Raw genomic sequence first — 57,671 nt, 5'->3', positions numbered from 1 at the left:
TCGCATTGGGCGAAAGATGGACGAATGACGTTGCACGTAAAGTTGAGTTGCCAGTTGAAGGCCAGTTTGTTGGAGAGGTTCCTTTTGACGGAACTAATTATAAATTCTTTCAGCATCAAAAGTCTGGATTAGAAATATTCAGTTCCAATCTTTGGTGGGATAAAGCCGAGCGAAGTGTTGATGATTATATTGTGTCGCAAATTACGCTAACGGCTGCGGATGGCAAAACCGCTCGCGGGATCCATATTGGTTCAACAATTCATGAACTTGATAAAGCTTATGGTGGTGGCAAGGTCGAAAATGATTCCGGGGAGCAGTGGGTTTCCTACGAATTGGGTAAGAAATTGCTCTCATTTGAGATGAAGGGCGGCAAGGTTATAAAAATAACAATGAATTACGATAATGGTACTTCAGAGTAATTTATGGCCAAAAAATATTTGGCAGTCGTATTGTTCTCCGCTTTATTGACAGGCGTCGTTGAAACGTCATCGGCGCTTGAGTTATCGCAATACAATAAGCTTGATACGGTGAGTCGCATCGTTAACGACAGTGAAGTGACAGACAATCTCAGGACGCTCCTGGGAAATCATTACCAGACCTTTATTGATAATTTTGATGTCTTCGGTGAACCCCATACCACCACAGGCGGAGGATTGTTTGTTGAAGGCTGGCTAAAAGATCTTTATCAGGAGAGTGCATCCGCGTTGGTTATCAATCCTGGCGGCAAAATCTTTGCAGCCTGGGTGGTTCCGGGAAAGGACGTTATTCAATATCGGTCATCTGATAATAGCCCGGTTATTCATGCCGATATTCAGCAATGGGCTGCCAGATTCAATACGCTGCATTTTGCAACCAACAGCCGATAAAACCTCGCCTTTGACGGGGAGTGGGCTGGCGAATTTGAGAGCGACTCGACGTTAACCCTGCGGCTAGCTGAGTCAGGCAACCGTATCACCGGCTCTTATTGCTATATATCCCGGAGAGGAAACCGCATTGATTGCCGGAAGATGATGAGCGCAATCTTAGCGGTACAATTGCAGTTAATCGTGCCACTGTTGAGTTCAATTCATCGTTTGGCGGTGTAAGTGGGCGGGCTGCTCTGGAAATAAAGGGGAGTGAAATGGAATGGCGTTTAGTTACGCCTCCTCAAAATGGCGATGATTATGCTCCGCTGCGTTATACATTACATAAAGCTGATTCGAGTCAACACCCTGAATCCAGAAAACTGAATACCGAAAAGTTCGCTATTTCTCTGATAAACAAGTGCGGCCATTTTGAGAGCGAATGTGACCAGATGGTTTATCTCGGCGTACGCAAAAGTGATAATAGTACGTTCTCCTTAAAGGGAAAAACGTTACACGACTCCGCTGGTAAGATAATCGGCTCAACGTACAAGAATGGCGAGATCGTTTACACCGTAACGTATTTACCTGTGAAATTGTTTGTCAGCAAAGGCAACCCTGTTTTGGTCGAACAGTCAGGTCAATGGCTTAAATAATAAAACAGCCAGCCAAAAGGCCAGCATGGATTGGCCTTTATGTTTCTCACAATATTAATCATCCCGAGTTCACTTATGAAATACACCCTCCAGGAAGGTTCGTTTTCCCTTTTTCCTGCTGCCTGGCAGGACAACAGTATGAATATTATTCGCGATGACGAAAGCGGATTATCCGTGGTGGTCAGCCGCGGCATCATCCCGGATGGCAGCGACTACGAACAAGAGTTTCACCGCCAGTGGGATGTGCTGCGTCCTCAAATGGGCGAAATTGCCCAAAGCGAATTCCGGAATGTTAAAGCCGGGCCTGACGGAAAAATTAACGGGCTGGAAGTTGAGACCACCTTTGACCGTAACGGCCAGCGCCTGTGGCAAAAACAGCTGGCCGTGCAGACGCCAGGCAAACCGGTACTGATGATTTTTACCCTCTCGGCCTTAAAAGCCTTTACGGAAGAGGACGAGGCGCGCTGGAGCGCACTGAAGCAGAGTCTGACGCTAAACGACAGCCGGAATGTGTAAGGCATGAGCGATAACAACGCGGCCCGTAAGGGCGACGAGATTATTCACTCCAGCATTTTTGCTGATATTACCAGCATTGTGGCGGAAGGCGCTGCCTATGCGGTGATTGGCGCGGCGGTGGGCGCGGCAGCGACCGTCGCGGCCCCACTGCTGGGAGCCGGGGCCGCAGCAGCAGGCGTGGCGGCAATTGGATCCAGCTGTCTGTTGAGCGGCATTATCGGCGGGGTTCTGGCGAACGTCGCCGGGATCACCGACGATATCAGCAACGCCGCTGAAGGGCTGGGCAACGCGCTTTTCCCGCCGTCGCCTGCGGGTAAGATCACCACCGGTTCGAGCAATGTTCTGACAAATAAACTTCCCGCTGCACGCGCAGCCGGGACGTTAACGCCTGCCGACACCCCGTCCCCTGAGCCGCAGTCGCCGGGCAGCTTTGCCGACTACGCGGGCATGCTGCTCTCCGCTGCCGGACAGTTCGGCAGCGAGATGTGGCAGCCCAGCGTCGCCTCTGCCGCGGCGGGGACCTCGCCGCTGGAAGAAGACAAGGTGGCGTGTGAAAAGCACTCCGGGCCGCAGTATCTGGCGGAAGGTTCTAAAAGCGTCTTTATCAACGGACAGCCTGCGGTTCGCGCAAAAGATCGCACCACCTGCGAAGGCACCGTTTCCGACGGCGTCTCCCCGAACGTCGTCATCGGCGGGGACACGCTCACGGTCCGCGATATCAAAAGCGGCAAAACGCCGGGGCTGGCGCTGGGGATGATTGCGCTCTCCCTGCTGCGCGGACGTCCGGGTAAGATTCTGAAAAACATGCCCTGCGCGCTGGCGGCGGCCGGCGGCGGGATGCTGGCCGATATGGCCGTGAATGCCGTGTTTGGTTCCTCGCATCCGGTTCATGCCGCCACCGGTGTGAAGGTGCTGAATGACGACGATGAACTTGATTTCTCGCTGCCAGGGCGTTTCCCGCTTCGCTGGCAGCGCAGCTATAACAGCCTGACTACCCGCGAAGGGCTGTTCGGACTGGGCTGGGCAACCACCTTTGACAGCTATCTGACGCTGGAAGAAAACAACGCCACCTGGTTCGACGAAACCGGGCGTGAGCTGAGCTTCGCGCTGCCGCCTGTCGACCGCGCGTTTTACAGCATCAGCGAAGGCATCATTATCCGCCGTAATGAAAATGGTGACGTGGCGATAGCCGACGATGACGGCGCGGTGTGGCGTCTGTATAAACCAACCCGGGCAAACCCTGCTGTTCTGCGTCTGGCATCTCTCAGCGACGAATACGGCAACGCGCTGCTGACGGCGTGGGACGAGCACGGCAGGCTGGTCGGTCTTCACGACGAGCCACGGGCAATAGATGTCACTTTGCGTTATGAAGATGAACGTTTCCCGCAGCGCGTGACGTCAGCGAGCCATTTCGACGGCAACCGTTCCTGGCCGCTGATGCAGTGGCGCTACGATGCGGGTGGCCAACTGGCGAGCGCGACGGATGCCTCCGGCGTGGTAACGCGTGAATACCGCTATAACGCCCACGGCCTGATGGTCTGGCACCGGATGCCGGGCGGGCTGGAGAGCGAATATCGCTGGCAAAAATTTGACCACTGGCGCGTGGTGGAAAACCGCACCAGCACCGGCGACGGCTGTCGCTTTAACTATGATTTAGCCGCCGGGCTGACGGCCGTCGAGCACTACGATGGTCAGACGCGTAAGCACTACTGGAACGCGCAAAATCTGATTGTCCGTTACGTTGACGAGCGCGGTGAAAACTGGCGCTACGAGTGGGATGAAAACGAACTTCTGACCCGCCGCGTCGATCCCCTCGGGAACGCCGTTACCTTCGTCTACGACGACATGGGCAACCGGGTGCAGGAGACCGACCCGGAAGGTCATACCCGCACTACCACCTGGCTTGAGCACCGCGCGCTTCCGGCGGCCATTATCGAAGCCGACGGCAGCGCGACCCGTTTCTGGTACGACGAACATCACGGCCTGAAGCGTGTGGTCGACCCGATGGGGCAGACCACGCTGCTGCACCGGGATGAGTTTGGTCAGGTGGTTGAGGAGGTCGATGCCGCCGGAAACAGCCGCTACCAGGAGTATAACGACGCCGGGCAGATGGTTCGTGCGACGGACTGTTCGGGACGTGTGACACAATATCGTTATCACCCATTGGGCTGGCTGGCGGCCGAGATCGGCGCCGACGGTGAAGAGACGCGTTACCGCTACGACGCCGCAGGACGCCCGGTGCAGCTCGACCGCCCGGAAGGCTGGACGGAGTCGCTCCAATGGAACGAACGTGGCCTGCCGGTGAAACATGCGGGCGCCGACGGGAAAGAGAGCGAGTTCAGATACGATGAGGCAGGGCGCTTAACCGCAACGCGTAATACCCAGGGCGAAGAGGTCCGTCGCCGCTGGGACAGCCGCGGGCGTCTGGTTGCCCTGGAAAACGAAAACGGCGAAGCGTACCGGTTCCGCTGGGGCGCGGACTCGCTGCTTCTGGAAGAGACAGGGCTTGATGGCGTGGCCTCGCAGTATCGCTATGACGCCTGCGGGCGCACGATAGCGCGCACGTTTGCCGCCGGTCATCCGGAGGCGATCGCTCACGCCTTCGCCTGGAGCGCGAGCGGCCAGCTGGTCGCCCGCACCACGCCTGAAGGACAGACCCGCTACCACTACACTCCGGCAGGCCTTTTGAGCCGAATTGGGCTGCATCCTGCGCTTTCAGCCGACGCGTGGACCACTGAGGCCGAGCAGGAGCTTGCCTTTGACTATGACGCGCTCGGGCGCGTCACGCGCGAAACGGGCGAACACGGCGAGCTGGCGTGGGCGTATGACGCCCTCGGCAACCGCACCGCCGTCACGCTGCCCGATGGCCGCGAGCTGAAACAGTTCTACTACGGCAGCGGGCATCTGCTCAGCATTGCCCTTGATAAGCTGTCGGTCTCCGATTTTACCCGTGACGAACTCCACCGTGAAACCAGCCGTACGCAGGGGCTGCTGACCACCCGCAGCGAATACGATCGTCTTGGACGACTGCATCGCCGGGACGTTTTTACCGGCAATGCCCAGCGCCCGTCGCCGCGCCGCTGGTCCCGCCGCTGGGATTACGACTATCGCAATAACCTGGTGCGGGAAGAGCGGGACGATAACCCGTTCAGCTGGTACCGCTGGCAGTATGACAGCGCCGGACGTCTGCTGGTTCAGGACGGGACGCTGCCCGGCCAGGAGCAGTGGCGCTGGGATGCAGCCGGTAACCCGCTCAACGGATCTGCTGAGAAGGTTACACACAACCGCCTGACGCAGCTGAACGGCATTCGCTGGCGCTATGACGTCCATGGCCGCACCATAGAGAAAGATAACGGCCAGATCCGCTGGTACTACCGCTACGACGGCGAGCACCGCCTGACGGAGGTCATCAGCCAGCCGCGGGACCGCAACAGGCCGCAGACGCAGGTCAGCTTCCGCTACGATCCGCTCGGGCGACGCATCAGCAAAACGCGACGCCAGATGCTGGGCGGACAGCCAGCGGGCAAGCCGATCACCACCCGGTTTGTCTGGGAAGGGTTCCGGCTGTTGCAGGAAGTGCACGGGGATGTGCCGCTGACCTACGTCTACAGCGATCAGGACAGCTACGATCCGCTGGCGCGTATTGATGGCGTTGAAGCACCGGATATCTTCTGGTTCCACTGCCAGCCGAACGGCACGCCGGAGCGGATGACGGATATCGAAGGGCAGGTGCACTGGGAAGGGGTGAACAGCGCCTGGGGCAAGCTGCTGCGGGAAAGCGAGACGCAGGTATCAGGATATTCCCAGAACCTGCGTATGCAGGGGCAATACCTGGATCGTGAGACAGGGCTGCACTACAATCTGTTCCGGTATTACGACCCGGACTGCGGGCGGTTTACGCAGCAGGACCCGATAGGGCTGGCGGGGGGGATAAACCTTTACCAGTATGCGCCGAATGCGTTGGGGTGGGTGGATCCGTGGGGGTTGAGTAGGTGTCAAAACGAATGGAATGGATTTCAATCAAAATCTAGAGGTGTTTTCAAAACACGTGCAGATGCTTCTAAAGCATATAAATTATGGAAAAATCAAGACTGGCAAAGCTTAGAGTCCTTCATGGGGGCTGGAGCATGGCCTCCAAACCGAGGGTTCATCAAGGCAACGCCGATAACGCTGAAACCTGGTACTAAGATCGATAGATATGGCGGGCGTATCGACAATGGTACTTTCAGTGACCGAGGAACCTTTGTATCCCCTGCTGGAGCATCTTTCGAAAGTCGAGCTTTACCATTGGATACGTTAGATAAACCATATAAAACATATGAAGTGATTGCACCGGTACATGCGGACGCAGGACCTGCTATCCCTTGGTTTGATCAGCCAGGGGGAGGAACACAATATGAACTATCAAAATCTATAAGCCAACTTTTGGCCGAAAATAAAATTAGAGAGATATGAAATTTATGAACCTGAAATTTTATAACTTCAAACCTAGAAAAACTTTATATGATGGGAAAGAGAATGGTTTTTATGATTTTTCAGAAAAAATACATATTCCATATTTAAATGTTGAGATTGAATTCAGTAATATAAACGCAACACCTCTTTGGGATGTCGATAACTCATTAAAAAAAGAAATTGTAAGTAATATTTCTGGAGTTAGGGCTTTGACATTTCATGATGATCCAGAACCTTCTTATAAATATAATAATCTTGATGTGTATATTTATTCTTGTTTTTTGGAAAATAAAAATGTTCATATTGTATTGGCGCAAGGTGAAAGTCAACCTGCCAGATATAAAATTATATTGCTAGGTTCAATAATTGTTGGATAATATCTTTTGAGGGATACGGCGAGGGAAGTTACTCGCCTTTAGCGCGTCTCTACATAAACCTTATTTGATCTTTTAATATAGGGAGTTAAATGTAGGCGTGAATGGGGAGAGCTAGCAGTGCAATCAAATGAAAGGTTTTTTGATTGCGGTATATAGAATGGTAAGCTTAAATCAATTATAAATAGAGAGCTATAGATTAGCAAACTAGAGCCTAATAAAAGTTGCGGATGAATAATGCCAATATTTCCAATGAAGGAGCATTGTTCCATGAAAGACCTTGAAAACCCAAAAATTGAATCTGAAATTAACTCCTTTGTTGAAAAAGGAAACGAGTTTCACGATGAAAAAAATACGCCGAGCCTTAGAGCAATATCAAAAAGCCTGGCAAGCTCTTCCTGAGCCAAAGCTTGAATGGGAGTTCGCCAACTGGATCTCTGCATGCATGTACAGCGCATATTTTGATCTCGCGGATTACGTTGAGGCAAAGAAATGGGGAGAGACGACATTACGGACACGTGGCTCGGATATAGACATTGCACCATTAATCGACCTGGGTATGGTCTGTTACGAGCTAAATCAATTCGAGGAAACGTATAAATATTTTAACGATGCTTACAACTACGGCAAAGAGCGTGCGTTTCAGGATAGACCTAAAAATTCCTCGAGTTCTATCTGCGCAAAAGGGGATAAGTTCGTTACTCTATAAAAAAAATCCACGCCAAAGCGTGGATTTTTTTGACTCAAGACGAATCAAACGTTAAACAAGAAGTTCATTACGTCGCCATCTTTAACGATGTAATCTTTCCCTTCCGCACGCATCTTGCCTGCTTCTTTCGCGCCTTGCTCACCCTTGTAGGTGATGAAGTCTTCAAACGCGATAGTCTGCGCACGAATGAAGCCTTTCTCAAAGTCGGTGTGGATCTTACCAGCCGCCTGAGGCGCAGTCGCACCGACAGGGATGGTCCACGCACGCACTTCTTTTACACCAGCGGTGAAGTAGGTTTGCAGGTTCAGCAGCTCATAGCCCGCGCGGATCACGCGGTTCAGGCCCGGCTCTTCCAGACCCAGCTCGGCCATGAACTCTTCGCGGTCGGCGTCGTCCAGCTCTGCAATATCAGATTCAACGGCAGCGCAAACCGCTACCACTACAGAACCTTCAGCCGCAGCGATTTCACGCACTTTGTCCAGATACGGGTTGTTCTCGAAACCGTCTTCGTTAACGTTGGCGATGTACATGGTTGGCTTCAGGGTCAGGAAGCTCAGGTATTTGATCGCCGCTTTGTCTTCGTCAGTCAGGTTTTTCAGGGCGCGCAGCATGCCCGCATTTTCCAGCTGTGGCAGACATTTTTCCAGCGCAGCCAGTTCCGCTTTCGCGTCCTTGTCGCCGCCTTTGGCTTTCTTCTGCACGCGGTGAATTGCGCGCTCGCAGGTGTCGAGGTCAGAGAGAGCCAGCTCGGTGTTGATGACGTCGATGTCGTCAGCCGGATCCACTTTGTTGTTAACGTGGATAATGTTGTCGTTCTCGAAGCAGCGCACAACGTGGCCGATCGCTTCGGTTTCACGGATATTGGTCAGGAACTGGTTGCCCAGACCTTCACCCTTGGATGCGCCTTTTACCAGGCCCGCAATGTCCACGAACTCCATGGTGGTTGGCAGGATGCGCTGTGGCTTCACGATTTCCGCGAGCTGGTCCAGACGCGGATCGGGCATAGGAACAACACCGGTGTTCGGCTCGATGGTACAGAACGGGAAGTTCGCCGCTTCAATACCTGCTTTGGTGAGCGCGTTGAACAGGGTGGATTTGCCCACGTTTGGCAGACCGACGATACCGCATTTGAATCCCATTTCTAAATCACCTTAATATCTTGATAATCAATCCGTTAAAGATAACCGATTGAAGAAAAGTAAATAACTACGCCTATTATACACGTAACCCGCGCGACGCGCGGTAAAAAAGCCCCCGGGCGCCGATTATTGCGCTTTGAAAGCGTGCAGTCGATTGGTGGCTTTCGTCAGGCCGTCCTGAAGCCAAATCTCGGTGCAGCGGGCCGCTTCGTCCACCGCTTCGTCAATCAACTTCTGCTCAGAAACCGGTGGTTTACCCAGTACGAAACCAACAACTTTGTTTTTATCGCCCGGATGGCCGATTCCCACGCGCAAACGGTGGAAATTAGGGTTATTACCCAGTTTGCTAATGATGTCTTTCAGACCATTGTGGCCGCCATGACCGCCACCCAGTTTGAACTTCGCCACGCCTGGCGGCAGATCCAGTTCGTCGTGGGCCACCAGGATCTCATCCGGATTGATGCGATAAAACGTTGCCATGGCCGCCACGGCTTTGCCGCTAAGGTTCATAAAGGTGGTTGGCACCAGCAACCGCACGTCGGCACCCGCAAGATTGATGCGTGAGGTATATCCGTAAAACTTGGGTTCTTCACGCAGGGGAGCGCGCAAACGCTCCGCCAGCAGATCAACATACCAGGCACCGGCGTTATGGCGGGTAGCGGCATACTCTGCGCCCGGATTGGCGAGGCCGACAATCAGTTTAATCGTCACGATTTACTTCCTAAAGGGTTCCAGATCTGGGGCGTAGTTTACTGTCTGCCGCGCCGCTTGACAAAGTTCTGGCTGTTGTACAACGAAATGCGAATAATTTCTTATTTGAACCATTAGAATTTCAAGCTCTTCAATGTCTTATTTGTAAATTTTTGTACGGCAGTTATCAGTATTTGTGATCATTCACGCAACTCATATAAAAGGCGTTGTCTATACTTTACACACAAGGAGAAGGGGCTTTTCCCCTGACAACCCAAAGTTCCGGAGGTGACATATGAAACGCAAAAACGCTTCAATGCTCGGTAACGTGCTAATGGGGTTGGGACTGTTCGTGATGGTCGCCGGTGTCGGTTATTCAATCTTAAACCAATTACCGCAGCTTGACCTCCCACAATACTTTGCGCATGGCGCGGTGCTGAGTATCTTCCTTGGTGCAGTATTGTGGCTCGCCGGGGCGCGCGTAAGCGGGCATGAAGAAGTCTGCGATAAATACTGGTGGGTGCGCCATTACGATAAACGTTGCCGCCGCGACCAGCGCAAGCATAGCTAGTGCCCCAGAAAGAACATCGAAACGACTTCATCTGAAGTCGTTTTTTTTTTGCATGACGCATTGACCCTCACGTAACGTAAGGCTCCAGAGTAACGACACTGGCAGAACAAAAGGAGCCGTTATGTTGATACAGGTAGGTGAACTGGCGAAACGTGCGGGGATCACCGTGCGGACGTTGCATCACTATGAGCAAACAGGGCTGTTGTTACCTTCTGCCAGAAGCGCGGCAGGCTACCGGTTTTATAACCTTGCGGACGTGCAGCGTTTGCATATGATCCAGACGCTGGCAAAAGCCGGGCTGGAGCTTGCCGAAATCAGGGATTTTCTGGAACAGCGTTCGCTGTCATTGGCCGAATTACTCGACGGGCAAATCACTCTGCTGGACAAGCAACTGCGTAGCATCCATACGCTGCGCGACCGGCTGGTAGAATTGCGTACCGGGCTGACCGACGATGTGACGCCGGATCTGGAATCCTGGCTACAGTCTCTGGAGTTAATGAATATGTACGATCGCTGGTTTAGTAAAGAAGAGTTGCAGCTACTGCCGTTTGCAACAGAGAAAGAGGCGCTGGCGAATATCTGGTCAGGCCTGGTGACGGAGGTTAAACATTTGCTGGAACAGAACGTCAGCGTCACGGACGCGCGGGCGACCGATTTGGCTTCACGGTGGATGGAACGCCTAGAGCAGGATACCGCAGGCAAACCGGAATTTTTGACCCGTCTTAACGAGATGCACAGCGTGGAGCCGCAGATGCAGGAGCAAACCGGCATCACGCCAGAGATAACTGATTACATCACGCGGGCGTTTGCCGAATCAAAGCTCAGCATCTGGGAGAAGTATCTCTCTGCCGAGGAGATGGCTTTTACCCGGGCGCACTACTTTGACCGGATGATGGAGTGGCCGCCGCTGGTGGCGAAGCTGCATCAGGCGCAGCGGGATAATCTCAGTCCCGCGTCTGACGATGCACAAAAGCTGGCAGAAAACTGGCTGGTTTTATTCCAGTCCTATGCGGGAACGAACCCGCAGACTCAGCAAAAATTTCGCCTTGCCATGCAGCAGGAGCCGCATCTGATGAAAGGCACGTGGATGACGCCTGCCGTGCTTGAATGGCTCCAGCAGGCGATCGGGGTGATGATGCAAAGACGCTTCTCTGCATCAGATCACTCACAGATCCGCTAATGCAGCTTCACGGTTAGGGTAGAAGGACAATCGGCCAGGGATCGGCTGCACGCCAGCGCGCGCCATGGTGCGCAGGGGCTGAAACTCCAGGTTACTCACCCGAAGCTCGCAGCCTTCCGGCAGGCGGGCAACAAAGCGCTGGAAGGCATCAAGACCGCCGGCATCCAGCACCGGGACGGCATCCCACTTCAGTACCACAATCCGTTTTCCCGCCACACGAGACTCCAGATCGCTGAACAATCCCTCTGCGGCAGCAAAGAACAGCGGGCCAATCACGCGCAGCACCAGCACATCGTCAGGCACCTCAACGTTAACCGGGGAGAGACGCGTCATCTGCGCGATGCGGCGCATAAACAGCAGCGAGGCCAGCACTATGCCGACGCTGATAGCGATAACCATATCGAACAGCACGGTCAGCGACATGCAGATCAGCATCACGATAATGTCGTCTTTCGGCGCGCGGCGCAGCAGGTTAACCACCTTATGCGCCTCACTCATGTTCCATGCCACCATCAGCAGCAGCGCGGCCATGGCAGAGAGCGGAAGCCATGAAAGCAGCGGGGCGAGGATCAGCAGCGCCATGATCACCAGCAGGGAGTGAATGACCGCTGAAACCGGTGATGTCGCCCCTGCGCGAACGTTCGCGGCGGAACGGGCAATCGCAGCCGTAGCGGTAATACCGCCAAAGAACGGCGCAACGATGTTGCCTAAGCCCTGGCCGACCAGCTCGCTGTTAGCTTTGTGCTTAGTGCCGGTCATGCCGTCGAGCACGACGGCGCAGAGCAGGGATTCAATTGCCCCCAGCATCGCCATGGAGAACGCTGCGGGCAGCAGAGCGCGAAGAGAATCCCAGCTCAGGGTGAAGCTCGAACCTGGCATGTCCCAAGGCAAAACCAGCTGCGGCAGCAGCTGCGGAATACCGCTGCCCTGTGAGCCGTCCGCGAGAACATAGTGGAACTGGGAGCCAATGGTGGCGACCTGTCCACCGAGCAGGTTGACGACGCCCATCACCGCGCAGCCCAGCAGCAGAGCGGGCAGATGCCCCGGGAGGCGAATGCCCAGGCGAGGCCAGACGACAAGCGTGCCGAGGGTAACGATGCCAATGGCCGCATCGCCCAGGTTGGCCGTCGGCAGCGCCATAAACAGCGCGCCCACTTTCTGTAAATAGTGCTCCGGAACATGGGGCATTTGCAGACCGAGGAAATCCTTAATCTGCATGGTTCCGATGGTGATCCCAATCCCCGAGGTGAACCCCAGCGTCACGGAAAGAGGAATATATTCAATCAGGCGACCGAAACGGGCCAGACCGAACAAAATTAAAAAGACGCCGGACATCAGGGTGGCGACCAGCAGGCCTGCCAGACCAAACTGTTGGGAAACGGGATAGAGGATCACCACGAAGGCAGCGGTTGGGCCTGAAACGCTGAAGCGGGACCCGCCCGTCAGCGCAATTACAATCCCGGCGACCGCCGACGTGTAAAGACCGTACTGCGGCGCGACGCCGCTACCAATCGCCAGCGCCATCGCCAGCGGAATGGCAATAATCCCGACGGTGATCCCGGCTATCAGGTCACGCACAAAGCGCGACGACGTGTATTTCTCTTTCCAGCAGGCGTCGATGAGGGCGCGAAAGGGCAGAACATGTGAGGAGGTTACGTTTTTCACAATTATCTATCATCCGTGTGCGCATCATCTGTCATATGAATGGCAGGTGAAGGAGGCATTAGTCATACAAATAAATACTATAAACAAAAAAACCCGCCGTAGCGGGTTTTTTGGCCATGTTCGATCAGTGTTCGAACATTGCAGAGATGGATTCTTCGTTGCTGATACGACGAATCGCTTCGGCCAGCATCCCGGACAGGGTCAACGTACGCACGTTTGGCAGCGCTTTGATCTCGTCGCTCAGTGGAATGGTATCGCACACCACAACTTCGTCAATGACGGAGTTACGGAGGTTGTTAACCGCATTGCCGGAGAAGATCGGGTGAGTGGCGTAAGCGAATACGCGTTTCGCACCACGCTCTTTCAGCGCTTCAGCGGCTTTACACAGCGTACCGCCGGTATCGATCATGTCGTCTACCAACACGCAATCGCGGCCAGCCACGTCACCGATGATATGCATCACCTGCGAAACGTTAGCGCGCGGACGGCGTTTGTCGATGATCGCCATGTCGGTATCGTTCAGTAGCTTCGCGATAGCACGAGCACGTACCACGCCGCCGATGTCCGGAGAAACCACAATCGGGTTGTCCAGATTCAGTTGCAGCATGTCTTCCAGCAGGATTGGGCTGCCGAACACGTTATCAACCGGCACGTCGAAGAAGCCCTGGATTTGCTCTGCGTGCAGGTCGACCGTCAGTACGCGGTCAACGCCGACGCTGGACAGGAAGTCCGCAACAACTTTAGCGGTGATGGGCACACGCGCGGAACGGACGCGACGGTCCTGGCGGGCATAGCCAAAGTAAGGAATAACAGCAGTGATACGGCCAGCAGAAGCGCGACGCAGGGCGTCGACCATAACAACCAGTTCCATCAGGTTGTCATTCGTTGGAGCACAGGTGGACTGGATGATGAAAATATCACCACCGCGTACATTTTCGTTAATTTGTACGCTGACTTCGCCGTCGCTAAAGCGACCTACAGCGGCGTCGCCGAGGGAAGTGTACAGGCGGTTGGCAATACGTTGTGCTAGTTCCGGGGTGGCGTTACCAGCAAAAAGCTTCATATCAGGCACGAGAAGAACCTCAGGCATGCGTCCAGTGGTGGAAAGCGTTCGCCGCAAACTGCGGGGCCTAAGCAAACGCTATCCAGGCGGTGTATTAAAGAGCGCGATGCAACGTCTGGAACAGGGTGACGTTGTCACCGAAACTCAGTCTGCGCCAGAATGATCTGCTGTAGGGGGGAGGTGTTCATCCCGCGTGCTACAAAACCATGCAGCCAATCCGGCGCTTGCTCAAGCACCTGACGGGCGGCGGATTCGGTGTCAAATTCAGCAAAGACACAGGCCCCTGTACCGGTCAGGCGCGACGGCGCGTATTCTAACAGCCAGGAAAGCACCGCATCAACCTCGCGAAAACGTTTTCTTGCGATATCCTCGCAATCGTTGCTGAATTCACAATTTAATAACGTATCTATTGACCGTACCGGGGTATTTCTTTTCAGGTCAGGATCTTTAAAAATGACTGGGGTAGGAATGCTTACCCCTGGGTGAACAATCAGATACCACTTTTCTGGCGGGTCGACCGGCGTGAGGATTTCACCCACTCCTTCAGCAAACGCCGCGTGGCCGCGCACAAACACCGGTACATCGGCGCCCAGCGTCAACCCTAACGCTGCCAGTTCGTCCGCAGTCAGGCCGCAGCCCCAGAGGTGGTTAAGCGCCACCAGGACGGTCGCGGCGTTTGACGAACCGCCACCCAGACCGCCGCCCATCGGCAGGCGCTTGTCGATACGGATATCCGCACCGCTTCCCGCAGGCAGGCGACCCGACGACGACGCCGTTTTCATCAGCAGGCGAGCAGCGCGCACGATCAGATTATCGTCATGCGCCACGCCGTCGACCGGCGTCAGCAGACAAATTTGCCCGTCCTGACGCGGTTCGATTGAGATCGTGTCGCCGTAATCGACAAACTGAAACAGCGTTTGCAGGGTGTGGTAGCCGTCAGCGCGCTGCCCGGTAATGTAGAGAAACAGGTTCAGTTTTGCGGGAGAGGGCCAGTGGGTCATCATTTAACGATCCAGTTGTCCATTTTCAGCTTGATACGCTGGCTGTCCTGCGTCAGCTCCATGTTGGATGGCAGCGACGGTTGCGTTTTGTTGTCATACGCGCTGTACACCACTTTCCAGGTTTTACCGCCCTGGGTGTAGTTCACCTGGCTCAGACGGTATTGATCGTCAAGCGTATAGTCGGTTGCATCACCCGGCAGACCAAGGATCCACTGGCGCAGGCTATTGAGCGGAATCGGCATCCCGGTCAGCTTGCCAATCATCTCTTCGGCGTCGGTGGCCGTGTAGTGCTGGCCTTTGTTGTCGGTGATCTGCGCTTCCCCAGGCTTCGCGTTAAGCTCCAGTTCGGTACTGCCCAGCGGGTTCAACAGCAGCAGGCGATAGTTGTCCTGACCCGTTTGCTGCCAGAAGAAACGGGCGTAAACCTTCTGTTCGTCAGAGAGATAGGCAAACGCACCGCGGGTCTGGTACTGGCTTAACTTCAGCACGTCCTGCTGGTGCTGACGCCACTGCGGTGAGTCAGGGCTTTTGCCCGGGCCTTTCGGCTGATGAACGGAACAGGCGGTCAGAACCAGGGCCGCCAGAGGCAGCAGGCGAATCATTCGGGTCATAATGATGACAAATCCTTGAGATACGTTGCAGTTATAATTGTTAATGCTAGCGTTGAAGGGTGCCACCGTCTACGTTCAAATTATCTCAAAGCGTGGCGTAAGCTATTACTCCGAAAGGGTGCAGTCTCTTTTATTGATCTCGCGCATCCTGTATGATGCGTCCTGCTAACCTTATTAACGCTGGTACTACTCCCGCTCAACATGACCCTATTAGCACTCGGTATTAACCACAAAACAGCCCCGGTTTCACTGCGAGAACGCGTTACGTTTTCGCCGGATACGCTCGACCTGGCGCTGGACAGCCTGCTTGCACAACCGATGGTGCAGGGTGGCGTGGTGTTGTCGACGTGCAACCGTACCGAGCTGTATTTAAGCGTGGAGGAGCAGGACAACCTGCACGAGGCGCTGATCCGCTGGCTATGTGACTACCACAACCTCAACGAAGAAGAGCTGCGCAACAGCCTGTACTGGCATCAGGATAACGATGCGGTCAGCCATCTAATGCGCGTCGCCAGCGGTCTGGATTCGCTGGTACTGGGCGAGCCGCAGATCCTCGGCCAGGTGAAAAAAGCCTTCGCGGATTCCCAGAAAGGGCATCTGAAAGCCAGCGAACTGGAGCGAATGTTCCAGAAGTCATTCTCCGTGGCGAAGCGTGTGCGAACCGAAACTGACATTGGTGCCAGTGCGGTTTCGGTTGCTTTCGCGGCCTGTACCCTTGCCCGTCAAATCTTTGAATCCCTGTCGACCGTCACCGTACTGCTGGTGGGGGCGGGCGAAACCATCGAACTGGTGGCGCGCCATCTTCGCGAACACAAGGTGAAGAAGATGATCATCGCCAACCGCACCCGCGAACGTGCGCAGGTGCTGGCAGATGAAGTGGGCGCGGAGGTGATTGCGCTGAGCGACATCGATGAACGTCTGAAAGAGGCGGACATTATTATCAGCTCTACCGCCAGCCCGCTGCCGATTATCGGGAAAGGGATGGTCGAGCGGGCGCTGAAATCCCGCCGCAATCAGCCGATGCTGCTGGTGGATATCGCCGTTCCGCGCGATGTCGAACCGGAAGTGGGTAAACTGGCCAACGCCTACCTCTACAGCGTGGACGACCTGCAAACCATCATTTCGCACAACCTTGCCCAGCGTAAAGCGGCGGCAGTGCAGGCGGAAACTATCGTTGAGCAGGAAACCAGTGAATTTATGGCCTGGCTGCGCGCGCAAAGCGTCAGCGAGACTATCCGCGAGTACCGCGGTCAGGCGGAGCAGGTGCGTGATGACCTGACGGCCAAAGCGCTGGCGGCCCTTGAACAGGGCGGCGACGCGCAGGCGATTATGCAGGATCTGGCCTGGAAATTGACCAACCGCCTGATCCATGCGCCAACCAAATCTCTTCAGCAGGCTGCCCGTGACGGGGACGATGAACGCCTGACTATTCTGCGCAACAGCCTCGGGCTGGAATAGCGCCCTATACCCATTTTCTAAGACAAGGTGCATTTACGCCTATGAAGCCTTCTATCGTCGCTAAACTGGAAGCTCTGCACGAGCGCCATGAAGAAGTCCAGGCGCTGCTCGGCGATGCCGGGACCATTGCCGACCAGGAACGTTTTCGCGCGCTGTCGCGTGAATACGCGCAGTTAAGTGATGTTTCAAAATGCTTTACCGACTGGCGACAGGTCCAGGAAGATATCGAAACCGCGCAGATGATGCTTGACGATCCTGAGATGCGCGAGATGGCGCAGGAAGAGTTGCAGGACGCGAAAGCGCGTTCAGAAGAGATGGAGCAGCAGCTCCAGGTGCTTCTGTTGCCAAAAGATCCGGATGATGAGCGTAACGCCTTTGTGGAAGTCCGCGCCGGTACCGGCGGCGACGAAGCGGCGCTCTTCGCCGGGGATCTGTTCCGTATGTACAGCCGTTACGCCGAATCCCGCCGCTGGCGCGTGGAGATCATGAGCGCTAACGAAGGCGAGCATGGTGGTTATAAAGAAGTTATCGCCAAAATCAGCGGTGAGGGCGTATATGGTCGACTGAAATTTGAGTCAGGCGGTCACCGCGTGCAGCGCGTCCCGGCGACCGAATCACAGGGCCGTATTCATACCTCTGCCTGTACGGTGGCGGTCATGCCTGAGCTGCCGGAAGCGGAACTGCCGGATATCAACCCGGCGGATCTGCGTATCGATACCTTCCGCTCTTCAGGGGCGGGTGGTCAGCACGTTAACACCACCGACTCCGCTATCCGTATTACTCACCTGCCCACCGGGATTGTGGTTGAGTGTCAGGATGAACGTTCCCAGCATAAGAACAAAGCTAAAGCGTTATCCGTGCTGGGCGCCCGCATCCACGCGGCGGAAACGGCGAAACGCCAGCAGGCGGAAGCCTCTACCCGACGTAACCTGCTGGGCAGCGGCGACCGTAGCGATCGTAACCGCACCTATAACTTCCCGCAGGGGCGCGTAACTGACCACCGCATCAACCTGACGCTCTATCGTCTGGATGAGGTGATGGAAGGCAAGCTCGATATGCTCATTGAGCCTATCGTGCAGGAATACCAGGCCGACCAGCTGGCGGCGCTTTCCGAGCAGGAATAATGGATTTTCAGCGCTGGTTACGTGAGGCCGCCGGTGAGCTTTCCGCAAGCGAAAGCCCAAAACGCGACGCCGAAATTTTGCTGGAACATATAACGGGTAAAGCCCGTACGTATCTGCTGGCATTCGGTGAGACGCCACTGACCGCTGAGCAGCAAGCGCAGCTCGCTACGCTGCTTGCCCGCCGTAAAAACGGTGAGCCGGTGGCGCATCTTGTCGGTGAACGTGAGTTCTGGTCGCTCCCGCTTTATGTCTCAGCGGCAACGCTGATTCCACGCCCGGATACCGAATGTCTGGTGGAGCAGGCGCTGGCGCGTTTACCGGCGCAGCCGTGTCAGATCCTCGATCTCGGTACCGGCACCGGTGCGATTGCGCTGGCGCTTGCCAGCGAGCGGCCGGATTGCACCGCGACGGCGGTAGACGTGATGCCTGATGCGGTCGCCCTCGCGCGGCGCAACGTTGAACGGCTGGGGCTGAACAATGTTTCCGTTCTGCAATCCAGCTGGTTTGCCGCGCTTGAAAGCCGCATGTTCGACATGATTGTCAGTAATCCGCCCTATATCGACGAAGACGATCCGCATCTTGCGCAGGGCGACGTGCGTTTTGAACCGCTGACCGCGCTGGTTGCTGCGAATCAGGGCCTTGCAGATCTCGATCACATTGTGACAACGTCACGACAACATCTGCTTCCTGGTAGCTGGCTGCTGGTAGAACATGGCTGGACGCAGGGGGAGGCGGTGCGAGCGCTGTTTACGGGGGCCGGATACGCTGCCGTGGAAACCTGCCGGGATTACGGCGGCAATGAACGTCTGACGCTGGGGCAGTGGTCATGAGCCTGTTTACGCTGCTGATTTCCGTTCACCTGGTTTCCGTTGCCCTGACCATTGGCTTTTTCATAGCCCGCTACTGGTGGCGCTACAGCAACAATCCGCTGATTAACGCGCGCTGGGTACGCATCGCCCCGCACTGTATCGACACGGTGCTGTTCCTTTCCGGCGCCGGGTTAATGTGGAAAACCGGCTATCTGCCATTTACTGATAAAGGCGCATGGCTGACTGAAAAGCTGTTTGGCGTTATCATCTACATCGTTTTGGGTTTTATCGCGCTTGGGCGTTATCGTCCGCGCAGCCAGCAGACAGGGTTTATCGCCTTTCTGCTGGGGCTGGTGGTGCTGTACATCATCATTAAACTCGCCACCACAAGAATACCGTTACTGGGGTAAGTCATGAGGTCCTTAGCCGATTTCGAATTTAACAAAGTGCCGCTCTGCGATGGTATGGTCCTGATTTCAGAGATGATCCGCGACGATTTCACGTCACAGTACGTTTACGCTGAACTGGAGAATCTGGTCAGACTGGCGCGCGAAGAGATCAATCAGGCACGTCCGCAGGACTGGCAACTAGAGAAGCTGATTGAGCTTTTCTACGGCGAATGGGGTTTCTGCGACACGCGAGGCGTGTACCGCCTGTCTGACGCACTGTGGCTGGACCAGGTGTTGAAAAATCGTCAGGGCAGTGCCGTCGCGTTGGGTGCCATTTTACTGTGGGTTGCGCACCAGCTGGATATTCCTCTGGTGCCGGTCATTTTCCCGACGCAGATGATTTTGCGGGCCGAGTGGCTGGACGGTGAAATGTGGTTAATCAATCCGTTTAACGGCGACACGCTGGATGAGCATACGCTGGACGTCTGGCTGAAAGGCAACATTAGCCCGATAGCTGAGCTGTTCAATGAAGATCTCGATGAAGCCGATAACGCCGAAGTGATCCGCAAGCTGTTAGACACGCTGAAGTCTGCGCTGATGGAAGAGCGGCAGATGGAGTTGGCTCTGCGCGCAAGCGAAGTACTGTTGCAGTTCAATCCGGAAGATCCGTACGAAATCCGCGACCGCGGCCTGATTTATGCGCAGCTCGACTGCGAGCACGTGGCGCTGAATGATTTGAATTATTTCGTCGAGCAATGTCCGGAAGATCCGATCAGCGAAATGATCCGCGCGCAGATCAACGCGATCGCGCATAAACACATTACACTGCATTAATCTTAATTCCGATTCACACCTGAATAAGGCGATCCTATGAAACAAAAAGTGGTTAGCATTGGTGATATCAACGTGGCAAACGACCTGCCGTTCGTGCTGTTTGGCGGTATGAACGTGCTGGAATCCCGCGATCTCGCTATGCGTATCTGCGAACATTACGTGACCGTAACCCAAAAGCTGGGCATCCCGTACGTGTTTAAAGCCTCTTTTGACAAAGCCAACCGCTCCTCCATTCACTCCTACCGTGGCCCGGGCCTGGAAGAGGGGATGAAGATTTTCCAGGAGCTGAAACAGACGTTTGGCGTGAAAGTGATCACCGACGTGCACGAAGCGTCTCAGGCTCAGCCCGTGGCTGATGTGGTAGACGTCATTCAGCTTCCGGCGTTCCTCGCTCGCCAGACTGACCTGGTAGAAGCGATGGCGAAAACCGGTGCCGTGATTAACGTGAAAAAACCGCAGTTCGTGAGCCCTGGCCAGATGGGTAACATCGTCGACAAGTTTATCGAAGGCGGTAATGACCAGGTGATCCTCTGCGACCGTGGTTCAAACTTCGGTTATGACAACCTGGTTGTGGATATGCTGGGCTTCAGCGTGATGAAGAACGTCTCTAACCAGTCTCCGGTGATTTTCGACGTGACCCACTCCCTGCAATGCCGCGACCCGTTTGGCGCCGCGTCTGGCGGGCGTCGTGCGCAGGTGACCGAACTGGCGCGCGCCGGTATGGCAACCGGCCTGGCGGGTCTGTTCATTGAAGCGCACCCGGATCCGGCTAACGCGAAATGCGACGGTCCATCCGCGCTGCCGCTGGATAAGCTGGAGCCGTTCCTGAAACAGATCAAAGCGATTGACGATCTGGTGAAGAGCTTCGACGAGCTGGATACCAGCAACTAATAAAAAACCCGCTTCGGCGGGTTTTTTATGGGGCATATTGCCGGATGGCGCTGCGCTGACCCGGCCTACTAAACCCGTAGGCCCTGCAAGCGAAGCGCCGCCGGGCAAAAAGGCTACGCAAATATCGTCATCAGATACGCAATAAACAGCGCCATATGCGCCGCGCCGTTCAGCACATTGGTGCGGCCGGTGGAGAAGGAAATCTGGCACAGCAGCAGTGATGCCACCATCACAATCATCTCTGGCGCACCCAGCGCAAACTGCAATTCATTTCCCGTCATAAAGGCAATCAGCGTGACCACCGGAACGGTTAGTGAAATGGTCGCCAGTACGGAGCCGAAGAAGAGATTCATCGCACGTTGCACCTGATTATTAAGCACTGCTTTCAGCGCTCCCAGACCTTCTGGCGACAGGATCAACAGGGCCACCAGGAAGCCGGTAAAGGCGACCGGCGCGTTCAGTTCCGTTAACAGCGCCTCCAGCGGGTTCGCATTCATCTTGGTGACAGCAATAACGGCAATCAGATGCACGATCAGCCAAACCGTGTGCCAGGCGCTGCTGTGGGCCGACGGCTTACCGTGATGCGGGTCATCGTCGTCCCCGTCATCTTCATGCTCGTACACAAACAGGCTCTGGTGCGTTTTGGTCTGGATCAGCAGGAACACGCCGTACATCGCCGCGGAAATCAGCGCCACCAGCAGCGCCTGGCCGGTGGTGAAATTTGCACCCGGCAGCGCCATCGGGAATACCAGCACAATAATCGCCAGCGGGAACAGGGCGATCAGGTACTGTTTAATGCCGAAAAGGTTCATGTACTGGGTGGCAAATTTGCGACCACCTAATAAAAGTGAAAAACCGACCAGGCCGCCGGTAACAATCATAATGATGGAGTAGAGCGTATCGCGCATTAACGTTGGCGCGGCGTCGCCGGTGGCCATTAATGCGGAAATTAGACTGACCTCAAGGATCACAACCGAAAGGCTTAAAATTAATGAACCATACGGCTCTCCAAGACGGTGAGCTAAAACATCCGCATGGCGTACCACGCTAAATGCGCTGGTTAAAATACCCACCAGAGCCAGAATATTGATCCCCACAACCACTGGCAATGACTGACTGCTTCCCCAGAAGAGCAGCACAGCCAGTGCCAGAACCGGGAAAATGAGAGAGGTCTCCTTGTGGCGGGTTTTTACCGCCTCGTGTGTTGCTGTCATGTGCTTCTCCATCAATGCAGGTGCTTGTAATTATAGATAGATTTTGAGGACGTTAAATTAACAGAAATCTGTTAAATACCCTGTATTTTTTACTTAATTTTACCCTTTGTTATAATTTTTATGTCTGAGGATTATAATGAGTCATATCCATTAAATAATAGTTTAATAACAACAAGTTGTATTTTTAGATTATTCATTTCTTCCTGTCGGGTGGCACCCGCGCGTATCGTCGTCCACACTTATCTTTTATGCAAAAGAGAGGTTAACGATGCCATACAAATCGAAAAGCGAATTACCGGACAACGTGCAAAACGTATTGCCTGCCCACGCTCAGGATATCTACAAAGAAGCCTTTAACAGCGCCTGGGATCAGTACAAAGATAAAGAAGATCGCCGGGACGATGCCAGCCGTGAAGAGACGGCACATAAGGTGGCCTGGGCCGCCGTAAAAAATGACTACGAGAAAGGGGACGATGATAAATGGCACAAAAAGAAATAGCCGCTGAATAATATGCTGCCTCCACTTTGACATTTCAGGCGGTTGACCTGCCGTTGTATTGCATCTGGCCCGCAAATTGCTTATCGTTGCTCAACTGCTGTTAAAATGAACAGCACAGAATGCCGGGAAGGCGAATTACAGATGTCGCAAGGAAGCATGCAGTGGCGGAGGTGGAATGTGTTAACGCGTGATTTCTTGATGAAGGCAGATTGTAAGACGGCATTTGGTGCTATTGAGGAATCGCTTTTGTGGTCGGCTGAACAACGTGCGGCGTCGCTTGCGGCAACGCTGGCTTGTCGCCCGGATGATGGCCCGGTCTGGATCTTTGGTTACGGGTCGCTGATGTGGAACCCGGCGCTTGAGTATGTTGAATCGGCAACCGGAACGCTACCTGGCTGGCACCGCGCCTTCTGTTTGCGCCTTACCGCCGGACGCGGCAGCGCCTGTCAGCCTGGCCGCATGCTTGCACTAAAAGAGGGCGGACGCACCACGGGCGTGGCATACCGGTTGCCGGATGCCACGCTGGAAGACGAGCTTACGCTGCTGTGGAAGCGCGAGATGATCACCGGCTGCTATATGCCCAGCTGGTGCAAGCTGGAACTGGATGACGGGCGCACCGTCAACGCGCTGGTGTTTATTATGGATCCGCGCCATCCGCTGTATGAAGCCGACACCCGAACCCAGGTGATCGCCCCGCTGATTGCCGCCGCCAGCGGACCGCTGGGCACTAACGCCCAGTACCTTTTCTCGCTCGATCAGGAGCTGACGCGTCTCGGTATGCAGGACGACTGTCTGAGTGAGCTGGTGGTGAAGGTGAAAGCGCTGCTGGAAGGGAACCCGCTCAGCAATACGCTGCGGCCGGGTTTTGCCTGATAATACGCCCGGCTGGCCGGGCGTTTACTGTTATGCCGCCACGTAACTTACAGAATGTTCGAGCGACTGGCTGTGGCTGTCGATCAGCACATCCCAGGTGCCGGTGTAAGGCACCGTCAGCCAGGCCTTATCATCCTGGACGGTAAGGATATCTGCCTGCGATGGCTTCTGTCCTTTCGTACTCACCAGGTGGATGCGGCAACGCTCTGAGCAACGTACCACTACCGTATCCCCGCCAAACAGTTTCAGACTCGTTTTAACTCGTGCCATTTTATACCCCGTCGTTTTTGCCCATCCCGAGCGTGATGTTGTTCACAATTCACTCATTGCATAACACCAAAGGGGCAGGGGTGGGATGCTGATTTCGATCAAAAAATGGCGCAACGATTAAACAAAAATGACAAAACACCTGAAACCTTTCAGCGGACGCGCGTTTTCCCTGCTTAACGCGCGTCCGGGAAAAATTATATGCGGAAATGGCCAGCTGTCTCAGCAAGGTCGCCCGCCTGACTTTGCAGCGCGCTGGCCGCCGCAGCAGATTGTACAACAAGCTCGGCGTTCTGCTGCACCATGCGATCCAGGTGAGTCACCGCGTGGTTAATCTCATGGATCCCTTTCATCTGCTCGCGGGTGGCAATGGATATTTCACGCATAATGCCAGACACGCTCCCGACGCTGGCGCGGATCTCATCCATGCTGTCGCCCGCAAGGTGCACAAACCGGGAGCCGGTTGCAACGCTTTGGGTGGTGGAGTCAATAAGGGATTTGATCTCTTTCGCCGCCTGAGCGCTGCGGCTGGCCAGATTACGTACTTCTCCCGCAACGACCGCGAAACCTCGGCCTTGTTCCCCGGCTCGCGCCGCTTCCACCGAGGCGTTAAGCGCCAGAATGTTGGTCTGGAAGGCGATGCCGTCAATGACGCTGGTGATGTCACCAATCTTAGCGGACGCCACTTCGATAGACTGCATGGTGCTGATGGCCTGCGAGACCACTTCACCGCCGCGCGCCGCGGCTGCGGAAGCCTTGCTCGCCTGTTCATTCGCATCTGCTGCCGACTCGTTTGACTGCGTTACGGAGGCGGTGATCTCTTCCACGGCGCTGGCGGTTTCGCGAAGGCTTGATGCCGCCTGCTCGGTACGCCCGGAGAGATCCTGATTACCCGCCGCTATCTCATGTGCGGCGTTTTTTACTGAGGCGCTGGCGTCTCGAAGCTGAACCATGACCACAGAAAGCTTATCGCTGAAGGCGTTAAACGCCTGTGCGATTTGCGCCACTTCATCGCCCCCCTTATCCGGCAGGCGCTGGGACAGATCGTTAGTACCGTTGGCAATGTTGTTCATCGCGTCACGGATACCGGACAGCCTTTTAAGCAGGCGGGCGATCAGAATGTGCATAAGGGCACCGCTCAGCAGAACCAGGATCGCCAGCGACAGTGCAGATGCTTTAAGCAATGACCGCATCCCGGCGGTGGCATCGCCGTTATCAAGCGCCACAACCAGCAGCCAGTGCGTCCCCGGTACGGCGGTGGCCATGAACGTTTTTTCACGTCCGTTATACCTTCCGTCAGCCAGGTTGCCGCTTTTCAGGGCGGCAAAATCGATACCCTCGATCGTCTCCGTAAAAGGCTTAAGCGTCAGCGCCGGATCGCTGCCGGCAATAACGGTGCCGTTGCTGTCCAGAAGCAGTCCGCTGCTGGCCGGCGTCGGGTGAATACCGCGCACGTTCGCCACCACGCTGTCTATTGCCACATCGCCCGCCACCACCGCTTTCAGCACGCCTTGCTCTTTAACCGGTACCGCGAAAGTCACCACCAGTTTCCCGGTGCCCGCGTCCACATAAGGTGCAGTCACTACCGGGCCATCAGCGCTGACGACCTGCTGATACCACGGGCGAAGGGTGGGATCGTAATCAGCGGGTACCCCGGTTGGGTCAGAAAATTTAGCCGTTTTGCTGGCATAACCCACGTAGACGTTGGTAAATCCACCCGCCAGCGCAAGCTGTTTGAACACCGGAACCGGATCGTCGCTGAGCGCGACCGGCTGCGCCGAGGTGATGACGGTCATTTTGCTGTTCACCCAGTCGGCAATCGCCATGCTGTGGCTGGCGCTGGTGCTGGTCAGAATATCGCGCTGCGACTGCTGGTTATCCTGGCGCGTGACCTGAAAGTTAATAATGGTATTAAGAAGAAGGGCGACGACCAGGCAGCCTGTCGTCGCGGCAATGATGCGGGCGCGAATGGATCTGAACATAAGTGTAATACCTGCTGTGTTGTTTCCATGCCTATCGGCAACGGTGCAGGTAAACTTGATGCTGAAACCGCGTCCATAAGAAAAAACTATTTTTAGCGGGTTATTATTAAAAAGTTAATATTTTATCGGCGGAAAGCGTCCATTCAGCCAGCTCGACCAGGGTACCAATTTCCACGCCATCAATCAGCGGTAGCCCGGTAATGCCGCGCCCGTCGGTACAGGTTTTGCAGAGTTTGACCGGAACATTTTGCGCGGTCAGGATCTCCAGCATTTGTTGAATGTTATAGCCCTCTGCGGGTTTCTGCCCCTTCAGCCCGGCCGTGACGGCATCGGACATCAAAAAGAGACGTAGCTCCAGTTCACGCTCTTTTTCGCACAGCGCTATTGCCAGGCGCAGACTGTTAAAAAGGGATTCACTGCCGTAGGCCGCACCGTTGGCGACGATCACAATCTTCTGCATGTTGACTCCTGTTCTTTGAAAAGGCACGAATATTGCTTCTCGTACCGAAGAATACGTATCGGGGAGAGAAACGATGACGATAGTGGCTGGCAGTTCCCCTGGCGCAACCGAATGGTTCCAGCGTGCGAGAATGCTGCGTGAAGAACAGCTCGGCAGATTGGCGCAACTGGGCGCACTGGTGAACGGCATCAGTCGACTGGTGCATATGCTACAGTGCGAGCGCGGTGCGTCAAATATATGGCTCTGCTCGCAGGGCAAATTATACGCCCCTGAATGCAGGGCCAGCAGGGCCCTGGTGGATGAAAACCTTACGGCATTATACCTTCTCTTTAACGAACCGCTGCCGGGCAGCGCCCTCTGCGAACGTATTGCCAGCGCGCTGCACTGTCTTGAGACGCTCACGGCGCTGCGGGATGGTGTTACAGGTCAACGCGTCACCGCGCCGCAGGCGATGGAACACTACAGCCGCGTACTGCGTCATCTGCTTAGTATCGTACCTCAGCTCAGCGACAGCATTGACGATCCGCACATCGCAGGCCGATTTGTGGCGCTTTACAGCCTGATGCAGGGCAAAGAACTTGTAGGACAAGAGCGGGCGCTAGGCGCTATTGGTTTCACCCAGGGATTCTTTGACGACGAAACTCGCCAGCGGCTGGTGGATCGCATCGATGGCCAGCAGGCCTGTTTTGAGGTTTTTATCTCCCATTGCGCTGTAGACGTGCAGGAAACGTTTACCCTTAACTGCCAGCCGGATCTGGAGACGGAAAAGCTCAGGCGTGAGGCGTGCACCCGCCAGCCCCCGCCAGATAACGGCGATACCGCCCTCAAATGGTTTGCCCTGCAAACCGCGCGCCTTGAGCACCTGCGCACGCTGGAGGAGGTGGCAATTGCCGATCTGATGACGGCAGTTGAGGAGCGTCGCTGTAGCGAAAACCGGCATATAGACGATGGGCACGACGATATCCTGGCGCGATTTCCGGATAAACCGCTGTTGCCGCTGGTGCGCCAGCAGGCGCGTGAAATTGAGCAACTCTCCCGTCAGCTTGCTTCCCTGCGCGACACGCTGGAGGAGCGTAAGACCATCGACAAAGCCAAAAGCGTGCTGATGACGCACCAGAACATGAGCGAAGAGCGAGCGTGGACTGCCCTGCGCAAAATGGCGATGGATAAAAACCAACGCATGGTGGATATCGCCCGCGCGCTACTTACGGTAAAAAATTTGTGGGACATACCCCCTGGGGAGTAGTTGCACGGTCAGTGGGCATTTTATGCCTGATTGAGGTGCGTCAGACGGCGCTCTCCTTGCGAAAACCCCGTTACGCGAGGGATTAAAAGCTGGCATTACCTTTGCATTAAAACATTAACCAGTTTTGACGATGCGCCAACGGCGGGGCATGCGTCTTCAGGATAAAGGCGTCCAGCGGTGCTTCAGCACCGTCGGGCGTTTTTTTTTGCCTTTTTATCAGGAGCGATTATGGCGGATTTGTCGAGACGGCGGTTATTGCAGGCCAGCATGCTGGCGAGTGGTGCGATGCTGTTGCCGGGTGTCATGCATGCTGCATGGGCGGCGGGGTCAGATAAGCCTGAGCAGGATACCGTGCGTGTCGGGTTTATACCCCTGACCGATTGCGCGCCAGTGGTTATCGCGGCCCTGAAAGGGTTCGATAAAAAACACGGCATTACCATTGTACCTACCAAAGAAGCGAGCTGGGCGGCGGTGCGCGACAAGCTGGTGGCGGGGGAGCTGGACGCTGCACACATTCTTTACGGCCTGCTGTACGGCCTCGAACTCGGGATCGCGGGTAAGCCGCAGCCGATGGCGAATCTGATGACGCTCAACCAGAACGGTCAGGCCATTACGCTCTCCAGCGATCTGGCGGAGAAGGGCGTTCGTGACCTCGACGGGCTGAAAAAGCTGATTGCGCAGCAGGCGCCGGGAACCTGGACCTTCGCGCATACCTTCCCGACGGGGACGCACGCCATGTGGCTCTACTACTGGCTGGCCAGCGCGGGGATTAACCCGTTTGACGACGTGCGCACCGTGGTGGTGCCGCCGCCGCAGATGGTGATGAACATGCGCATTGGCAACATGGTCGGGTTTTGCGTCGGCGAGCCGTGGAACGCGCGGGCGATTAACGATCGCATCGGGTTTACCGCCGCCACGTCGCAGTCCATCTGGGCCGATCACCCGGAAAAAATCCTCGGCACCCGACGCGAATGGGTGGCGAAAAATCCGCACACCGCACGGGCGCTGGTGAGCGCGGTGCTGGAAGCCGCGCGCTGGATCGACGCATCACCGGAAAACAAACGCGAAACCGCGCAGATCCTTTCGCGCCGCGCCTGGCTGAACTGCAAGGAACAGTATCTCACCGGACGCATGCTCGGTGAGTACGACAACGGAGTCGGTCAACGCTGGCAGGATGCGCACCCGATTCGTTTCTTCGATGAGGGGGCCGTGAGCTACCCGTATCTCTCCGACGGTATGTGGTTCTTAACCCAGTTCCGCCGCTGGGGGTTGCTTAAAGCCGCGCCGGATTATGCCGGGATCGCGCAGCGCATTAACCAGACCGCCGTCTGGCAGGATGCCGCGACCGCCGTAGGCGGCATGTCCACACCGTCATCACCGTATCGCAGCAGCACCCTGATGGACGGTACCGTCTGGAACGGCACCGATCCGGAAGGGTACGCCAACCGTTTCGCTATTCACCGTAAAGGGGCCTGAGTATGCAGCATCTGCAAAATACGAAACCACAAGAGACGTCAGAGAGCGGGGAAGTAATTGTCCTGCCTCCGTTACAGGTTCGCCGTCGCGCGCCAGCGTTTACGCGTCGGATGAATGCATTTTTACAGCGCGTTATCCCGGCGCTGCTCGGTCTCGGCCTGCTGGTGCTGCTCTGGCAGCTGGCAGCGATAAACAGTAAAGGCTTTCCGACGCCGCTCAGCACGCTCGATTCGGCCATGACCCTGTTTGCCGATCCGTTTTATCGCGACGGGCCAAACGATATGGGCATTGGCTGGAACGTGCTGGCGTCGTTGCAGCGCGTCGCCATCGGCTTTGGCCTCGCGGCGCTGGCGGGCATTCCGCTGGGCTTTTTGATTGGCCGCTTCACCTTCTTTTCACGCATGTTTAACCCGCTGATCGCGCTCCTGCGTCCGGTCAGCCCGCTGGCCTGGCTGCCTATCGGACTGTTGCTGTTCCAGAAAGCGGAGCCCGCGTCGAGCTGGACCATTTTTATCTGCTCCATCTGGCCGATGGTCATTAACACCGCTGAAGGGGTGCGCCGTATTCCACAGGACTACCTTAACGTGGCCCGCGTACTGCAACTCTCAGAGTGGACCGTCATGCGCCGCATTCTTTTTCCCGCCGTGCTGCCCGCGGTGCTGACCGGGGTACGCCTCTCCATTGGTATTGCCTGGCTGGTGATAGTCGCCGCCGAGATGCTCACCGGAGGTTTAGGCATTGGCTTCTGGATCTGGAACGAGTGGAACAACCTCAACGTCGAAAACATCCTCATCGCCATCGTCATCATTGGCGTGGTCGGGTTGCTGCTGGAGCAGGGGCTGATGCTGATCGCCCGTCGCTTTAGCTGGCAGGAAAAATAAGGAGTGAACATGAAACCGTTAATCCAGGTCCAGGCCGTGAGCCAGCGTTTTTCCACCGCCAGCGGCGAGTTTCTGGCGCTGCAAAATGTCTCTTTTGATATCCACGAGGGCGAAACCGTCAGTCTGATTGGTCACTCCGGCTGCGGCAAATCGACGCTGCTGAACCTTATCGCCGGGATCACGCTGCCGACGGAAGGCGGGCTGATCTGCGACAACCGCGAAATCGCCGGGCCGGGGCCAGAGCGCGCGGTGGTGTTTCAGAACCATTCGCTGCTGCCGTGGCTGACCTGCTTCGATAATGTGGCGCTGGCCGTGGATCAGGTCTTCCGTCACGCCATGAGCAAGGCCGAGCGCAAAGCGTGGATTGAGCACAACCTCGACCGCGTGCAGATGGGCCATGCGCTGCATAAGCGCCCCGGGGAGATCTCCGGCGGCATGAAGCAGCGCGTCGGGATCGCCCGGGCGCTGGCGATGAAGCCGAAAGTGCTGCTGATGGATGAGCCGTTTGGCGCGCTCGATGCGCTGACGCGCGCCCATCTTCAGGATTCGGTGATGCAAATCCAGCAGGCGTTGAACACCACCATCGTGCTTATCACCCACGATGTGGATGAGGCGGTACTGCTTTCTGACCGCGTGCTGATGATGACCAACGGTCCGGCGGCCACCGTGGGTGAAATCCTGCGCGTCGATCTGCCGCGCCCGCGTAACCGGGTGCAGCTGGCGGACGATAGCCGCTATCACAATATGCGTCAGCAGATCCTCCATTTCCTCTATGAAAAACAGCCGAAAGCGGCGTAACGAGGGGGCACGATGCGATTGGTCATTATCGGTAATGGAATGGCGGCAACCCGGCTGATTGCGTCGCTCACCGGGCGGGCTTCCGGCCGTTTCGCTATCACCGTCATCGGTGACGAGCCGGAGCATGCGTACAACCGCATCCAGCTTTCTCCTGTACTGGGTGGCGAAAAGCAGGCGGAGCACATTTATCTGCATGATGAAGGCTGGTACACGTCACGGGGCGTGACGGTACTACGGGGCGAAAAAGCGATTGCCGTTAACGTGAACGCGCGGGAAGTGCGTACTTCTGCTCGCACGATGAGCTGGGATGCGCTGGTGTTTGCCACCGGTTCGACGCCCTTTGTACCGCCAATTCCCGGCGGTGATGCACCGCATGTCTTCACCTTTCGCACTCTGGCGGAGACTCGCGCTATTCAGAACATCTCCGGTCCGTCGGTAGTACTGGGCGGCGGCGTACTGGGCGTGGAGACTGCGGCAGCGCTGGCGCGCAAGGGTGACAACGTCACGCTCTTGCATCGTGGCCCCTGGCTGATGGAACAGCAGCTGGATCGGCAGGCGGGACTGCTGCTTGACGAGGCGCTGGCGGCGCGGGGCGTGCGCTGTGAGCTTGCTTCCGGCATCACGGCCATCGCTGACGATGCCGTGACGTTGCTCGACGGACGCCGCATCGCCGCCACGCGCGTGGTGCTGGCCACGGGCGTGCAGCCCAACGTTGCGCTGGCGCAGGCCAGCGGCATTCGCTGCGCGCGCGGCATCGTGGTGGATCAGCAAATGCAAACCTCTGTGCCGAACATCTACGCCATCGGCGAGTGCTGCGAAATTGACGGCCAGACGTTTGGTCTGGTCGCCCCCTGTCTGGCGCAGGCGGATATTCTTGCCGCGCGACTGGCCGGGGAGGACACCGCGCCGTTTGCGCTTGTCGATAGCGGCGTGCGCCTTAAGGTGACCGGCGTGGAGCTGTTTAGCCTGGGGCGCGCGACGGCGCAGGCGGACGATGTGGTCTGGAGCTCCTGGGATCCGCTGACCCGTCACTATCGTCGTTTACTGATCCATCAGGGGGCGCTGGCTGGCGTGCTGCTGCTGGGGGACTGCCGCAGCGCGGCAACCTTTACCGATTTACTGGAAACGGCTGCGCCCGCCCACGCGGACTGGCTGTTCGATCGTTTCACAACGCAACCGCAGGTTGCAGGACAGAACGCTATGACAAAACCTACTCTGGTGGTGGTTGGGCACGGTATGGTCGGCCATCATTTCCTCGAAGACTGCGTTAACCGCAATTTGCATCAGAAATATCAGATTATTGTTTTTGGCGAAGAGCGCTATGCGGCCTATGACCGCGTGCATCTGTCGGAATATTTTGGCGGACGCAGCGCGGACTCGCTCTCGCTGGTGGCGGGGGAGTTCTTTGCCGATAACGGCATTGAGCTGCGCCTCTCGCAGCAGATCGTCGCTATTGACCGCGATGCGCGCGTGGTGCGCACCGCCAGCGGGCATGAGACACACTGGGACAAGCTGGTGCTGGCGACCGGCTCGTACCCGTTCGTACCGCCCGTTCCGGGCAACGATCTGCCGGGCTGCTTTGTTTATCGCACCCTTGACGATTTGGACAGCATTGCCGCCCATGCGGCCGGCTCTCGCCGCGGCGTGGTGATTGGCGGCGGCCTGCTGGGGCTGGAGGCGGCAAATGCCCTGAAACAGCTCGGACTGGAAACCCACGTGGTGGAGTTTGCGCCGAATCTAATGGCGGTGCAGCTCGACAATGACGGCGCGGCAATGCTGCGTAAGAAAATTGAGGCGCTGGGCGTAGGTGTTCACACCAGTAAATCGACGACGGAGATTGCCACCGCAGACGACGGGCTGGTGCTGGGTTTTGCCGATGGTGAACAGCTGGAAACGGACATGGTGGTCTTCTCTGCCGGTATTCGTCCGCAGGACGCGCTGGCGCGCAGCAGCGGGCTGGCTATCGGCGAGCGCGGCGGGATCTGTATTGACGAGAACTGCCAGACCTCCGATCCGGACGTGCTTGCCATTGGCGAATGCGCGCTGTGGGAGGGGAAAATCTTTGGTCTGGTGGCTCCGGGCTATCAGATGGCGCGCGTGGCCGCCGCCGTGCTGGCGGGTGAGGAGAAGCGCTTCACCGGTGCGGATATGAGCACCAAACTCAAGCTGCTGGGCGTGGATGTGGCGTCGTTTGGCGATGCCCACGGGCGCACGCCGGGCGCGCTGAGCTACCAGTGGACGCACGGGCCGCAGCAAATCTACAAAAAAATCGTGGTCAGCCACGACAGCAAAACCCTGCTGGGTGGCGTGCTGGTGGGCGATGCCAGCGAATATGCCACGCTGGTGCAGATGATGCTTAACGGCATCAACCTGCCAAAAGAGCCGGAAACGCTGATATTACCCGCGTCGTCAGGGGGCGCGCCAAAAGCGCTGGGCGTGGCGGCGCTGCCGGAAAGCGCGCAGATCTGTTCGTGTCATAACGTCAGCAAAGGGGATATCTGCCAGGCGGTAAGCGCGGGCGCAACGGATATCGGCGCCATTAAGCAGTGCACGAAAGCGGCGACCGGCTGCGGAGGCTGTAGCGCGCTGGTGAAGCAGGTAATGGAGTTCCAGCTTGCGGAGCAGGGCGTGGAGGTGAAAAAGGATATCTGTGAACACTTTCCGTACTCGCGTCAGGAAATTTACCACCTGGTGCGCGTCAACCATATCCGCACCTTCGACCAGCTTATCAGCCGATACGGTGACGGGCACGGGTGCGAGATCTGTAAGCCGCTGGTGGGATCCGTGCTGGCTTCCTGCTGGAATGAGTATCTGCTGAAACCGACGCACCTGCCGTTGCAGGATACCAACGATCGTTATTTCGCCAATATTCAGAAGGATGGAACCTACTCCATCGTCCCGCGGATGCCTGCGGGTGAAGTGACCGCCGACGGGCTAATCGCCATCGGCCAGATTGCGAAACGCTATAGCCTTTACAGCAAAATTACCGGCGGGCAGCGTATTGACCTGTTTGGCGCCACGCTCGAACAGTTGCCGGAAATCTGGCAGGCGCTGGTGGAGGCCGGGTTTGAGACCGGACACGCTTACGGGAAATCCCTGCGCACGGTGAAATCCTGCGTCGGGTCGACCTGGTGCCGCTACGGCGTGCAGGATTCCACCGGCCTCGCGGTCAGGCTGGAGCACCGCTACAAGGGGCTGCGCGCGCCGCACAAAATTAAAATGGCGGTCTCCGGCTGTACCCGTGAGTGCGCAGAGGCGCAGAGCAAAGACGTGGGGGTGATTGCCACGGACAAAGGCTGGAACCTCTATCTGTGCGGCAACGGCGGGATGAAACCGCGCCATGCCGATCTCTTCGCCAGCGATCTGGACGACGAAACGCTGATCCGCACCGTCGACCGTTTCCTGATGTTCTACATTCGCACGGCAGATCGCCTGCAACGCACCAGTACCTGGATGGATAACCTGGAAGGCGGCCTCGACTATCTGCGCGAGGTGATCCTTAACGACAGCCTCGGCATCGCTCACGAGCTGGAACAGGAGATGGCGCGGGTGGTAGAGACGTACCAGTGCGAGTGGCAAACCACCCTTAACGATCCCGATCGCCTGGCGCTATTCCGCACCGCGGTGAACGCGCCTGACGGGGTGGAGAACAAGCGTTGGCAGGAAATTTGCGGTATCGACGAGATCCCGGAGCAGGCGGGCATCGGCGCGCATCTTGGGCACAAGCCGATTGCGCTGTTCCGCTTTGGTAAAACCGTTTATGCCCTCGACGATCTGGAGCCGGGCAGCCGCGCGAACGTGCTTTCGCGCGGTATTCTCGGCGATGCGGCGGGAGAACCGGTGGTGATCTCGCCGCTCTACAAGCAACGTATTCGTCTGCGCGACGGGTGTCAGGCCGAGAGCGGAGCGCCTGCGGTGCGTGCCTGGCCGGTAAAAATTGAAAACGGCAAGGTGTGGGTAGGACATGAAGAGCTGGTGATGCGTGCGGAGGCCTCATGACGGAAACCCGGACAACATGCCCTTACTGCGGTGTGGGCTGCGGCGTGGTCGCCAGCACAGACGGTGAAAAGATCAGTATTCGGGGAGATAAAACCCATCCTGCGAATTTTGGTCGCCTGTGCGTAAAAGGAACTGCCCTTGGGGAAACCACGGGGTTGCAGGGAAGGCTGCTGCGTCCTGTTGTCGATGGCCTGGAGGTGGAGTGGCCCCAGGCGCTGGGCGAAGCGGGTGAGCGGCTGCGAAACATCATTCACGAATGGGGGCCTCAGGCGGTGGCGTTTTATGCCTCAGGCCAGCTGTTGACCGAGGATTACTATGCCGCCAACAAGCTGATGAAAGGCTTTATCGGGGCGGCGAACATTGATACCAACTCGCGGCTGTGCATGTCATCGGCAGTGGTAGGTTATAAGCGCGCCTTCGGTGAAGACGTGGTGCCGTGCAGCTACGAGGACGTGGAAAACAGCGATCTGGTGGTACTCGTTGGCTCGAACGCGGCCTGGACGCATCCGGTGCTGTATCAGCGGCTGGCGCAGGCAAAACAGAACAATCCACAGATGAAAGTAGTCGCGATCGATCCGCGTAAAACCGCTACTTGCGATATCGCTGACCTGCATCTGGCACTTAAGCCCGGTAGTGACGCCGGGCTGTTTGTGGGATTACTCAATCTGATTCAGGGGAGAGGCGAGTGGCCGATCTCTCGCGTGGCGGCGTTTTGCGATCTGCCTTCAGACGAGATTGGCACCTTCTACGACTGGTTTGTCACCGCGCCACGCGCGATCACGCTCTATACCATGGGGATCAACCAGTCCTCCAGCGGCAGCGACAAGTGTAACGCCATCATTAACGTGCACCTTGCCAGCGGGAAGTTCAACCGTCCTGGCTGCGGCCCGTTTTCGCTGACCGGACAGCCAAACGCCATGGGCGGGCGGGAAGTGGGCGGGCTGGCGAATCAGCTGGCGGCGCACATGAGCTTTGAGCCGGACGATCTTGCGCGGGTGGCGCGTTTCTGGGGAACGGAACGGCTGGCGCAGACCCCGGGTCTGATGGCAGTGGAGCTGTTTGACGCCATTGCCCGCGGCGAGGTGAAGGCGGTGTGGATCATGGGCACTAACCCTGCCGTGTCACTTCCTGACAGCCACGCGGTCTGCCAGGCCCTGGCGGCCTGCCCGCTGGTTATAGTATCTGAGGTTGTGCAGAAGACCGACACCAGCCGGTTTGCCCATATCCGTTTTCCTGCCCTGGGCTGGGGCGAGAAAAACGGCACGGTAACCAATTCTGAACGCCGGATCTCCCGCCAGCGCGCCTTTCTGCCTGCGCCGGGCGAGGCCAGACCGGACTGGTGGATCATCGCCCGGATCGCAGAGCAGCTCGGCTATGGCGATGCCTTTGCCTGGGAACATCCTCAGGAGATATTTTGCGAACATGCGGCGCTGACGGCGTTTGAAAATAACGGCGAACGGGCGCTAAACCTGCGTGAACTGGCGTCGCTGACGCGAGAGGCGTGGGACGAGATGGCACCGTATCAGTGGCATGCCGGTGATTTCCCGCAAAGAACGCTTGTTCCGGTTGACCCCTCCCCGCACGGGGCAGGCGTTGACGGATTGTACCCCTTGATACTGAATACCGGGCGGATCCGCGATCAGTGGCACACCATGACGCGCACGGGGTCTGTTGCGCGTCTGATGCAGCATATCGACGAGCCGGTGGTTGAGACGAGCGCAACCGATGCGGCGCGGGCTGGGCTGACGGACGGCCAGCTGGCGCGGATAAGCTCCCCGCGGGGAGTGATGGTTGCCAGAGTCCGTATTTCACCCGGGCAGCGTGAGGGCGAGCTGTTTGCGCCGATGCACTGGAACGCGCAGTTCGCCCGGCAGGGAAAGATCAATGCGCTGGTGGAAGGACGGGTGGACGCCTGGTCCGGCCAGCCTGAGAGTAAACAAACCGCGGTGAGGATCATGCCCTGGCTACCCGCCTGGCAGGGTGAACTGTATGCCCGCGAGCTGCCAGCGCTGCCGCCGTCGGTCTGCTGGTGGCGTAAAGCCTCACGACTGACGGTGGCGGGGGAGCAGCCGTTGCTGTCGTGGGTCATGGCGTACGCCAGCGGTCGGGGCTGGCAGCTACAGGTGGCGCAGACGGGAGAACGCAGCAGCGTGCTCGCCTGGCATCACGGTGAGCTGATGCTGGGCTACTGGGAGGGCCATACGCTGCCAGCGCTGGCGCATGCGTTTATTGAAGAAGCCTTCGCTGCTGCGCCCGTACAGCTCGCTGAACGTCATGCGCTGCTGCATGGACAACGGCCGGGCGAAAGTGCCGATCCCGGGCGCCTTATCTGTAGCTGCTTTAACGTCGGTGAAAATACGATACGTAAGGCGATAGCCGAAGGCTGCGATTCTGCCGCAGCCCTGGGCGTGAAGCTGCGCTGCGGCACGAACTGTGGCTCCTGCGTGCCGGAGCTGAAAGGGCTGTTGGGATAATAGTGTAAGGGCGTCGGGTAAGGCGAAGCCGCCACCCGACAATTCTGTTCAGGATATTCCTGAAATTTCTGTTAAGACTGGTTTTCAGGGCTCATGGCGTTAACATAATAAGGGTATGTTCATAAACACAGGTTCTGATTGACGACGTTGAAGGCTGTATCGTCCCGCATCCGTTTTCTTCTGTTACTCCCCCTTCTTTCGGCTGGAGTCGTTCACGGTGCGCCGAAATCCTTTGTGCAGCAGGCGCAAAATCCGTTTGATAACAACGGCGATAGTCTGCCGGATCTGGGGATGGCACAACCGACCAGCGAGGGTGAAAAGCACCTGGCTGAAATGGCAAAAGCCTTCGGTGAAGCCAGTATGACCGATAACGGCCTGACGGCCGGGCAGCAGGCGCGACAGTTCGCGTTTGGCCAGGTGCGGGATGCCGTAAGCGGGGAGGTGAACGAGCAGATCAAATCCTGGCTGTCGCCCTGGGGGAACGCCAACGTCAATGTGCTGGTGGATGACGACGGAAACTTTAACGGCAGCAGCGGTAGCTGGTTTATCCCCTGGAACGATAACAGCCGCTATCTGAGCTGGAGCCAGCTTGGGCTGACGCAGCAGACAGACGGGCTGGTGAGCAATTTCGGGGCAGGCCAGCGCTGGATAGCCGGAGACTGGCTGCTGGGCTATAACACCTTTTACGACAACCTGCTTGAAGACAACCTGCAACGTGCCGGATTGGGGGCTGAGGCGTGGGGGGAAAACCTGCGCCTTTCGGCAAATTACTACCAGCCGTTCGCCGGCTGGCAACCGCGCTCCGACATACGTGAGCAGCGCATGGCACGCGGGTACGACGTAACGGCCAAAGCCTGGCTTCCCTGGTTTCATCACCTGAACACCAGCGTCAGCTTTGAACAGTATTTTGGCGATAACGTCGATCTGTTTAACAGCGGAACGGGGTATCACAACCCGGTTGCGGTCAACCTGGGGCTGAACTATACCCCCGTACCGCTGGTCACCCTGACGGCTGCCCATAAGCAGGGGGAGAGCGGCGTTAGCCAGAATAACCTCGGGCTGAAGCTCAACTATCGCTTTGGCGTGCCGCTGGCGAAACAGCTTTCCGCCGGCGAAGTGGCGGCGACGCGCTCGCTGCGGGGCAGTCGATATGATTCACCCGAGCGCGATAGTCTCCCCGTCATGGAATTTCGTCAACGTAAAACCCTTTCTGTCTATCTGGCTACGCCGCCGTGGGATCTTAAACCGGGCGAAACTGTCATGCTGAAGCTGCAAATTCGCAGCACGCACGGTATCCGGCAGATACACTGGCTTGGTGATACCCAGGCCCTCAGCCTGACTTCACCCGCAAACAGCAAGAGCAGCGATGGCTGGAGCGTGATCATGCCCGCCTGGAACGACGCAGAAGGGGCGAAAAACGAATGGCGGCTTGCGGCAGTGGTGGAAGATAAGGATGGGCAGCGTGTCTCTTCCAATGAGATCACGCTTTCCGTGGTGCAACCGCTCGTCGCAATGCCTGACGACGATCCACGGTGGAAGTTGCTGCCGGATGAGTAAGTTAAAAAATGCGCTCCTGATGCACCCAGACAGCGGCTTCGACACGGGATTTTAACTTCATTTTCTTCAGCATGTGTTTGACATGCACTTTGACCGTGCTCTCGGTGATGTCCAGACGGCGGGCGATCATTTTGTTTGGCAGACCCTGGGCAATCAGCTTCAGAATGTCGCGCTCGCGCGGGGTTAACTGGCTGACATCACGGTCAGACGTGGCGCGATTTGCACGCAGGCTGGCGGCCAGCACCGGGGTTAATGCTTCACTCAGCACCATCTCGCCTGCGGCAGCCTGTTGCAGCGCCTTGAGCAGATCTTCCGGCTCCATATCTTTCAGCAAATAGCCGTCTGCCCCTCGCTTGAGGGCAGTGACCACGTCTTCTTCATGGTTTGAGACGCTAAAGACTACCACCCGGCCAGAGAGGGATTTCTCCCGCAGTTTGTCGAGGGTTTCCAGGCCATTCATGCCTGGCATATTGAGATCGAGCAAGATCAAATCAGGATCGAGCGATTCGGCAAGTTCAATACCCTGTTCGCCATTGCTGGCTTCACCGACGACGGTGATATCTGGCGCCATGCTGACAAGCTGTTTAACGCCGGTGCGCAGCATCGGATGATCGTCAATCAACAGGATGGATGCCGGTTCCTGATTAGTCATGGTTTTCTCCTTGAGCAGTTATGAGGGGCTTTTCGGGTATAAAGGTGACTGCAACTTCGGTGCCACCTGACTCTCCCCGACGAACCTGGCAATCACCGCGCAGGCTTTGCGCGCGGTCTCGCATGATAATTAAACCATAGTGGTTCGTTCGTTCGGCATTTTCAGGCACGCCGCGGCCGTTATCCTGAACCCTGAGCTTCACCTGATTGTCCTGGCAACTGACGGTCACCGTGACGGCCGTCGCCTCGGCATGCTTGAGCACATTGCTCAGAGCTTCACGGGCAATTTGCAGCAAATGGATCGCCTGGTGAGAGGGAACAAAACGCGGTGGAAGCTGATAATCCAGCTTCACCGGGAAGCCCAGCCTGGCGCTAAATTCCTGACAGCTGGATTCCAGCGCAGGGCGCAGCCCCGGCTCGGTGAGCTGCAAACGGAAGGTGGTAAGCAGCTCGCGAAGCTGGATCCACGAGGTGTTAAGCTCATTGCGGATTTGGCTGAGCAACTGTTTGTTGCTTTCTGGCATACCTTCGTCCTGCATTTGCAGGCAGCTCACCTGCATCTTCATGCAGGAGAGGGATTGGGCAATGGAGTCATGCAGCTCGCGGGCGATGGTGGCACGCTCTTCCATGACGATCAGCTGCTGCTGTTTTTCCTGATGACGGTCAAGCGCCAGCGTGGCCGTGAGCTGCTCTACAAGCGTATCGACCAGCTGCTGCTGGTCGTGGCTCAGGTGACGTCCGGCGGGCAGGGTTGCCAGCAAAATACCGTACTGGGTATGGCTGTCCATGAGCCGCCACTTAAGGGTAGTACCGCTGGTGGTGAGCGGAGGCATGCCGCGCGGGCAAAGATGACACCCTTTATCGTCGCAGGAGATATCAGACTGACAGGTAAATTCCTGGTGGTTTTCCTCATCTTCAACGTCGTAAACCCGTAGCTCCAGATCGTGGAGCAGAGTCAGGTTTTGCAGGCCATTCAGTACCGGCGAGAGACGTTCGCAAAGCGGGACCTGCATATGCAGGCGGCGGTTCGCCTGCCACAGGAAAGAGAGGATCTCGTTTTTCTGCTCGAGCCCGGCGGTTTTCTCCTGGACGCGTTTTTCCAGCACCGCGTAGCTTTCGGATAGCTCCGCCGACATGGTATTAAGCGCCTCGCCGAGCATCGCCATTTCGTTGCGTCCGCTGATGTGCGTGCGCTGGGTAAAATCGCGCTGTGTGACGGCGCGGGCCATCCCCAGCAGCTGTTTCCAGGGATTAAGCAACCGTGCGCGCAGCCAGATAACCGTGAAAATCAGCAGCAATCCCATAAACAGCGCCATTGCACGGTGAACCATTACCACACGGTCAATGCGTAACTCTGTGGTGCGATCGAACGAGGAGACAAGATGATCGATGCGTGACACAAACCCGGCGACATCCTGGGCGACCGTTTCCCGATCTTTTGCACGCTTTAACCCTGGCTCCAGCTGAGTATGCCAGTAGCCCTGAAGCGCCTTAAGCTGCGACTGCTGACCGTCACGGATCGCTGCTCTTTCCAGTTCAGGGCTGAATGCGGTACGCTCCATTTCGTCGATAAGCGGTTTATCAGCCTGCGTTAACGGCACCGACGCCAGCAAACGGTAACTCTGCATACGTAACGAGCCTGCCTCGTTGATGGCATGCGCATTACCCTGTACACCCTGTACCAGCCAGCCAGAAATAGCCATGCCGGTCACACCGATAGCGGTGGACAGCAGAACAATAAGCGCCAGTTGGTTAACCAGCGTCAGCGGAGATAAACATCTTTTTAACATAGGGTTGCCGGGCTCCTGACGTGATCTGATTGCAGGAATGGCGCTATTCTCGTGCATACCCTGGAGTATACCCATACCAATAAAGGATTACCTCTAAATTGCCAGGGGAGTAACGGTTAGTAGGTGGACGAGGCCGGCATGCGTCAGTACCGTGAAAAACCACACCTTTTTTACGTTTTGCATCTACTCATTAAGAGTGATGGCTTTTTTTTCGCCGCGAAACCTCCCACTTTTCCTTTGATTTATATCAACTTACCGCCGCCCTAAAGCCCTAATGTTTGCAGCATCATTCAAGAATCAGAGGTGTCTATGAGTCACTCTTCCGCTCCCGAAAGGGAAACTGGTGCTGTCATTACAGACTGGCGTCCAGAGGATCCGGCGTTCTGGCAACAGCGCGGCCACCGTGTAGCAAGTCGTAATCTGTGGATTTCCGTTCCATGTCTGTTACTGGCGTTTTGCGTCTGGATGTTGTTCAGTGCGGTTGCGGTAAACCTGCCAAAAGTGGGCTTTACCTTTACCACCGATCAGCTGTTTATGTTGACCGCGTTGCCGTCGCTTTCAGGTGCACTGCTGCGCGTCCCTTACGCATTTATGGTGCCGGTCTTCGGCGGCCGTCGCTGGACGGCGTTCAGTACCGGGATCATGATCGTGCCGTGCGTGTGGCTCGGTTTTGCGGTGCAGGATACCTCCACGCCGTTTAGCGTGTTCGTGATTATCTCTCTGCTGTGCGGTTTTGCGGGGGCGAACTTTGCGTCCAGTATGGCAAACATCAGCTTCTTCTTCCCGAAAGCGAAGCAGGGCGGTGCGCTGGGCATTAACGGCGGCCTGGGTAACATGGGCGTGAGCGTGATGCAGCTGATTGCCCCACTGGCGATCTCTGTCTCCATCTTTGCGGCCTTTGGCGGCGGCGGTGTGACGCAGCCCGACGGTTCCGTGCTGTTCCTGCAAAACGCCTCCTGGATTTGGGTACCGTTCCTGGTGGTCTTTACCCTGGCGGCGTGGTTCTTCATGAACGACCTGTCCGCGTCGAAAGCCTCCCTGAGCGAACAGCTGCCGGTTCTGAAACGTGGCCACCTGTGGGTGATGGCGCTGCTCTATCTGGCAACCTTTGGCTCGTTCATCGGTTTTTCCGCAGGCTTTGCCATGCTGTCGAAAACCCAGTTCCCGGACGTGCAGATCCTTCAGTTTGCCTTCTTCGGTCCGTTTATTGGCGCGCTGGCACGTTCGCTGGGTGGAATGATCTCCGACCGTCTGGGCGGGACCCGTGTGACGCTGGTGAACTTTGTCGTGATGGCGATTTTCTGTGCGCTGCTGTTCCTGACGCTGCCTGCGGGTGGTGAGGGTGGTAACTTCTTTGCCTTCTTCGGCGTCTTCATGGTGCTGTTCCTGACGGCCGGGCTAGGCAGTGCGTCTACTTTCCAGATGATCTCTGTCATCTTCCGCAAGTTGACTATGGATCGCGTAAAAGCGCAGGGCGGGAGCGACGAGCAGGCGATGCGTGAAGCCGCCACCGATACCGCTGCGGCGCTTGGGTTTATCTCTGCGATTGGCGCGATTGGCGGCTTCTTTATTCCAAAAGCGTTCGGTATCTCACTGGATCTGACCGGCTCTCCGGCGGGTGCGATGAAAGTATTCCTCGTCTTCTATATCGCCTGCGTGGTCATCACCTGGCTGGTATATGGCCGTAATACCAAGAAAAACAAGTAAGCTTGATTATCCGTTTGCGCGGCCTGAGTGCCGCGCTTTTTTTAATTCGTTAATAGTTACAACATACTAATGCCTGGTACAGAGGTCACTGGCAGGTAACGCTGTGATCGCCATCGCTTTACAGGTGCCTCTACCCCTTAATACCTAAGATGTTAAATCTTGCTCCTGCTATTGTACGATAAATAAAAAATAACTATATAGATCATATGGATAGATAATTATATCGGATACCGCTTTGGTGGTATTTAATCTAATACCCCCCGTTACAGACCCCCTTCGCCTTGATCGTTATCAATTCTCCTCCTCTTTCAGAGCGTTACCTTCGCTGCAAATCAGCAATGTCGATTTAGAGAGCCACAGGCTCCATACAGGAGATACCCGATGAGCAAATTTTTGGACCGGTTTCGCTACTTCAAACAGAAGGGTGAAACTTTTGCCGATGGGCACGGCCAGGTTCTGGATACCAACCGGGACTGGGAAGACGGTTACCGTCAACGCTGGCAGCATGACAAAGTTGTCCGTTCTACCCACGGCGTAAACTGCACTGGCTCATGTAGCTGGAAGATTTTCGTTAAAAACGGTCTGGTGACCTGGGAAATGCAGCAGACCGACTATCCGCGTACCCGTCCGGATATGCCGAACCATGAACCGCGCGGCTGTCCGCGTGGCGCCAGCTACTCCTGGTATCTCTACAGCGCTAACCGTCTGAAATACCCTCTGATGCGTAAGCGTCTGATGAAAATGTGGCGTGAAGCGAAAGTCCAGCACAGCGATCCGGTTGATGCCTGGGCGTCCATCATCGAAGATGCGGATAAAGCGAAAAGCTTTAAGCAGGCTCGCGGCCGCGGTGGCTTTGTTCGCTCCTCCTGGAAAGAGGTGAACGAGCTAATTGCCGCCTCTAACGTCTACACTGTCAAAACCTACGGCCCTGACCGCGTGGCCGGCTTCTCGCCGATCCCGGCGATGTCGATGGTCTCTTACGCCTCCGGCGCGCGCTATCTGTCACTGATCGGCGGCACCTGTCTGAGCTTCTACGACTGGTACTGCGACCTGCCGCCTGCGTCTCCGCAGACCTGGGGCGAGCAGACCGACGTGCCGGAATCCGCTGACTGGTACAACTCCAGCTACCTCATCGCCTGGGGTTCTAACGTTCCGCAGACCCGTACCCCGGACGCGCACTTCTTCACCGAAGTCCGCTACAAAGGGACCAAAACCGTTGCGGTCACCCCGGACTACGCGGAAATTGCCAAACTGTGTGACCTGTGGCTGGCACCGAAACAGGGTACCGACGCCGCGATGGCCATGGCCATGGGCCACGTGATGCTGCGCGAATTCCACCTCGATAAACCAAGCCAGTATTTCACCGACTATGTACGTCGCTACACCGACATGCCGATGCTGGTGATGCTGGAAGAGCGTGACGGCTACTATGCCGCTGGTCGTACGCTGCGCGCCGCCGACCTGGTGGACGCGCTGGGCCAGGAAAATAACCCTGAATGGAAAACCGTTGCGTATAACAGCAACGGCGAGCTGGTGGCACCTAACGGCTCTATCGGCTTCCGCTGGGGCGAGAAGGGCAAGTGGAACCTCGAACAGCGTAACGGTACCACCGGTGAAGAGACGGAACTGCGTCTCAGCATGCTGGGCAGCCAGGACGAGATTGCCGAGGTCGGCTTCCCGTACTTTGGTGGTGAAGGTTCCGAGCACTTCAACAAGGTTGAGCTGCAAAACGTTCTGATGCACAAACTGCCGGTTAAGCGCCTGCAACTGGCGGACGGTTCTACCGCGCTGGTCACGACGGTCTACGACCTGACCATGGCGAACTACGGCCTGGAGCGTGGCCTGAACGACGAAAACTGCGCGACCAGCTATGATGACGTGAAGGCTTATACCCCAGCCTGGGCGGAACAGATCACCGGTGTGCCACGCGCCCAGATCACCCGTATCGCCCGCGAATTTGCGGAAAACGCCGACAAAACCCACGGTCGCTCCATGATCATCGTCGGTGCGGGTCTGAACCACTGGTATCACCTCGATATGAACTATCGTGGCCTGATCAACATGCTGATCTTCTGCGGCTGTGTCGGTCAGAGCGGCGGCGGCTGGGCCCACTATGTAGGCCAGGAAAAACTGCGTCCGCAGACCGGCTGGCAGCCGCTGGCGTTTGCCCTGGACTGGCAGCGTCCGGCACGTCATATGAACAGTACCTCCTATTTCTATAACCACTCCAGCCAGTGGCGCTATGAAACGGTTACCGCGCAGGAGCTGCTGTCGCCAATGGCGGATAAATCCCGCTACAGCGGCCACCTGATTGACTTCAACGTCCGCGCAGAGCGCATGGGCTGGCTGCCGTCTGCGCCGCAGTTGGGCACTAACCCGCTGCGTATCGCGGAAGCGGCGAAAAAAGCAGGAATGTCACCGGTGGATTACACCGTTAAGTCCCTGAAAGACGGCTCAATCCGTTTCGCGGCTGAACAGCCGGAGAACGGTAAAAACCATCCGCGTAACCTGTTCATCTGGCGCTCCAACCTGCTGGGCTCGTCCGGTAAAGGTCACGAGTACATGCTGAAATATTTGCTCGGTACCGAAAACGGTATCCAGGGGAAAGATCTCGGCAAGCAGGGTGGCGTGAAGCCGGAAGAAGTGGAATGGAAAGACAACGGTCTGGACGGCAAGCTGGATCTGGTGGTGACCCTCGACTTCCGTCTGTCCAGCACCTGCCTGTATTCCGACATCGTGCTGCCAACCGCAACCTGGTACGAAAAAGACGACATGAATACCTCGGATATGCATCCGTTTATTCATCCGCTGTCTGCCGCGGTTGACCCGGCGTGGGAGTCTAAAAGCGACTGGGATATCTACAAAGATATCGCGAAGAAATTCTCTGAAGTGTGCGTCGGGCATCTGGGCAAAGAGACCGACGTGGTGACGCTGCCAATCCAGCACGACTCCGCCGCCGAACTGGCGCAGCCGCTGGACGTGAAGGACTGGAAAAAAGGCGAGTGCGACCTGATCCCGGGCGTGACCGCACCGCATATCATCCCGGTTGAACGTGATTACCCGGCAACCTATGAGCGCTTTACCTCTATCGGCCCGCTGATGGAGAAGATCGGTAACGGCGGTAAAGGCATTGCCTGGAACACCCAGAGCGAAATGGATCTGCTGCGTAAGCTCAATTACACCAAAGCGGACGGCCCGGCGAAAGGCCAGCCAATGCTGAACACGGCGATTGATGCCGCAGAGATGATCCTGACCCTGGCACCGGAAACCAACGGCCACGTGGCGGTGAAAGCATGGGCAGCGCTGAGCGAATTTACCGGTCGTGACCACACGCATCTGGCAACGAATAAAGAGGAAGAGAAAATCCGCTTCCGCGATATTCAGGCCCAGCCGCGCAAGATTATCTCCAGCCCGACCTGGTCTGGCCTCGAAGATGAACATGTGTCTTACAACGCCGGATATACCAACGTTCACGAGCTGATCCCATGGCGCACGCTTTCTGGCCGTCAGTCTCTGTATCAGGATCACCAGTGGATGCGAGACTTCGGTGAAAGCCTGCTGGTTTACCGTCCGCCAATCGACACCCGATCCGTGAAAGCCGTTATGGGCGCGAAATCCAACGGTAACCCGGAGAAGGCGCTGAATTTCCTGACGCCGCACCAGAAGTGGGGTATTCACTCCACCTACAGCGACAACCTGCTGATGCTAACGCTGTCGCGCGGGGGGCCAATCGTCTGGATGAGCGAAACGGATGCGAAAGATCTGGGTATCGAAGATAACGACTGGATCGAAGTGTTCAACAGCAACGGCGCCCTGACGGCGCGTGCGGTGGTGAGCCAGCGCGTACCGGCAGGGATGACCATGATGTACCACGCGCAGGAACGTATCGTTAACCTGCCGGGGTCTGAGATCACCGAGCAGCGCGGCGGTATTCACAACTCCGTGACCCGTATTACGCCGAAGCCGACCCACATGATCGGTGGCTATGCGCAGCTGGCCTACGGCTTTAACTACTACGGCACCGTAGGATCGAACCGCGATGAGTTCGTGGTGGTACGTAAGATGAAGAATATTAACTGGTTAGACGGCGAAGGTAATGACCAGGTACAGGAGAGCGTAAAATGAAAATTCGTTCACAAGTCGGCATGGTGCTGAATCTGGATAAATGCATCGGCTGTCATACCTGCTCGGTCACCTGTAAAAACGTCTGGACCAGCCGCGAAGGTATGGAGTATGCCTGGTTCAACAACGTGGAAAGCAAGCCAGGCACCGGCTTCCCGACCGACTGGGAAAACCAGGAGAAGTGGAAGGGCGGCTGGATCCGTAAAATCAACGGCAAACTGCAACCGCGCATGGGTAACCGTGCCATGCTGCTTGGTAAAATCTTCGCGAACCCGCATCTGCCGGGCATTGATGATTACTACGAGCCGTTTGATTACGACTACCAGAATCTGCACAACGCGCCGGAAAGCAAACATCAGCCGATCGCCCGTCCTCGCTCGCTGATCACCGGTCAGCGCATGGACAAAATTACCAGCGGTCCAAACTGGGAAGAAATTCTGGGTGGCGAGTTCGAAAAACGCGCCAAAGACCAGAACTTCGAGAACATGCAGAAGGCGATGTACGGCCAGTTCGAAAACACCTTCATGATGTATCTGCCGCGCCTGTGCGAACACTGCCTTAACCCGGCGTGCGTGGCGACCTGCCCAAGCGGCGCTATCTACAAGCGTGAAGAAGATGGCATTGTGCTGATCGACCAGGACAAGTGCCGCGGCTGGCGTATGTGCATCACCGGCTGCCCGTACAAAAAAATCTACTTCAACTGGAAGAGCGGTAAGTCTGAGAAGTGCATCTTCTGCTACCCGCGTATCGAAGCCGGTATGCCGACCGTCTGCTCAGAGAGCTGCGTAGGCCGTATCCGCTACCTCGGCGTGCTGCTGTACGACGCGGACGCGATTGAAAATGCCGCGAGCACCGAGAACGAGAAAGATCTGTATCAGCGTCAGCTGGACGTCTTCCTCGATCCGAACGATCCGAAGGTTATCGAGCAGGCGCTGAAAGACGGTATTCCGCAGAGCGTGATTGACGCCGCACAGCAGTCCCCGGTGTACAAAATGGCGATGGACTGGAAGCTGGCCCTGCCGCTGCACCCGGAATACCGCACGCTGCCAATGGTCTGGTACGTGCCGCCGCTGTCGCCAATTCAGTCTGCGGCTGACGCGGGCGAGCTGGGCACCAACGGCATCCTGCCGGACGTGGAAAGCCTGCGCATTCCGGTTCAGTACCTGGCTAACCTGCTCACCGCAGGAGATACCCAGCCGGTACTGCTGGCGCTGAAACGTATGCTGGCGATGCGTCACTTCAAACGTGCGGAAACCGTTGATGGCGTTAACGATACCCGCGCGCTGGAAGAGGTCGGTCTGACCGAAGCGCAGGCGCAGGAGATGTACCGCTACCTGGCGATTGCGAACTATGAAGACCGCTTCGTGGTGCCGAGCAGCCACCGCGAGCTGGCTCGCGAAGCCTTCCCGGAGAAAAATGGCTGTGGCTTTAGTTTCGGTGACGGTTGCCACGGGTCAGACAGCAAATTCAACCTGTTTAACAGCCGCCGCATCGACGCGATGGATGTGACCAGCAAAACGGAGCCGCACCAATGATTGAACTCGTCATTGTTTCGCGTCTGCTCGAGTATCCGGATGCTGCGCTTGTGCAGCATCAACAGGAACTCTTTGATGCACTCGCGTCATCTGAAAACCTGGATAAAGAGGATGCCCAGAAACTGGGCGTTTTCCTCCGCGACCTGCTGGCGCGCGATCTTCTTGATGCGCAGGCGGACTACAGCCAGTTGTTTGACCGCGGTCGTGCCACGTCTCTGCTGCTGTTCGAACACGTTCACGGTGAATCCCGCGACCGCGGTCAGGCGATGGTGGATCTGATGGCCCAGTACGAGCAGCACGGTTTACAGCTCGACAGCCGCGAGCTGCCGGACCATCTGCCGCTGTACCTGGAGTATCTGGCGCAGTTGCCGAAGGAAGAGGCGCTGGGCGGTTTGCAGGATATCGCACCGATCCTGGCGTTGCTCAGCGCGCGTCTTCAGCAGCGTGAGAGCCGCTATGCGGTGCTGTTCGATCTGCTGATGAAGCTGGCAAACGCCGCTGTCGACAGTGAAAAAGTGGCGGAGAAAATCGCGGATGAAGCCCGCGACGATACCCCGCAAGCGCTGGATGCGGTCTGGGAAGAAGAGCAGGTGAAATTCTTTGCTGACCAGAGCTGCGGCGAGTCTGAAATCTCCGCTCACCAGCGTCGTTTTGCCGGGGCGGTCGCTCCGCAATATTTGGATATCTCTAACGGAGGACGGCACTAATGCACTTCCTGAATATGTTCTTCTTTGATATTTACCCGTATATCGCGGGCACCGTGTTCCTGGTGGGAAGCTGGCTGCGGTATGACTATGGCCAGTACACCTGGCGTGCAGCCTCCAGCCAGATGCTGGATCGTAAAGGGATGAACCTGGCGTCAAACCTGTTCCACATCGGGATTTTAGGGATTTTCGCCGGTCACTTCCTGGGTATGCTGACCCCGCACTGGATGTACGAAGCGTGGCTGCCGATTGAAGTGAAGCAGAAGATGGCGATGATCGCGGGTGGCGCCTGCGGCGTGATGACCCTGGTGGGGGGGCTGTTGCTGCTGAAACGCCGTCTGTTCAGCCCACGCGTGCGGGCTACCACGACCGGAGCGGACATCCTGATCCTCTCCCTGCTGATGGTACAGTGTGCGCTGGGCCTGCTGACAATTCCATTCTCTGCGCAGCATATGGACGGCAGCGAAATGATGAAGCTGGTCGGCTGGGCGCAGTCCGTGGTGACCTTCCACGGTGGCGCGTCCGAACACCTGGACGGCGTGGCGTTTATCTTCCGCGTTCACCTGGTGCTGGGGATGACGCTGTTTGTGCTGTTCCCGTTCTCCCGTCTGGTGCACATCTGGAGCGCACCGGTGGAGTACCTGACGCGCAAATATCAAATTGTGCGTGCCCGTCGCTGATTCGCTGTATTAATACAACCCCGCATTTGCGGGGTTTTTTTGTCCTGGAACCAGGGTTTCGTGCGGATGCCGGGCGGCGGCTGTGCCTTACCCGGCCTACAGACTATATTTGTAGCCCCGTTAAGCGAAGCGCCACCGGGGAAAACAGGCAGGGAAGGATCACTCCCGGCATCGGGAAATATGGTGCATAGCGCTTTTGAAGAGTGTTTTAGAATCTGGAAGTGATGGTGGTGGGGGAAGGATTACTCAGCGCTTCGCGCCTCGCCCTTCGGGTCGTTGCCTTCGGCAACGCTTTCTCGCTACGCTCGAATCGAACCTTGATCGAAGCTTCTCATCTTTCCCCGTTACTGGAATACATGATGCGCAGTGCAAACAGGAAATTAAACGTCATTTGGAAGTGATGGTGGTGGGGGAAGGATTACTCAGCGCTTCGCGCTTCGCCCTTCGGGTCGTTGCCTTCGGCAACGCTTTCTCGCTACGCTCGAATCGAACCTTGGTCGAAGCTTCTCACCCTTCCCCGTTACTGGAATACATGATGCGCAGTGCAAACAGAAAATTAAACGTTATTTGGAAGTGATGGTGGTGGGGGAAGGATTACTCAGCGCTTCGCGCCTCGCCCTTCGGGTCGTTGCCTTCGGCAACGCTTTCTCGCTGCGCTCGAATCGAACCTTGGTCGAAGCTTCTCACCCTTCCCCGTTACTGGAATACATGATGCGCAGTGCAAACAGAAAATTAAACGTCATTTGGAAGTGATGGTGGTGGGGGAAGGATTCGAACCTTCGAAGTCGATGACGGCAGATTTACAGTCTGCTCCCTTTGGCCGCTCGGGAACCCCACCACGGGGTAATTCAAATTTTGAGGTCTTGCTGAGAGATGGTGGTGGGGGAAGGATTCGAACCTTCGAAGTCGATGACGGCAGATTTACAGTCTGCTCCCTTTGGCCGCTCGGGAACCCCACCACGGGGTAATGCTTTTAACTGGCCTGCTTCCTGTTGGAAGCGGGGCGCATCATATCAAATGAGACGCCCCTGTAAAGCATTCCTTTAGGAAAATGAAGCTGTTTGCCTGCTTTTTATCCGTAAAGGCGTAAAGCTAATCAATTCATTTTCCGAAGGATTAAAGAATAATCGTTCTGTTGCCGTACACAAAGACGCGCTGGGCAAGTACCTGATACAGCGCACGGCTCAGTACGTTCTTCTCAACGTCACGGCCAGCTCGCATCATATCTTCTGCCGTGTAGGTGTGATCCACGTGAATCACGTCCTGCATGATGATTGGGCCTTCGTCCAGATTGTCATTCACGTAGTGCGCGGTTGCGCCGATAATCTTCACCCCACGCTCGTATGCCTGGTGATACGGACGCGCGCCAATAAAGGCTGGCAGGAAGGAGTGGTGGATGTTGATAATCTTGTTCGGGAAGCGCGCCACGAAGGAGGGCGTCAGCACGCGCATATATTTCGCCAGCACCACGTAGTCCGGGTTATGCGCTTCAATGGCAGCAGCCATCAGGTTGTCGTGTTCTTCACGGGTATGACCCTCGTGGCTGACCAGCTCAAACGGAATGTCGAAACGTTCAACCAGCGTACGCAGGGTTTCGTGGTTGCCAATGACGGCGGCAATTTCGACGTCCAGGCCACCGTAGTTGGCTTTCATCAGCAGATCGCCCAGACAGTGCGCCTCTTTGGTGACCAGAATCACAATGCGGCGATGGCCCGCCGGGTTTAACTCCCGCACGGAACCTTCCGGCAGGGCGCTGTCCAGATCGGCAAGCAAGGTTGTGTCGTTGAAAATGCCTTCCAGTTCGGTACGCATAAAGAATCGACCGGTACGGTGATCAACGAACTCGTTGTTCTGCACGATATTCAGTTCATGTTTGTAGCAAATGTTGGTGATTCGTGCGATCAGCCCTTTTTGATCGGGACAGATAGTGCGCAGAACTTTACGTTGTAATGATTGCATCGCCGGGAAATCCTGTTTATGTATTTGCGAAATCTGAGTTGTCAGGCATTACTGCCGCAACACTTTTTAAATTTTTTTCCTGAACCACAGGGGCAGGGGTCGTTACGACCGAATTGCGGACGTGTGCCGTCAATATAATACCATTGCCCACTGTCCTTTAAGAACCGTGAGCGTTCAATGATGGCGCCGGGTTTGTTTTGTTCGCTAAAGCGGGCGACAAAACTGACATAGCCTTCGTTGGCATCGCCGCCGGGAGTGGCATCAAAGACAGTAAGGCCCAGCCAGACGGTGTTGGCAAATCCGGCTTCAATCTCCTGCCGAAAATCGCCAGCATGGCAGGACGGGTGCCAGGTTTTAATCAGGTAGTCTGCGTTTTTGATCACAAAAGCAGTATACCGCGAGCGCATAAGGTGTGACGGGTCTGGTGCAACCTGCTCGCCAGAAAGATATCGCTGGCAACATAGGCTATACTCCAGAGCGCTACCACAGGGGCAGAGTTGAGACACGATTCTCTTCCTGGAACAAAAAATAAGGCGTTAAACGCATAAGGTAGCAATATGTTAACTGAGCAGGTGCGTTGACGCTATGTCGGGAATCCAGGGGAAGTAAAACAGGGCTAATGAGAAAGGTAAAAATTGGACTGGCGTTGGGCTCTGGTGCAGCCCGGGGTTGGTCGCATATTGGCGTTATCAATACCTTAAACCAGATGGGGATTGAGGTTGATATTGTTGCAGGATGTTCTATCGGGGCGCTGGTCGGATCCGCGTATGCCTGCGGTAAGCTCCCGGAGCTTGAGAGCTGGGTGCGCTCCTTCAGTTACTGGGATGTGCTGCGCCTGATGGATCTCTCCTGGCAGCGTGGCGGCCTGCTGCGCGGCGAACGCGTGTTCAATCAGTTTCGTAAGATCATGCCGCTCGCTGACTTCAGCCACTGCAAAATGCCTTTCGGTGCCGTTGCAACCAACCTCAGTACGGGCAGAGAGTTATGGCTCACCGAAGGGGATATTCATCTCGCCGTCCGTGCTTCCTGTAGCATGCCTGGGTTAATGGCGCCTGTGCCTCACAACGGCTACTGGCTCGTTGATGGTGGCGTAGTGAATCCTGTGCCCATCTCTCTGACCCGCGCCATGGGGGCGGATATCGTCATTGCCGTGGATTTACAACACGACGCTCACCTTATGCAGCAAGATTTGATGCCGGTTAATCTTCAGAGCGATGACGCTGAAGAAGAGAAACTTGCCTGGCATGCGCGTTTACGCGGCAGAATAGGGCGCCTGACTGCCCGTCGCGCGGTGACCGCGCCGAATGCCATTGAAATCATGACGACCTCTATACAAATTCTTGAGAATCGCCTGAAGCGAAACCGTATGGCTGGCGATCCTCCGGATATTCTTATTCAACCTTATTGTCCACAAATCTCTACCCTTGATTTTCACCGGGCAGAAGCCGCCATAGCAGCGGGCTCTTTAGCCGTCGAAAAGAAAATAGATGAACTGTTGCCTTTTGTGCGTACAGCACGTTGAGCACTTTTTTGATTACTTCAGCAAAATCTGACAGGCGATAGTACCAATAGCATGCCACTATTGAGTAACTGTCAGCCAGGGGAGGAACCATGACACAGCCATTGGCCGGAAAACATATTTTGATAGTTGAAGACGAGCCCGTTTTCCGATCGCTACTGGATTCGTGGTTATCCTCACTGGGTGCAACCACGTCTCTTGCCGAAGATGGCGTCGAGGCACTGGAAAAGATGGCCAGCATGGCGCCGGATCTGATGATTTGCGATCTCGAGATGCCGCGGATGGATGGATTAATGCTGGTGGAAAACCTGCGTAATGAAGGTTATCAGACGCCGATACTTGTGATCTCAGCCACCGAAAATATGGCGGATATAGCTAAGGCGTTGCGTTTAGGTGTACAGGATATCCTGCTCAAACCGGTTAAAGATTTGAACCGACTGCGTGAAACGGTGTTGGCCTGCCTGTATCCCAATATGTTTAATTCCCGAGTGGAAGAAGAAGAACGTCTTTTCCAGGACTGGGATGCTTTAGTCAGTAATCCGCTCGCGGCCGCGAAGCTGCTTCAGGAACTTCAGCCGCCGGTGCAGCAAAATATCTCTCATTGCAGAGTAAATTATCGCCAGCTGGTAGCAGCTGACCAGCCTGGGCTGGTGCTGGATATTGCGCCGCTATCAGATTCCGACCTCGCTTTTTATTGCCTTGATGTGACCCGAGCGGGAGATAACGGTGTTCTGGCGGCCTTATTACTCCGTGCGCTGTTTAACGGGTTGCTTCAGGAACAATTATCTCACCAGGGGCAACGGCTTCCTGAGTTAGGCAGTTTACTCAAACAGGTGAACCAACTTTTTCGTCAGGCCAATTTGCCAGGCCAGTTCCCGCTTTTGGTTGGCTATTATCACAGCGGGCTGAATAACCTTATTCTGGTGTCTGCTGGATTAAATGCCACACTCAATACGGGTGAACACCATATTCAGGTGAGCAACGGCGTACCGTTGGGAACGCTGGGAAATACTTATCTGAATCAAATTAGCCATCGCTGCACCTCCTGGCAGTGCCAAATTTGGGGTGCCGGGGGGCGGTTACGCTTAATGTTGTCCACGGAGTAAGCAGTCAGATTTTATTTTTCAGATTGCTTTACCTGTGTTTTTGCTGGCAGTGCTACTATCGCTGCAAGTTTCATGCGTATTTGTCTTAATTGATCGGCAACGCGTTCTTTTCAGACCCGTATTAGTGGCTGAGACTGTATACTCAACGCGTTATTCAATGCATAAAAGTTCAAAACTTGAACAGTTCAGGAGAATTTCAATGGCTGCCCTAAATTCGAAAGTCAGAAAGGCCGTTATCCCGGTGGCGGGATTGGGTACCAGGATGTTGCCAGCGACGAAGGCAATCCCAAAAGAGATGCTGCCTCTGGTTGATAAGCCATTAATCCAGTATGTCGTGAATGAATGTATTGCAGCAGGAATCACCGAAATTGTGCTGGTGACGCATTCATCTAAAAACTCTATTGAAAACCATTTCGATACCAGTTTCGAACTCGAAGCAATGCTGGAAAAACGCGTTAAGCGCCAGCTTCTTGAGGAAGTACAGTCTATTTGCCCTCCACACGTGACCATTATGCAGGTTCGTCAGGGCCTGGCGAAAGGTCTGGGGCACGCCGTATTGTGCGCGCATCCGGTAGTGGGTGATGAGCCGGTCGCGGTTATTCTGCCTGACGTTATTCTTGATGAGTATGAGTCCGATCTTTCTCAGGAAAACCTGGCGGAAATGATTAAACGCTTTGATGAAACCGGCAGCAGCCAGATTATGGTTGAGCCCGTTGACGACGTGACGGCCTATGGTGTGGTTGACTGCAAAGGCGTTGATCTGCAACCTGGCGAAAGTGTACCGATGGTTGGCGTTGTTGAAAAACCTAAAGCGGACGTCGCGCCGTCTAACCTTGCAGTCGTAGGCCGTTACGTACTGAGCGCTGAAATCTGGGCGCTGCTGGCGAAAACGCCTCCGGGTGCGGGCGATGAAATCCAGCTGACCGATGCTATCGATATGCTGATCGAGAAAGAGACCGTGGAAGCCTACCATATGAAAGGTAAGAGCCATGACTGCGGGAATAAGCTCGGTTATATGCAGGCATTCGTCGAATATGGTATTCGCCATAACAGCCTGGGTGAGGAATTTAAAACCTGGCTCAAAGGCAGCATGGGTATTAAGTAATAAGACTCACAACCCAGCGAACAAGACCGGTGTGGCGATGCGCACCGGTTTTTTTTTGCCTGACGCGTCATAATTGGCAGGAGATTGTCAAGGACGTTAAAAACGTTACCACTCAATATGACAGAATGTAAGGAGATGTTCGGTCGATTATTATGGGCATAAAAAATCCCGCATTAAGCGGGATTTTTCAGAACCCTTCCAGATTAATCCTTGATCAGGAAGTCATCCAGTTGTTTACCTTGTTCGTCCATTGCTTTCTTGATTACAGCAGGAGTACGACCCTGGCCGGTCCAGGTTTTCTCTTCGCCGTTCTCATCGATGTAGCTATATTTAGCAGGACGAGCTGCACGTTTTGCTTTGGTACCGGTTTTAGCCGCAGCCATGCTGTTCAGCAATTCGTTTGGATCGATACCATCGGCAATCAGCATTTCGCGATATTGTTGCAGTTTACGTGTACGTTCTTCGATTTCAGCCGCAGCTGCGCTTTCTTCTTCACGACGTTCGTTAACTACAACTTCTAATTTTTCGAGCATTTCTTCAAGCGTCTCAAGGGTACATTCTCTTGCCTGCGCACGAAGAGTACGGATGTTGTTCAGAATTTTAAGTGCTTCGCTCATTGTAGTAATCTCAAACTTATAATGGGGGTGGGTTTGTTGTCCTAATAATAGAGCCTTAATTTCACTTGTGCAATAGGTGGGAATGTAAGGAATTCAAAAAATACAAAATAAACGTCGCTATAATTAATTACGCTAACTTAAATTTCATTGTTTGTTGGGACTGTGAGATATCGTTTCAAACGGCAGAAGTGCGTCATTTGCATGTTTGTTTTGTGACTTTTACCTCAGGAATTATAGTTGCAGTTGATAAATATCAGCCTTTCGTATTACCCCGTGTAAGCAAAGCGAAGCCAGGAACAGTTAATAAATAGTGAATTTTAATGAACGAAGAAGCCACTATAAAAGAAGTGTTATCTCCGGTTAGGCGTTCATCTTATTGTCAGTGCGAAATTCCATTACTGTCTGTTTTAACGCATTATTTTACGCTATTCGTGAATGAGTTCTGGGGTGTTTGACGGCCTGGCGTGTGCAGCCCACCGCTGATGACAGTACAAAATATGGTACAATGATTCATCGGTAATATTACACATTGATTAGGGTTCTTCGGCCAATGGCACAACTTTATTTCTACTATTCGGCAATGAATGCAGGGAAATCAACGGCGTTACTGCAATCCTCATACAATTATCAGGAGCGGGGGATGCGTTCTGTTGTTTATACCGCCGAGATCGACGATCGTTTTGGGGCAGGGAAGGTAAGTTCAAGAATAGGGCTCTCGTCGCCTGCAAGGCTGTTTAACCCTCAGACGAACCTGCTGGAAGATATTCGTGCCGAGCATGCCTCTAAGCCTGTTCATTGCGTACTGGTTGATGAAAGCCAGTTCCTGACCCGGGAGCAGGTCCATGCGCTTTCAGAGGTTGTTGATGAGCTGGATATTCCCGTTCTTTGCTATGGATTACGTACCGATTTTCGGGGTGAGTTATTTGCTGGCAGCCAGTATCTTCTCGCATGGTCGGATAAACTGGTTGAGCTAAAAACGATCTGCTTTTGTGGCCGCAAGGCAAGCATGGTTCTTCGCCTTGACCAGTCGGGGAAACCCTACGCTGATGGCGAGCAGGTGGTGATAGGAGGCAATGAACGTTATGTCTCGGTCTGCCGCAAGCATTATAAAGAGGCGCTGGCTGTAGGCTCGCTGACGGCGATACAGGGCGACAATCGAAAATAATGAGAAAGGCTTACTGATTCTCAGATATAAAAAAACCCGCCAGCGGCGGGTTTTTTGTCACATTCTCAATTAAGCGTTTTTCTTCGCTTTCTTGTCAGTCTTTACAACTGCGGGGATTTCAACTTTTACGGCAGCGACATCGCTTTCGGTGAAGTTACGGCCGTAATAGGTATCCAGCAGGATCTGTTTCAATTCGGAAATCAGTGGATAGCGCGGGTTAGCACCAGTACACTGGTCATCGAATGCATCTTCAGACAGTTTATCTACGTGAGCGAGGAAGTCAGCTTCCTGAACGCCTGCTTCGCGGA

General features: G+C 55.8%; 49 protein-coding genes, 2 tRNA genes and 3 other RNA genes (2 of these 54 cut by a window edge). 33 read left to right on the top strand and 21 right to left on the bottom strand.

The window, feature by feature from the left end:
- From G6Q29_RS02185 to G6Q29_RS02160, 7 genes are all read left to right on the top strand, one after another.
- Nucleotides 1-419, top strand: the 3' portion of a protein-coding gene (locus tag G6Q29_RS02185) for a hypothetical protein (RefSeq protein ID WP_242637181.1). Its footprint begins 157 nt before the window's first position; 419 of the gene's 576 nt are visible here — the last part of the coding sequence; the start codon falls outside the window, past its left edge; the stop codon is at nt 417-419.
- A 3-nt stretch (nt 420-422) separates the two neighbouring features.
- Nucleotides 423-866, top strand: a complete 444-nt coding sequence (locus G6Q29_RS21640; protein WP_242637180.1) for a hypothetical protein — start codon at nt 423-425, stop codon at nt 864-866.
- A gap of 131 nt (nt 867-997) precedes the next feature.
- Entirely contained in the window at nt 998-1,498 is a 501-nt protein-coding gene (locus G6Q29_RS21635) for a hypothetical protein (RefSeq protein ID WP_242637179.1), read from the top strand.
- Between the two features lie 75 nt (nt 1,499-1,573).
- Complete coding sequence (locus tag G6Q29_RS02175; protein ID WP_165464353.1) at nt 1,574-2,014, top strand: DcrB-related protein; 441 nt, start codon at nt 1,574-1,576, stop codon at nt 2,012-2,014.
- Nucleotides 2,015-2,017: 3 nt separating this feature from the next.
- A complete protein-coding gene (locus G6Q29_RS02170; protein ID WP_165464352.1) occupies nt 2,018-6,469 on the top strand; it encodes a glycohydrolase toxin TNT-related protein in 4,452 nt (1,483 codons plus the stop codon).
- Between the two features lie 5 nt (nt 6,470-6,474).
- On the top strand, nt 6,475-6,846 hold the full coding sequence (locus G6Q29_RS02165) for a hypothetical protein (RefSeq protein ID WP_165464351.1): 372 nt from the start codon (nt 6,475-6,477) through the stop codon (nt 6,844-6,846).
- Between the two features lie 340 nt (nt 6,847-7,186).
- Entirely contained in the window at nt 7,187-7,552 is a 366-nt protein-coding gene (locus G6Q29_RS02160; protein ID WP_242692983.1) for a hypothetical protein, read from the top strand.
- A gap of 44 nt (nt 7,553-7,596) precedes the next feature.
- Here G6Q29_RS02160 and ychF read toward each other — a convergent pair whose 3' ends face one another.
- Together ychF and pth are read right to left on the bottom strand one after the other, a co-directional pair.
- Nucleotides 7,597-8,691 carry a redox-regulated ATPase YchF gene (gene ychF / locus G6Q29_RS02155; RefSeq protein WP_003856650.1) on the bottom strand — a complete coding sequence of 365 codons (1,095 nt, stop codon included), beginning with the start codon at nt 8,689-8,691 and terminating at the stop codon, nt 7,597-7,599.
- 126 nt (nt 8,692-8,817) lie between these two features.
- Nucleotides 8,818-9,402 (bottom strand): aminoacyl-tRNA hydrolase, encoded by a 585-nt coding sequence (gene pth / locus G6Q29_RS02150; RefSeq protein ID WP_006810922.1) that lies wholly within the window; start codon nt 9,400-9,402, stop codon nt 8,818-8,820.
- Between the two features lie 274 nt (nt 9,403-9,676).
- Between pth and ychH the strand changes: the two genes are divergently transcribed.
- Nucleotides 9,677-9,952 carry a stress-induced protein YchH gene (ychH, locus tag G6Q29_RS02145; protein ID WP_003856655.1) on the top strand — a complete coding sequence of 92 codons (276 nt, stop codon included), beginning with the start codon at nt 9,677-9,679 and terminating at the stop codon, nt 9,950-9,952.
- 121 nt (nt 9,953-10,073) lie between these two features.
- Complete coding sequence (locus tag G6Q29_RS02140; protein WP_165464350.1) at nt 10,074-11,132, top strand: MerR family transcriptional regulator; 1,059 nt, start codon at nt 10,074-10,076, stop codon at nt 11,130-11,132.
- Here G6Q29_RS02140 and dauA read toward each other — a convergent pair.
- From dauA to lolB, 4 genes are all read right to left on the bottom strand, one after another.
- Nucleotides 11,118-12,797 (bottom strand): C4-dicarboxylic acid transporter DauA, encoded by a 1,680-nt coding sequence (gene dauA / locus G6Q29_RS02135; RefSeq protein WP_165464349.1) that lies wholly within the window; start codon nt 12,795-12,797, stop codon nt 11,118-11,120. The genes G6Q29_RS02140 and dauA overlap by 15 nt on opposite strands.
- A 124-nt stretch (nt 12,798-12,921) precedes the next feature.
- Nucleotides 12,922-13,869, bottom strand: coding sequence for a ribose-phosphate diphosphokinase (gene prs, locus G6Q29_RS02130; protein ID WP_003856663.1), 948 nt, complete (start codon nt 13,867-13,869; stop codon nt 12,922-12,924).
- A 125-nt stretch (nt 13,870-13,994) separates the two neighbouring features.
- Complete coding sequence (gene ispE, locus G6Q29_RS02125) at nt 13,995-14,864, bottom strand: 4-(cytidine 5'-diphospho)-2-C-methyl-D-erythritol kinase (RefSeq protein ID WP_165464348.1); 870 nt, start codon at nt 14,862-14,864, stop codon at nt 13,995-13,997.
- Entirely contained in the window at nt 14,861-15,472 is a 612-nt protein-coding gene (lolB, locus tag G6Q29_RS02120; RefSeq protein ID WP_165464347.1) for a lipoprotein insertase outer membrane protein LolB, read from the bottom strand. Before lolB ends, ispE begins: the two co-directional genes overlap by 4 nt.
- Nucleotides 15,473-15,673: 201 nt before the next feature.
- Here lolB and hemA point away from each other — a divergent pair, with 201 nt between their 5' ends.
- Genes hemA through kdsA form a run of 6 tightly spaced genes read left to right on the top strand, consistent with a single transcriptional unit; the run spans nt 15,674 to nt 20,977 of the window.
- On the top strand, nt 15,674-16,930 hold the full coding sequence (gene hemA, locus G6Q29_RS02115) for a glutamyl-tRNA reductase (RefSeq protein ID WP_063452225.1): 1,257 nt from the start codon (nt 15,674-15,676) through the stop codon (nt 16,928-16,930).
- A 41-nt stretch (nt 16,931-16,971) separates the two neighbouring features.
- Entirely contained in the window at nt 16,972-18,054 is a 1,083-nt protein-coding gene (prfA, locus tag G6Q29_RS02110; protein WP_165464346.1) for a peptide chain release factor 1, read from the top strand.
- Nucleotides 18,054-18,884 (top strand): peptide chain release factor N(5)-glutamine methyltransferase, encoded by an 831-nt coding sequence (gene prmC, locus G6Q29_RS02105; RefSeq protein ID WP_165464345.1) that lies wholly within the window; start codon nt 18,054-18,056, stop codon nt 18,882-18,884. Before prfA ends, prmC begins: the two co-directional genes overlap by 1 nt.
- Entirely contained in the window at nt 18,881-19,273 is a 393-nt protein-coding gene (gene sirB2 / locus G6Q29_RS02100; protein ID WP_165464344.1) for an invasion regulator SirB2, read from the top strand. Before prmC ends, sirB2 begins: the two co-directional genes overlap by 4 nt.
- Before the next feature lie 3 nt (nt 19,274-19,276).
- The gene (sirB1, locus tag G6Q29_RS02095; protein ID WP_165464343.1) at nt 19,277-20,086 is read left to right on the top strand and encodes an invasion regulator SirB1; all 810 of its coding nucleotides are present in this window, start codon (nt 19,277-19,279) and stop codon (nt 20,084-20,086) included.
- Between the two features lie 36 nt (nt 20,087-20,122).
- Nucleotides 20,123-20,977, top strand: coding sequence for a 3-deoxy-8-phosphooctulonate synthase (gene kdsA / locus G6Q29_RS02090; RefSeq protein WP_003856671.1), 855 nt, complete (start codon nt 20,123-20,125; stop codon nt 20,975-20,977).
- A 113-nt stretch (nt 20,978-21,090) separates the two neighbouring features.
- Here kdsA and chaA read toward each other — a convergent pair whose 3' ends face one another.
- Nucleotides 21,091-22,191, bottom strand: a complete 1,101-nt coding sequence (gene chaA / locus G6Q29_RS02085; RefSeq protein WP_003856672.1) for a sodium-potassium/proton antiporter ChaA — start codon at nt 22,189-22,191, stop codon at nt 21,091-21,093.
- A gap of 268 nt (nt 22,192-22,459) precedes the next feature.
- On the opposite strand from chaA, the gene chaB reads away from it, so the two are divergent.
- Together chaB and G6Q29_RS02075 are read left to right on the top strand one after the other, a co-directional pair.
- Nucleotides 22,460-22,690 (top strand): putative cation transport regulator ChaB, encoded by a 231-nt coding sequence (gene chaB / locus G6Q29_RS02080; RefSeq protein WP_003856674.1) that lies wholly within the window; start codon nt 22,460-22,462, stop codon nt 22,688-22,690.
- Between the two features lie 177 nt (nt 22,691-22,867).
- Nucleotides 22,868-23,563, top strand: a complete 696-nt coding sequence (locus G6Q29_RS02075) for a gamma-glutamylcyclotransferase (RefSeq protein WP_165464342.1) — start codon at nt 22,868-22,870, stop codon at nt 23,561-23,563.
- Between the two features lie 30 nt (nt 23,564-23,593).
- Here G6Q29_RS02075 and G6Q29_RS02070 read toward each other — a convergent pair whose 3' ends face one another.
- The 3 genes from G6Q29_RS02070 to G6Q29_RS02060 form a co-directional block, all read right to left on the bottom strand.
- Entirely contained in the window at nt 23,594-23,833 is a 240-nt protein-coding gene (locus G6Q29_RS02070; protein ID WP_165464341.1) for a hypothetical protein, read from the bottom strand.
- 194 nt (nt 23,834-24,027) lie between these two features.
- Entirely contained in the window at nt 24,028-25,812 is a 1,785-nt protein-coding gene (locus tag G6Q29_RS02065; RefSeq protein WP_165464340.1) for a methyl-accepting chemotaxis protein, read from the bottom strand.
- Nucleotides 25,813-25,918: 106 nt separating this feature from the next.
- Entirely contained in the window at nt 25,919-26,272 is a 354-nt protein-coding gene (locus G6Q29_RS02060; RefSeq protein ID WP_165464339.1) for a DsrE/DsrF/TusD sulfur relay family protein, read from the bottom strand.
- 73 nt (nt 26,273-26,345) lie between these two features.
- Between G6Q29_RS02060 and nasR the strand changes: the two genes are divergently transcribed.
- The 7 genes from nasR to G6Q29_RS02025 all read left to right on the top strand — a co-directional run bounded on the left by nasR (nt 26,346) and on the right by G6Q29_RS02025 (nt 38,703).
- On the top strand, nt 26,346-27,518 hold the full coding sequence (gene nasR / locus G6Q29_RS02055) for a nitrate regulatory protein NasR (protein ID WP_165464338.1): 1,173 nt from the start codon (nt 26,346-26,348) through the stop codon (nt 27,516-27,518).
- 228 nt (nt 27,519-27,746) lie between these two features.
- The gene (locus G6Q29_RS02050; protein WP_165464337.1) at nt 27,747-28,994 is read left to right on the top strand and encodes a CmpA/NrtA family ABC transporter substrate-binding protein; all 1,248 of its coding nucleotides are present in this window, start codon (nt 27,747-27,749) and stop codon (nt 28,992-28,994) included.
- A 2-nt stretch (nt 28,995-28,996) separates the two neighbouring features.
- Entirely contained in the window at nt 28,997-29,875 is an 879-nt protein-coding gene (gene ntrB / locus G6Q29_RS02045; RefSeq protein ID WP_165464336.1) for a nitrate ABC transporter permease, read from the top strand.
- A 9-nt stretch (nt 29,876-29,884) separates the two neighbouring features.
- A complete protein-coding gene (locus G6Q29_RS02040; RefSeq protein ID WP_165464335.1) occupies nt 29,885-30,673 on the top strand; it encodes an ABC transporter ATP-binding protein in 789 nt (262 codons plus the stop codon).
- Nucleotides 30,674-30,685: 12 nt separating this feature from the next.
- Entirely contained in the window at nt 30,686-34,672 is a 3,987-nt protein-coding gene (gene nirB, locus G6Q29_RS02035) for a nitrite reductase large subunit NirB (RefSeq protein WP_165464334.1), read from the top strand.
- Nucleotides 34,669-37,146 carry a nitrate reductase gene (locus G6Q29_RS02030; protein ID WP_165464333.1) on the top strand — a complete coding sequence of 826 codons (2,478 nt, stop codon included), beginning with the start codon at nt 34,669-34,671 and terminating at the stop codon, nt 37,144-37,146. The genes nirB and G6Q29_RS02030 overlap by 4 nt, the downstream gene beginning before the upstream one ends.
- Nucleotides 37,147-37,284: 138 nt before the next feature.
- Nucleotides 37,285-38,703, top strand: coding sequence for a YchO/YchP family invasin (locus G6Q29_RS02025; RefSeq protein WP_165464332.1), 1,419 nt, complete (start codon nt 37,285-37,287; stop codon nt 38,701-38,703).
- 1 nt (nt 38,704) lies between these two features.
- Here G6Q29_RS02025 and narL read toward each other — a convergent pair whose 3' ends face one another.
- Both narL and narX read right to left on the bottom strand, forming a co-directional pair.
- On the bottom strand, nt 38,705-39,355 hold the full coding sequence (gene narL, locus G6Q29_RS02020) for a two-component system response regulator NarL (RefSeq protein WP_003856701.1): 651 nt from the start codon (nt 39,353-39,355) through the stop codon (nt 38,705-38,707).
- Nucleotides 39,348-41,144, bottom strand: a complete 1,797-nt coding sequence (gene narX / locus G6Q29_RS02015) for a nitrate/nitrite two-component system sensor histidine kinase NarX (RefSeq protein ID WP_165464331.1) — start codon at nt 41,142-41,144, stop codon at nt 39,348-39,350. Before narX ends, narL begins: the two co-directional genes overlap by 8 nt.
- Nucleotides 41,145-41,453: 309 nt before the next feature.
- Here narX and G6Q29_RS02010 point away from each other — a divergent pair, with 309 nt between their 5' ends.
- The 5 genes from G6Q29_RS02010 to narI all read left to right on the top strand — a co-directional run bounded on the left by G6Q29_RS02010 (nt 41,454) and on the right by narI (nt 49,892).
- Entirely contained in the window at nt 41,454-42,851 is a 1,398-nt protein-coding gene (locus G6Q29_RS02010; protein ID WP_017384245.1) for a NarK family nitrate/nitrite MFS transporter, read from the top strand.
- A gap of 381 nt (nt 42,852-43,232) precedes the next feature.
- Nucleotides 43,233-46,976, top strand: a complete 3,744-nt coding sequence (locus tag G6Q29_RS02005) for a nitrate reductase subunit alpha (RefSeq protein WP_165464330.1) — start codon at nt 43,233-43,235, stop codon at nt 46,974-46,976.
- Nucleotides 46,973-48,508, top strand: a complete 1,536-nt coding sequence (narH, locus tag G6Q29_RS02000; RefSeq protein ID WP_165464329.1) for a nitrate reductase subunit beta — start codon at nt 46,973-46,975, stop codon at nt 48,506-48,508. Before G6Q29_RS02005 ends, narH begins: the two co-directional genes overlap by 4 nt.
- Nucleotides 48,505-49,215 (top strand): nitrate reductase molybdenum cofactor assembly chaperone, encoded by a 711-nt coding sequence (narJ, locus tag G6Q29_RS01995; RefSeq protein WP_165464328.1) that lies wholly within the window; start codon nt 48,505-48,507, stop codon nt 49,213-49,215. The genes narH and narJ overlap by 4 nt, the downstream gene beginning before the upstream one ends.
- Nucleotides 49,215-49,892 (top strand): respiratory nitrate reductase subunit gamma, encoded by a 678-nt coding sequence (gene narI / locus G6Q29_RS01990; RefSeq protein ID WP_006810894.1) that lies wholly within the window; start codon nt 49,215-49,217, stop codon nt 49,890-49,892. Before narJ ends, narI begins: the two co-directional genes overlap by 1 nt.
- Nucleotides 49,893-50,117: 225 nt before the next feature.
- Here narI and G6Q29_RS01985 read toward each other — a convergent pair.
- The 7 genes from G6Q29_RS01985 to G6Q29_RS01955 all read right to left on the bottom strand — a co-directional run bounded on the left by G6Q29_RS01985 (nt 50,118) and on the right by G6Q29_RS01955 (nt 52,357).
- Nucleotides 50,118-50,248: non-coding RNA, RtT sRNA (locus tag G6Q29_RS01985), on the bottom strand.
- Between the two features lie 45 nt (nt 50,249-50,293).
- Nucleotides 50,294-50,424: non-coding RNA, RtT sRNA (locus G6Q29_RS01980), on the bottom strand.
- A gap of 45 nt (nt 50,425-50,469) precedes the next feature.
- Nucleotides 50,470-50,600, bottom strand: a non-coding RNA gene (locus G6Q29_RS01975) — RtT sRNA.
- Nucleotides 50,601-50,645: 45 nt separating this feature from the next.
- Nucleotides 50,646-50,730 (bottom strand) — tRNA-Tyr (locus G6Q29_RS01970).
- Nucleotides 50,731-50,766: 36 nt separating this feature from the next.
- Nucleotides 50,767-50,851: transfer RNA gene (locus G6Q29_RS01965), tRNA-Tyr, on the bottom strand.
- A 157-nt stretch (nt 50,852-51,008) separates the two neighbouring features.
- A complete protein-coding gene (purU, locus tag G6Q29_RS01960) occupies nt 51,009-51,851 on the bottom strand; it encodes a formyltetrahydrofolate deformylase (RefSeq protein ID WP_165464327.1) in 843 nt (280 codons plus the stop codon).
- 41 nt (nt 51,852-51,892) lie between these two features.
- A complete protein-coding gene (locus tag G6Q29_RS01955; protein WP_165464326.1) occupies nt 51,893-52,357 on the bottom strand; it encodes a YchJ family protein in 465 nt (154 codons plus the stop codon).
- 113 nt (nt 52,358-52,470) lie between these two features.
- Here G6Q29_RS01955 and rssA point away from each other — a divergent pair, with 113 nt between their 5' ends.
- From rssA to galU, 3 genes are all read left to right on the top strand, one after another.
- Complete coding sequence (gene rssA / locus G6Q29_RS01950; RefSeq protein ID WP_165464325.1) at nt 52,471-53,373, top strand: patatin-like phospholipase RssA; 903 nt, start codon at nt 52,471-52,473, stop codon at nt 53,371-53,373.
- An 89-nt stretch (nt 53,374-53,462) separates the two neighbouring features.
- The gene (gene rssB, locus G6Q29_RS01945; RefSeq protein WP_003856721.1) at nt 53,463-54,476 is read left to right on the top strand and encodes a two-component system response regulator RssB; all 1,014 of its coding nucleotides are present in this window, start codon (nt 53,463-53,465) and stop codon (nt 54,474-54,476) included.
- Between the two features lie 199 nt (nt 54,477-54,675).
- The gene (gene galU, locus G6Q29_RS01940) at nt 54,676-55,581 is read left to right on the top strand and encodes a UTP--glucose-1-phosphate uridylyltransferase GalU (RefSeq protein ID WP_165464324.1); all 906 of its coding nucleotides are present in this window, start codon (nt 54,676-54,678) and stop codon (nt 55,579-55,581) included.
- Nucleotides 55,582-55,784: 203 nt separating this feature from the next.
- On the opposite strand, the gene hns is transcribed toward galU, so the two are convergent.
- Nucleotides 55,785-56,198, bottom strand: a complete 414-nt coding sequence (gene hns, locus G6Q29_RS01935; protein WP_003856724.1) for a histone-like nucleoid-structuring protein H-NS — start codon at nt 56,196-56,198, stop codon at nt 55,785-55,787.
- A 550-nt stretch (nt 56,199-56,748) separates the two neighbouring features.
- On the opposite strand from hns, the gene tdk reads away from it, so the two are divergent.
- On the top strand, nt 56,749-57,363 hold the full coding sequence (gene tdk / locus G6Q29_RS01930) for a thymidine kinase (protein ID WP_165464323.1): 615 nt from the start codon (nt 56,749-56,751) through the stop codon (nt 57,361-57,363).
- A gap of 69 nt (nt 57,364-57,432) precedes the next feature.
- Here tdk and adhE read toward each other — a convergent pair whose 3' ends face one another.
- Nucleotides 57,433-57,671 carry the 3' portion of a bifunctional acetaldehyde-CoA/alcohol dehydrogenase gene (gene adhE / locus G6Q29_RS01925; protein ID WP_165464322.1) on the bottom strand. It continues 2,443 nt past the right edge of the window, so the window shows 239 of its 2,682 coding nt (coding positions 2,444-2,682); the start codon falls outside the window, past its right edge; it ends in the stop codon at nt 57,433-57,435.

Origin of the sequence: Enterobacter cloacae (assembly GCF_011078175.1) — a bacterium.
Lineage (GTDB): Bacteria > Pseudomonadota > Gammaproteobacteria > Enterobacterales > Enterobacteriaceae > Enterobacter > Enterobacter cloacae_Q.
This window is presented reverse-complemented; position numbering and strand designations above follow the sequence as displayed.

Coding starts and splice junctions, on each gene's coding strand:
- sirB2 (WP_165464344.1), top strand. CDS start 18,881: ATGAGCCTGTTTACGCTGCTGATTTCCGTTCACCTGGTTTCCGTTGCC.
- G6Q29_RS02170 (WP_165464352.1), top strand. CDS start 2,018: ATGAGCGATAACAACGCGGCCCGTAAGGGCGACGAGATTATTCACTCC.
- G6Q29_RS21640 (WP_242637180.1), top strand. CDS start 423: ATGGCCAAAAAATATTTGGCAGTCGTATTGTTCTCCGCTTTATTGACA.
- ispE (WP_165464348.1), bottom strand. CDS start 14,864: ATGATGACCCACTGGCCCTCTCCCGCAAAACTGAACCTGTTTCTCTAC.
- tdk (WP_165464323.1), top strand. CDS start 56,749: ATGGCACAACTTTATTTCTACTATTCGGCAATGAATGCAGGGAAATCA.
- G6Q29_RS02065 (WP_165464340.1), bottom strand. CDS start 25,812: ATGTTCAGATCCATTCGCGCCCGCATCATTGCCGCGACGACAGGCTGC.
- ychH (WP_003856655.1), top strand. CDS start 9,677: ATGAAACGCAAAAACGCTTCAATGCTCGGTAACGTGCTAATGGGGTTG.
- narX (WP_165464331.1), bottom strand. CDS start 41,144: ATGTTAAAAAGATGTTTATCTCCGCTGACGCTGGTTAACCAACTGGCG.
- ychF (WP_003856650.1), bottom strand. CDS start 8,691: ATGGGATTCAAATGCGGTATCGTCGGTCTGCCAAACGTGGGCAAATCC.
- G6Q29_RS02060 (WP_165464339.1), bottom strand. CDS start 26,272: ATGCAGAAGATTGTGATCGTCGCCAACGGTGCGGCCTACGGCAGTGAA.
- nasR (WP_165464338.1), top strand. CDS start 26,346: ATGACGATAGTGGCTGGCAGTTCCCCTGGCGCAACCGAATGGTTCCAG.
- rssB (WP_003856721.1), top strand. CDS start 53,463: ATGACACAGCCATTGGCCGGAAAACATATTTTGATAGTTGAAGACGAG.
- rssA (WP_165464325.1), top strand. CDS start 52,471: ATGAGAAAGGTAAAAATTGGACTGGCGTTGGGCTCTGGTGCAGCCCGG.
- G6Q29_RS02040 (WP_165464335.1), top strand. CDS start 29,885: ATGAAACCGTTAATCCAGGTCCAGGCCGTGAGCCAGCGTTTTTCCACC.
- G6Q29_RS02140 (WP_165464350.1), top strand. CDS start 10,074: ATGTTGATACAGGTAGGTGAACTGGCGAAACGTGCGGGGATCACCGTG.
- nirB (WP_165464334.1), top strand. CDS start 30,686: ATGCGATTGGTCATTATCGGTAATGGAATGGCGGCAACCCGGCTGATT.
- G6Q29_RS02160 (WP_242692983.1), top strand. CDS start 7,187: ATGAAAAAAATACGCCGAGCCTTAGAGCAATATCAAAAAGCCTGGCAA.
- prfA (WP_165464346.1), top strand. CDS start 16,972: ATGAAGCCTTCTATCGTCGCTAAACTGGAAGCTCTGCACGAGCGCCAT.
- hemA (WP_063452225.1), top strand. CDS start 15,674: ATGACCCTATTAGCACTCGGTATTAACCACAAAACAGCCCCGGTTTCA.
- chaA (WP_003856672.1), bottom strand. CDS start 22,191: ATGACAGCAACACACGAGGCGGTAAAAACCCGCCACAAGGAGACCTCT.
- kdsA (WP_003856671.1), top strand. CDS start 20,123: ATGAAACAAAAAGTGGTTAGCATTGGTGATATCAACGTGGCAAACGAC.
- G6Q29_RS02030 (WP_165464333.1), top strand. CDS start 34,669: ATGACGGAAACCCGGACAACATGCCCTTACTGCGGTGTGGGCTGCGGC.
- narJ (WP_165464328.1), top strand. CDS start 48,505: ATGATTGAACTCGTCATTGTTTCGCGTCTGCTCGAGTATCCGGATGCT.
- galU (WP_165464324.1), top strand. CDS start 54,676: ATGGCTGCCCTAAATTCGAAAGTCAGAAAGGCCGTTATCCCGGTGGCG.
- narH (WP_165464329.1), top strand. CDS start 46,973: ATGAAAATTCGTTCACAAGTCGGCATGGTGCTGAATCTGGATAAATGC.
- sirB1 (WP_165464343.1), top strand. CDS start 19,277: ATGAGGTCCTTAGCCGATTTCGAATTTAACAAAGTGCCGCTCTGCGAT.
- G6Q29_RS02070 (WP_165464341.1), bottom strand. CDS start 23,833: ATGGCACGAGTTAAAACGAGTCTGAAACTGTTTGGCGGGGATACGGTA.
- purU (WP_165464327.1), bottom strand. CDS start 51,851: ATGCAATCATTACAACGTAAAGTTCTGCGCACTATCTGTCCCGATCAA.
- G6Q29_RS02175 (WP_165464353.1), top strand. CDS start 1,574: ATGAAATACACCCTCCAGGAAGGTTCGTTTTCCCTTTTTCCTGCTGCC.
- hns (WP_003856724.1), bottom strand. CDS start 56,198: ATGAGCGAAGCACTTAAAATTCTGAACAACATCCGTACTCTTCGTGCG.
- narL (WP_003856701.1), bottom strand. CDS start 39,355: ATGACTAATCAGGAACCGGCATCCATCCTGTTGATTGACGATCATCCG.
- ntrB (WP_165464336.1), top strand. CDS start 28,997: ATGCAGCATCTGCAAAATACGAAACCACAAGAGACGTCAGAGAGCGGG.
- G6Q29_RS02165 (WP_165464351.1), top strand. CDS start 6,475: ATGAACCTGAAATTTTATAACTTCAAACCTAGAAAAACTTTATATGAT.
- prmC (WP_165464345.1), top strand. CDS start 18,054: ATGGATTTTCAGCGCTGGTTACGTGAGGCCGCCGGTGAGCTTTCCGCA.
- G6Q29_RS02050 (WP_165464337.1), top strand. CDS start 27,747: ATGGCGGATTTGTCGAGACGGCGGTTATTGCAGGCCAGCATGCTGGCG.
- lolB (WP_165464347.1), bottom strand. CDS start 15,472: ATGACCCGAATGATTCGCCTGCTGCCTCTGGCGGCCCTGGTTCTGACC.
- G6Q29_RS02005 (WP_165464330.1), top strand. CDS start 43,233: ATGAGCAAATTTTTGGACCGGTTTCGCTACTTCAAACAGAAGGGTGAA.
- chaB (WP_003856674.1), top strand. CDS start 22,460: ATGCCATACAAATCGAAAAGCGAATTACCGGACAACGTGCAAAACGTA.
- narI (WP_006810894.1), top strand. CDS start 49,215: ATGCACTTCCTGAATATGTTCTTCTTTGATATTTACCCGTATATCGCG.
- G6Q29_RS02010 (WP_017384245.1), top strand. CDS start 41,454: ATGAGTCACTCTTCCGCTCCCGAAAGGGAAACTGGTGCTGTCATTACA.